Source organism: Marinobacter flavimaris (assembly GCF_045057155.1).
GTDB lineage: Bacteria > Pseudomonadota > Gammaproteobacteria > Pseudomonadales > Oleiphilaceae > Marinobacter > Marinobacter manganoxydans.
Genome location: NZ_CP171359.1, coordinates 2,171,065 through 2,228,068, shown reverse-complemented (window position 1 = coordinate 2,228,068; position 57,004 = coordinate 2,171,065). Strand labels below are relative to the sequence as shown.

Genomic DNA, 57,004 nt, shown 5'->3' with positions numbered 1-57,004 from the left:
CTGACCCAGCCGACCGAGGCGGAGCGGGAGGCGGCCCGTGAGCGTCTGGAAAGCGGGGAATGGTTGCAGGAACAAGAAGAGCCGGCCCCTGGCGAACTCAACTGGTAAGGCCGCTCGGGTCTGTCAGTCCAGCTTCAGCCCGCGGGCCTGCTGCTCCGTCATATCCTGAAGAATCCGGTGGAAGCTTTTCAGCCGCTCCGGGCTGATTTTCCCTTCCTCCGCAGCTCTGTCGATGGCGCAACCGGGGTCACCCATGTGCCGGCAGTTGCGGAACTTGCAGGTGCCGATCACCTCCCGAATTTCCCGAAAGCCATACTCGATCTCCTGCGCTGTCATATGCCAGAGCCCGAACTCACGGATCCCCGGCGAGTCAATCAGATCGCCTCCTAGCGGCAGGTGGAACAGCTTAGCCGTGGTTGTCGTGTGAATCCCCTTGCCGGTGCTCTCCGACACAGCCCCCACGCGAATGGCCTCATCGGGCATCAGTGTCTGGATAATGGATGACTTGCCCACCCCGGATTGCCCCACAAACACACTGGTCTGATCCTTCACCAGTGCCTCAACCTCTGGCGAAGGTTTATCACCGGACTCAGCCGCAGACGTTCGAACCACCTCATAGCCCAGGGCCTCATACCGGCCCAGAAGCGCGTCGATGTACTCCCGGTTGCTGTCGGTGATCAGATCGGTCTTGTTCAACAGAATCACTGCCGGAATGTCTGTGATCTCGGATGCAACCAGATACCGGTCAATCAGGTTATCGTGAGGTTCCGGCTCCGGCGCAATCACAAGAATAATATGATCAATGTTTGCGGCCACCGGCTTCAGGGCACCAAAATTATCCGGCCGCTGCAGCAGATTGCGGCGCTCACTGCGGGCAACGATAACCCCCGTCTCATTCTTACCCGGCCGCCAGACAACCTTGTCGCCAGTTACCAGGCTATCAATGTTGGCCCGAACAAAGCAGCGAACCACATCGCCTTCCTGGTCGCCTTCAAGCGCTTCGACATCCAGCTGTTGCCCGTAGTGAGCAATAACCAGCCCTTCCTGCTCTGGCCCGAGCTCGCCGGCGTCGGCCTGCTCCTGAACCTTCTTCTCCTTGCGCGCCGCCCGGGCCGCACGCTCCTCCTGGACTTTCTTGATGCGGAATTGCTGCTGTTTGTTCAGTCGCCGTTTTGCCATTTATGTCCCGGATAACCAGATGAAAGTTTCGCCCTTGGTGTGCCATCATACTGCAATCGTAGCTACTCGGCTTGGGCAATGCCGAGACGTTCAAGGTATATCACCTGATTTCGCAGTGGGGCTGGGTCCGGCTTTCCGGAAATGTCGGCGGCCATGGATGGCCGACGCCAAGCGCACATGGATGTGCTCGTAGCGGTTTCCGGAAAGCCGGACCCAGCACCACTACCACCGCACTCAGAAGGCTGGTAACAAAATGGCAGAAAGCAATCGCCTCGTATGGATCGATCTGGAAATGACAGGCCTGGATCCGGAAAAAGAACGGATCATCGAAATGGCCACAATCATCACCGATTCGGAACTCAATATTGTCGCGGAAGGACCGGTTATTGCCGTCCATCAGCCACAATCCTTTCTGGACTCCATGGACGAATGGTGCACCCGTACCCATGGTGAAAGCGGACTCACCAAACGCGTTCAGGAAAGCGATATCTCCGAGTCTCAAGCCGAACAGCAGACCATCGAATTCCTGAAAAAACACGTAGAAAAGGGCCAGTCACCCCTGTGCGGCAATAGCATTGGCCAGGATCGCCGGTTCCTCGTCAAATACATGCCCGAACTGGAAGACTTCTTCCATTACCGGAATCTCGACGTATCCACAGTGAAAGAACTTGCTCGCCGCTGGCGCCCGGATGTCCTCGCCGGCGTAAAAAAGAAAGGTAGCCACCTTGCACTCGACGACATCCGGGACTCCATCAACGAACTGCGTCATTACCGGGAACAGTTCTTCAAGCTATAGGCCATGCCGCTTCAGAGCCCACTGGACGTGCTCGCGGACCACCTCGGAAGGGTGGTCCGCGCGTTTTTTCAGGGCCTCAATTACCGGGATGGTTGACGGCGCATTGCCCAGCCCGACCGCCAGGTTGCGGAGCCAGCCCTCGTAGCCTGTGCGCCGAATCGCAGAGCCCTCGGTGCGTTTGAGGAACTGCTCCTCGGTCCAGAGAAAAAGCTCTGCCAGGGAGCTGTTGTCCAGCCCATGCCTCGGTTGAAAGTCCTTTTCGCTGGTCGGTTTGCTGAACTTCTGCCATGGACACACCAGCTGGCAGTCATCGCAACCGAAAACCCGGTTGCCCATTAGCGGTCGCAGCTCCTCTGGGATACTCCCTTTCAGCTCGATGGTGAGATAGCTGATGCAACGTCGGGCATCAAGCTTGTGCGAGCCAACAAAGGCGTCCGTCGGGCAAAGGTCGAGGCAGGCCGAACAGCTGCCGCAATGATCCGTTTCAAAGGGTTCATCGATGGGCAGGGGGGCGCTGGTGAAGATTTCCCCGAGGAAAAAGAACGAGCCGGCCTTCGGGTGAATCAGCATATTGTTCTTGCCGATCCAGCCGAGGCCTGCTCTCTGCGCCAGTGCGCGTTCCAGCACCGGAGCGCTGTCTACAAAAGCCCGGTAATCGTATCCGCTAACGGCCTCATCAATCTTCGCTGCCAGCTGTGCAAGACGCTTACGGATCAGTTTATGGTAATCCCGACCCAGCGCATAACGCGTGACATAAGCACCCTCCCGGTTAGTAAGCGCTTCTTTCGGACTGTCTGGTGAGGGCAAATAGTCCATTCTCACGGATATAACCCGCGTGGTGCCCGGCGCCAGAGAGGCAGGCGTATAGCGCTTGTCACCGTGGTGGGCCATGTAATCCATCTCGCCCTGGTAACCTGCCGCAAGCCAGTCCTTCAGATGGTCGGCGTGCTCGCCCGTGTCCGCGTTGGTAATGCCCACATCGGCAAACCCGAATTCAGCTGCCCACCGGCGGATGAGCGACGGCAGATCCGCAAGTTCCGGGTGTGTCGTGGTACAGGTTGCTGTGGTGCTCATAGTGACTGCCGATGCTGGAATTCGGTGCTGAACCCGTGTACGGATATTTAATCTGATTAAGTTATGACCTTTTCTACTGTTTTGCTATGCTTTACAGGTATCTGGCCAATTTTCTTAAACCGGTTTCTGTAACGGGAGCAAAGGTTCATGCCGCCGTCCGCTGGGCACAGTCTACCAGACGCACTGTTTTCCGCCGATGCGGTGAGGCAGATCGATCGCTATGTGATTGATCAGCAAGGTGTTGATGGTTTTGAACTGATGCAGTCCGCCGCCCACGCCGCTTTTCGCTGCCTGGTACGGCATTGGCCAAACTGCGGCTCGGTGCTGGTCCTGTGCGGTGCGGGTAACAACGGTGGTGACGGTTACCTGGTCGCGGCAAGTGCGAAAAGGCACGATCTGGACGTCAGCTGTGTCGCGGTTGCGCCAACCGGCAAATTGTCCGGCGACGCCCGTAAAGCCTGGCAAAAGGCCCTGGCGGACGGTGTAGATGTTCTTGACCTCGAGGCTCTCGGCGAGTCATCGCTGGACGATCTGTTTGCCAGCGCGGGCCTGATTGTTGATGCCATGCTCGGTACTGGCGTGTCCGGTGCCCCCCGGGAACCGTTTGCGACTCTGATAAGCCGGTGTAACAGCGCTTTAGCGCCTGTCCTTGCAGTGGATCTGCCCTCCGGGCTTAATGCGACCACGGGAGCGGCCGAGGGGGATGTGGTTAATGCGGCCAGGACAGTGACCTTTATCGGGCTCAAGGCTGGCTTGTTCACGGGGCAAGGTGCAGCAGCGTGCGGCGAGGTGGTTTTCGAATCTCTGGATACCGACGAGGGTATCGCCGGTAGCGGCCAGAAGCCCGTCGCCCGCCGTCGTGACTGGGGTTCTGTGATGCCCTGGCTACCACCCCGGCCTGCCAACGCTCACAAGGGAAGATTCGGGCATGTGCTGGTGGTTGCGGGTGATCGCGGATTCGGTGGGGCCGGTCTGCTGGCGGCAGAGGCTGCGGCGCGATCGGGTGCCGGGCTCGTGTCGTTGGCGACCCGCCCCGAGCATGTGACAGCGGCCCTGGCAAGATGTCCATCCGTCATGGTTCATGGCCTGATCCATGGCTCGGAGTTGCCGACGTTGCTTGATGCTGCCTCGGTTGTCGTGTGTGGCCCGGGTATCGGGCGAAGCGCCTGGGGCCAGCAGATGCTCGAGCAGGTGGTTGCCAGCGGCAAGCCGCGGGTGCTGGATGCGGATGCGCTGAACCTTTTGTCTGGTCGGGTAGCCATCCCAGCGGATAATCACATCCTGACTCCTCATCCGGGCGAGGCGGCCAGGTTGCTGAATTGCCTGGTGCCCGAGGTTGAGGCAGACAGGATGGCCGCCGCCAGAAATCTGCAGGCGCTGTATGGCGGCACGGTGCTTTTGAAAGGCGCCGGCACCGTTGTCGCGTCTGAGGACGGTGGCCTGGATATCATCAGTGGCAGCAATCCCGGAATGGCGACTGGCGGAATGGGAGATGTGCTCTCAGGTATTGTTGCGGCTGTTCTGGCTCAGATTGGCGACGGACAGAAAGCGGCCGTGCTGGGTGCATCCGTGCACCTTGCTGCGGCTGACCGTGCTGCGAGAACCACGGGGTTTATCGGGCTGATACCGACCGATGTTATCGATGCGCTGCCGTTGGTGTTTCGGGAATCTGAAAGGAGTCCGGGGCTGAATCGTTATGAGCATAATGGGTAACGAGCGTCGGGTTTTTCTGGAGAACGAGGCCGAAACCGAGCATCTCGGTCGGGAGCTGGCCAGAACCGTCGTGGAATCTGGCCATGGCCTGGTTGTTTATCTGGATGGTGAGCTTGGCATGGGTAAAACCACCATCAGTCGGGGCGTCATGCGCGGATTGGGTCATGAGGGGGCCGTAAAGAGCCCGACCTATACCCTGGTAGAGCCCTACGAGACTCTGAATCCACCGACATACCATTTTGATCTTTATCGCCTGGGCGACGCCGAAGAACTGGAATACATGGGCATCCGCGATTATTTTTCCGCCGAAAACCTGTGCCTGATCGAGTGGCCCGAGAGAGGCAAGGGCATATTGCCCGAGCCGGACCTGGAGGTTCATCTCGAAACCCGGGGAGAGGGGCGCTCTGTAGTCCTCAGGGCCCGCTCAGAGCTGGGCGCCGGGGTGCTGAACGAACTGGAGTTGATTGGTCCGGCGTCATAGTGAGCCCGGAACCGGGAATAAACTGGCAGGTAAGCTTTATGAATTGTGCAAAGCTGAGTAAACAACTGGTCTGGCCGATTGCGCTATTGCTTATGACATTGGCGTTTCACGGTTCGGCGGCGACACAGGTTGAGAGTGCCCGTATCTGGCCCGCGCCCGATCATACCCGGCTGGTTCTGGACACTGGCGGGCAGGTGGAGCACAACATTTTCTCCCTGAGCGGCCCGGCGCGGCTGGTGATCGATCTCAAGAATGCCAACCTGAAGACCGATTTTTCCGGTCTGGACCTTTCCGGCAGTCCGATCAAGCGAATCCGCAGCGCCCCCAGAAACGGCACCGATTTGCGCGTCGTTCTGGATCTCAAGGCTGACATCAAACCGCGGAGTTTTCAGCTCGAGCCGAATCAGCAGTACGGCCACAGACTGGTGGTCGACCTGATTGATGAAAGCGGTAGCCGGCTGGAAAAGGCGACAACGCCCACCGTGACCCAGGATTCATCCGGAAAGCGGGACGTTATTGTGGTCATTGATGCCGGGCACGGCGGGGAAGATCCGGGTGCTATTGGTACGCGGGGAACCCGTGAAAAGGATGTGGTTCTGAAAATGGCGAAAACCCTGGCCAACCTCATCAATGATCGGCCGGGTTATACCGCCAAGCTGACCAGAACCGGGGACTACTACATTGGCCTTCGCAATCGCACGATTCTGGCCAGGAAATACAACGCTGACCTGTTCGTCTCGGTCCATGCCGACGCCTTCCGTACACCACAACCCAAAGGTGCCTCGGTCTTCGCCCTTTCCCAACGCGGCGCCACCAGTGAAACCGCCCGTTGGCTGGCCAATAGTGAGAACCGGTCGGATCTGATCGGTGGTGCCGGCGGGCTGTCCCTCGATGGCCGTGACGACATGCTTGCCGGTGTTCTGCTGGACCTCTCCATGACGGCCAGTATCAACGCCAGTCTGGGGGTTGGCAGTTCGGTCCTGGGCAAATTGGGCGGCGTGGCGAAGTTGCACAAGCCTGGCGTTGAGCAGGCCGCTTTTGCGGTTCTGAAATCACCGGATATTCCCTCCATCCTCGTGGAAGCAGGCTTCGTATCGAATCCCCAGGAAGAGAAAAACCTGGCCACTGAGTGGTATCGCAACAAGCTGGCCGGCGCCATCATGAAAGGCATAGATGACTACTTCCAGAAAACGCCCCCGCCTGGAACCCTGCTGGCGTGGCAAAAACAGAATCGCCAGGGTGGAAACAGCATCAGCCACTATCGGATACAGCGTGGAGACACGCTATCCGGCGTGGCCCGGAAAAATCAGACGACCGTCAGTGAGCTGATGCAGTTTAACGACCTTCGGGACGACCGTGTTATGGTAGGGCAAACCATTCGTATTCCCGCGTCCTGATCAAGAGGTTTTTCTGTAACATGCCCCCCATTCGATTGCTGTCACCGCGGCTCGCGAACCAGATTGCCGCGGGTGAGGTGGTTGAGCGCCCCGCGTCTGTCGTCAAAGAACTGGTTGAAAATGCCCTGGATGCCGGCGCCAACCGCGTCGATGTTGAGGTGGAGCAGGGCGGCGTCAAGCTGATTCGAGTTCGGGATGACGGCAGTGGTATTGAGGAAGACGATCTTCCCCTGGCGCTAAGCCGCCATGCGACCAGCAAGATTGCCAGTCTGGACGATCTGGAAGCCGTGGCGTCCCTGGGTTTCCGGGGAGAAGCGCTTGCCAGTATCAGCTCTGTCTCTCGTCTTACCCTGACCTCAAGGACCGAGTCGCAGGAAGCGGCCTCTCGGGTCGAGGTCGAGGGCCGGGAAATGGACGCGAGAATTTCGCCTGCAGCGCATCCGGTCGGAACGACCGTTGAAGTGCGCGACCTGTTTTTTAACACCCCGGCTCGCCGCAAATTCCTGCGTACTGAAAAGACAGAATTCAATCACGTCGAAGAATGTGTGCGGCGCCAGGCGCTGAGCCGTTTCGATGCTGGCTTCACGTTGCGCCATAACCAGCGTGTCGTTCAAAGCCTCAGGCCAGCGGAATCGGCCCTCGATCGCGAGCGTCGGATTGGATCCCTGTGCGGCCAGCAGTTTATCGATAACGCGGTGGTTATTGATGCGGAGGCCACCGGGCTGCGCCTCTGGGGTTGGGTCGCTCTTCCCACATTTTCGCGCAGCCAGGCCGATCTTCAGTATTTTTTCGTCAACGGCCGCGTTATTCGTGACCGCCTGGTAGCTCATGCCGTGCGCCAGGCCTATCGGGATGTACTCTACAATAACCGGCACCCGGCGTTTGTATTGTATCTGGAAGTCGACCCCGCCACCGTCGATGTAAACGTCCACCCGACCAAGCACGAGGTCCGGTTCCGGGATGGTCGGCTGGTTCACGATTTCATCTTCAGAACCCTGCACAAGGCGCTGGCCGATGTCCGGCCGGACGATCATTTCCGCGGCGCGGTGGCGCAGTCCTTTGGTCGCGAAGCAGTCACCCAGGGTCAGGAAGCCGTTCCGTCCACCGGTGCCTCTGCAGAGGCGGGCTGGAACGGCCAGCCATCGGTATCCAGCTATGGTTACCCCGGCAGCTCAGGCGCCGGCTTTGGCGGACAGTCGCAGCCCCAACAGGAGTGGCGCGCCAGCGATCAGATGGCGTTTTATCAGTCCCTGAATGCCGGTGGCGGAAGCGACGGACAGCAGGCTATGCCCGTAAGCGATCGCGCCGCCACACCAATGCCAACACCGCCTGCAGACAGTGACCAGGAGCCGCCGCTCGGATATGCCATCGCCCAGCTGCACGGGATCTATATTCTTGCCCAGGGTCGTGCGGGGCTCATTGTTGTGGACATGCACGCGGCCCACGAGCGCATTACCTATGAGCGAATGAAGCGGGCGCTTGCCGAGCAGGACCTTAAAAGCCAGCCGTTGCTGGTGCCGCTGTCGCTGGCGGTCAGCCAGAAAGAAGCCGCCCTGACCGAGAGTCACGGTGAAGAACTGCAGAAGCTTGGTCTCCAGATTGAGCGGATTGGTCCGGAAACCCTCGCTGTGCGGCAGGTGCCCGCGCTTCTGCGGGGTGCTGACACAGAACAGCTGGTGCGTGACGTTCTGGCGGATCTCATTGAGCACGGTCAGAGTGATCGTGTCGAGGCGGTGACGCATGAGCTGCTCGGCACCATGGCATGCCATGGTTCAGTGCGTGCCAACCGGCAGTTGACCATTCCGGAGATGAATTCGCTGCTCAGGGACATGGAGGCGACCGAGCGCAGTGGCCAGTGCAACCATGGCCGGCCGACATGGACCCTGGTGACCATGTCTGAGCTGGACAAGCTGTTTCTCCGGGGGCGCTGAGGTGTCACTGCCTCCTGCCATCTTTCTGATGGGGCCCACGGCTTCCGGAAAGACAGACCTGGCCATGGCGCTCTGCGACCACCTGCCTTGCGACATCATCAGCGTAGATTCCGCAATGATCTATCGGGGTATGGATATCGGAACGGCCAAACCCACGGCCGCAGAGCTCGCGCGGGCGCCCCACAGGCTGATTGATATCTGCGATCCGGCGGAAACATACTCCGCTGCGGATTTCCGTCGGGACGCGCTGACCGCCATGGCCGAAATAACGGCCGCAGGCAGGATCCCGCTTCTAGTCGGCGGCACCATGATGTATTTCAAAGCGTTGCTGCATGGAATGTCCGGTCTGCCATCGGCCAGCCCCGACGTACGACGGGCGCTGGAGCAGGAGGCAGAGGAGCGGGGTTGGGAGGCTTTGCATGAAGAGCTGCGGGCCAGTGATCCGGTGGCAGCCGAGCGGATCCATCCGAACAACCGGCAGCGTCTGATGCGGGCCCTGGAGGTATTGCGCCTTACCGGCAAGCCGATTTCGGAGTTCTGGCGAGCCGATCAGGGTGGCTGTGAGCAAACGACGGCAGTGGCGCAGGTCGGCGACATTGAGGATTACACCTATTTCACTCGCTGGCAGGCAGACGAAACATCTTTGCTTCCGTATACTGTTGTTCAGCTTGCCATGATGCCGCCGGAGCGGCGCGTGCTTCATGAGCGAATTCGCCTGCGTTTCCTGAAAATGCTGGATGCAGGCTTTCTTGACGAAGTGCGGGCACTGATGCTCAGGGAAGACTTGCACCCTGATCTCCCTTCCATGCGTTGTGTCGGATATCGTCAGGCCTGGAGTTATTTGTCCGGAGAAGACGATTACGAGACATTTGTTGGCAAGGGAGTGGCAGCAACACGCCAGCTTGCCAAGAGGCAGTTGACCTGGTTGCGCAAGTGGTCCGATGTGGAGTGGCTGGATAGCGACGACAAACTTATCGCTGAGGCAGCCTTGAAAAAATTCCGACTTCGCACCACATTTAAATTTTACAAATGACGATCTGCACTTACTAAAAACAGGAGAAAACACATGTCAAAAGGGCATTCGTTACAAGACCCTTACCTTAATGCACTGCGCAAGGAACGCATTCCGGTTTCCATCTTTCTGGTCAACGGTATCAAGCTACAGGGCCAGATCGAATCTTTCGACCAGTTCGTGATTTTGCTGAAAAATACTGTTAGCCAGATGGTCTACAAGCACGCTATTTCCACTGTGGTTCCTGCCCGAAATGTCCGCATTCCGCAGCAGGCTCCGGGAGGAGAGGGCGAGTCTGAAGACTGATCCATCCGTTTCCCGATCTTGCCACCCGCGTTCCAGAGGATCCCGACAAGGGGTCTTGTGGCTGCGGGTGTTTGTTTTTATGACCCTCATCATGTGTTTACCCCGGAGTTGATGCCAATTGTTTGAACGTCCTGATGTCGGTGAGCGCGCGGTCCTCGTCCACATCGATTTTACTGCCCACGATGGTACCGAAGACCCCGGTGAGTTCCGGGAGCTGGTCACCTCTGCCGGTGTTGAGCCTGTCTCAACCGTTACCGGGTCCCGCAAGCAGCCCAGTCCCAGATTTTTCGTCGGTGAGGGCAAGCTGGAAGAAGTTCGTGACGCGGTGGCGGCCAATGAGGCTGATGTTGTCTTGTTCAATCATGCCCTGAGTCCTCGCCAGGAACGCAACATTGAGCATGAGCTCAAGTGCCGTGTGCTGGACCGAACCGGTGTGATTCTCGATATCTTTGCCCAGCGGGCGCGGACTCACGAGGGCAAGCTCCAGGTAGAACTCGCCCAGCTTGAACATATGTCCACGCGTCTGGTTCGGGGCTGGACCCACCTTGAGCGTCAAAAAGGGGGTATTGGTCTTCGCGGCCCCGGTGAGACCCAGCTGGAAACCGACCGCCGACTCTTGCGGGAGCGGATCAAGTCCATCCACAAACGTTTGGAAAAGGTGCGCCGCCAGCGGAACCAGGGGCGAAGAGCCCGTGAGCGGGCTGACATTCCCACGGTGTCTCTGGTCGGTTACACCAACGCTGGAAAATCCACGCTATTCAACCGGATTACCACTTCGTCCGTATATGCTGCAGACCAGCTGTTTGCCACGCTTGATCCGACGTTGCGGCGGCTGGAACTTCCGGATATCGGGCCGGTCGTAATGGCGGACACCGTAGGCTTCATAAGGCATCTGCCGCACAAGCTGGTTGAGGCGTTCCGGGCGACGCTTGAAGAAACCACGCAGGCGACTTTGCTGTTACATATCATCGACTGCCACGATCCGCGCCGCGACGAGAATATTGAGCAGGTTGAAGAGGTTCTGGCGGAGATTGGTGCAGACGAGATTCCCATGCTGCAGGTGTTCAACAAGATTGATCTGCTGGAAAACTTCACACCGCGTGTCGAGCGAAATGAAGAGGGGATTCCAGTCCGGGCCTGGGTGTCAGCAGTAACCGGTGAGGGCCTGGACGGTCTGTTCGATGCGATCGTTGAGCGGGTAGCAGAAGATGTGGTCCATCACTTCGTCCTGCTTGGTCCTGCGGATGGCAAGTTGCGCGCACTGCTGCATGAAGCGGGTTCGGTGCTGAGTGAGGAGTACCGTGATTCCGGCGACACCGTTGTTGAGGTGCGATTGCAGAATCGGGACTGGCAACAACTGCTCAGCCGGGCCGGCGTCAACGAAAAGTCAATCCGACTGGACGGTGGACACGCATGAAACCGCCCCGGCTATTGCCGGGGCGGAGATAAATCCCTAGTATTTGCAGCCATTCTATCTATAAGTCAGTAACGGAGAGCACTATGGCCTGGAACGAACCGGGTGGAAACCGTAACGACAATGACCCCTGGGGTACCGGTGGTGGTCGACGCGGCAATGATCAGGGGCCGCCAGACCTCGATGAGGCGCTGAAAAAAGGTCTCGACAAGCTCAACAAAATGCTGGGCGGCAAGGGTGGCAAGTCCGGCGGAAGTGGTGGCAGCGGCGGCGGAAGTGCCGGCGGCTTCGGGGCCATCCTCGCGCTTGCAGGCATCCTGGTAGTCGGCTACGTGATTTTCCAGTCGTTTTACACCGTGGACGAACAGGAACGGGCGGTTGTGCTTCGTTTCGGTGAGTACCATCAGACCGCTAACCCTGGTCTGAGGTTCAAGGTTCCATTGATCGACAGTGTAACCAAGGTGCGTGTCACCAGTGTTCGAACTGCCGAGTCCAGTGGCCAGATGCTCACTCAGGACGAAAACCTGGTAACTGTGGATCTGCAGGTGCAGTATCGCGTAGGCGACGCAGAAGCCTATGTCCTGAACGTTCGTGATTCCAACCAGGCGCTGGCATTCGCGACTGATAGTGCCATCCGTCATGAGGTGGGCAGTTCCACCCTGGATGACGTGCTGACCGAAGGCCGTGCCGAATTGGCTGTTCGAGTAGAGCAAAGGCTTCAGACCTTTCTGAGAGAATATGGCACCGGTCTGGAGCTGGTGCGGGTGAACGTTGAAAGTACCCAGCCCCCCGCCCCGGTTCAGGATGCGTTCCGTGAAGTTCAGCGCGCCCGGGAAGACGAGCAGCGGGTCAAGGAAGAAGCTGAAACCTATCGCAACCGAGTCGTACCTGAGGCCCGTGGGGAGGCTCAGCGCATGATCGAAGAGGCTAATGCCTACAAGGAAGAAGTGATCGAGCGGGCTCGTGGTGAAACCGCCCGTTTCCTCGAGCTCCTGGCTGTGTATGAGATGGCTCCGACCGTGACTCGTGAACGTCTGTATCTGCAAACCGTTGAAGAAGTGTTGGCCAATAGCAGCAAGATCCTGGTCGACACAGAGAGCAGCGGCAACATGATGTACCTGCCGCTTGATCGTCTGACTCAAGGTTCTCTGCCACGCACCGGTGGATCTTCTTCCGGTAGCAATCAAGGCAATGTGGATATCCAGACCCTGACTGATCAGGTTCTGCAGGAACTGCGAAGCAGGCAGGATACTACCGTTCGGAGGAGCAGATAATTATGGGACCTAAAGGTGTAGTGGGCCTTGCAGGCGCCCTTATTGTTGTCCTGCTGGTCTTGTCCAGTGTGTACATTATTCCGGAAACCCACCGGGGCGTTCTGCTCAGGTTCGGTGAGCTGGTAGAGACTGACATTCAGGCAGGTATCCATTTCAAGGTTCCTGTCATCGATCAGGTTCGTGAATTCGATATCCGGGTTTTGACCATGGATCTGCCCTCCCGGCAGTACCTGACCGTGGAAAAGAAGCCGTTGGATGTGGATTCCTACATCGCCTGGAAGATCCGGGATGTGGACCAGTTCTACCGGGCGACCGGCGGTGACGAGTTCCGTGCGCAGTCTCTGCTCGCCTCTCGAGTGGACAATGGACTTCGAGATGAGTTTGGTATCCGGACCATGGTTGAAGTAGTGTCTGGCCAACGGGATGAGCTGATGCACACCCTGAGGGATCGTGTAAACCAGACCGCGCAGAGCGAATTTGGCATCGAAGTCCTGGACATCCGGGTCAAGGCAATCGAATTCCCGGGACAGGTGAGCGAAAACGTCTATCGTCGGATGGCGACCGAACGCGAAAAGCTGGCCCAGGAATTCCGTTCCCGGGGTCGCGAGCTGGCCGAGGGTATTCGGGCCGACGCGGATCGTCAGAGAACCGTTATTCTGGCGGAGGCCTTTGCCCAGTCGGAAGAAACCCGTGGTGAAGGCGACGGTGAGGCGGCCAGGATTTACGCCGATGCCTATGGCTCGAACGCGGACTTCTACAGCTTCTACCGGAGTCTTCAGGCCTATCGCAATACCTTCATGAGCAAGGATGACATCATGGTGATCGACTCCAACAGCGCGTTCATGAAGTTCCTGAACGACCCCCAGGGCACCCAGTAAACCGGAGCCTGACAGCAAAAACCGGAATACCTCCGTATTCCGGTTTTTTTGTGCCCGCCAACCGTGTAAAATTCTGCCGGTTTTGTGTCGGGCTTTTTAACGAGTGCCGCCTTAAATCCTGTGTGATCCCCCGCCGACTGCGCCGGAGCGGATATAACGGACAACGGAATCTCATGACAGTATCTGATCGCTGGTTACTGCCAGACGGGGTAGAGGATATTTTGCCCCCGCTGGCCGGACGGATCGAATCCCTGCGCCGGGATGTAATGGATACCTGCCAGCGCTGGGGTTATCAGCTGGTAATCCCACCGCTCATTGAATATCTCGAATCCCTCTTTACCGGAACCGGAAACGACCTGGAGCTTCAGACGTTCAAGCTCACCGACCAGTTGACCGGGCGCATGATGGGTGTTCGCGCTGATATGACGCCCCAGGCAGCGCGGATTGATGCCCACACCCTCGGCCAGGAAGGGATCACCCGTCTGTGCTATGCCGGGCACGTACTCCATACCCGTCCCCGGCATATGCTGACAGGTCGTACTCCTATCCAGGCCGGTTGCGAGCTATTCGGCAGTGCCTCGGAAGCTGCGGACATGGAAGTGATCAGCCTGATGCTGGAGACTCTCCGGGTGGCGGGTTTGCCGCGAATTCACCTTGATCTGGCCCACGTGGCCATTTATGAGAGTTTGATCGGCGAAGCGGATTTTGACAGGGATACCGAGCGCGCCATTTTCGATGCCATGGCCCGCAAATCGGTCCCCGAGCTTGACGAACTGCTGGGGCAGTGTGCTGCAGGTTCAGCCGGGGCCCGCCTGCGCGAGCTTGCGCGCGTCAGTGGCGGCCCGGAGGCCTTGAATGAAGCCCGCCGGATCCTGCAGGGCGCCTCCGACAGCCTGGATGCCGCACTTGACCAGCTCGGGCGGGTGTCCGATATGTTGAGTCGGGATTATCCGGAGATCAGCTTCGGATTCGATTTCTGCGAGCTGCGTGGCTACAACTACCACACAGGGCTGGTGTTTGCGGCCTATGTGCCTGGCCATGGTGATTCCGTTGCCAAAGGCGGTCGCTACGATGCCATTGGCAGCGATTTTGGTCGGGCCCGCCCGGCAACCGGGTTCAGTCTCGATATACGGGCTCTCGTCGCCCTCGGAGAGCGGGTGGCACGAAAGGCGGGTGCTGTCTGGGCGCCGGCGGACGATGACCCCGCTCTTGAAGGCGTGATTTCCGGTCTGAGAATGACAGAGACCGTTGTCCGGGCTCTGCCCGAAGACGAGGGTGTTAATCCGACGACCAAAGGCTGTGATCGGGAGCTGGTGAAACAGAACGGCCAGTGGGTCGTGCAGAAGCTGGGCTGATGGCCCCGGGGCCTCGGTGAATTCATTTACAGGTAAACTTGCGAAACGCGTGTCCTTCGGGGCAGCCGCATTGAGAGAGAATCATGGGTAAAAACGTTGTTGTGCTGGGCACCCAATGGGGTGATGAAGGCAAGGGTAAGATTGTTGACCTGCTGACTGACAAGGTCGCAGCGGTTGTTCGCTTCCAGGGCGGGCACAACGCCGGACACACCCTGGTAATAGACGGCAAGAAAACAGCGCTTCACCTGATTCCTTCCGGTATTCTGCGGCAGCATGTTTACTGTCTTATCGGCAACGGTGTTGTCCTCTCTCCGGAAGCTCTGCTCAAAGAAGTACGAGAGCTTGAAGCCAACGATGTGGCGGTTCGCGATCGCCTGCGTATCAGCCTGGCGTGCCCGATCATACTGCGCACCCATGTCCGCATTGATCAGGCCCGGGAAAGGGCTCGTGGCGTCGACAAGATCGGTACCACGGGTCGCGGTATCGGCCCCGCTTATGAAGACAAGGTTTCCCGCCGCGGCCTGCGCCTGGGTGACCTGTGCAATCCCGCCGACTTCGAAACGAAGCTGCGCGAGATCATGTCTTACCACAACTTCATCCTGACCGAGTACTTCAAGGAAGAAGCCGAAGATATTGATGCCGCACTGGAAGAACTGAAGCAGATGGGTGAGGAAATTCTGCCCATGGCGGCGGACGTGACCGACATGCTGCATGATTTCCGTAAGCGTGGAGAGAATATCCTGTTCGAGGGTGCCCAGGGCTCGCTGCTGGATATCGATCTTGGCACCTATCCGTATGTGACTTCTTCCAACACCACCGCTGGCGGCACGGCCACCGGTTCCGGCTTCGGCCCGCTGTTCCTCGACTATGTGCTGGGAATCACCAAGGCGTATACCACCCGTGTAGGCTCCGGACCGTTCCCGACCGAACTGTTCGACGATATGGGCAACCACCTGGCGGTGAAGGGCAACGAAGTCGGCACTACAACCGGGCGCGCCCGCCGTTGTGGCTGGTTCGATGCGGTGGCTCTGCGCCACGCCATCCAGATCAACAGTGTGTCCGGTATCTGTCTGACCAAGCTGGACGTGCTGGACGGACTGGAAACCGTGAAGGTTTGCGTAGGCTACAAGACGCCTAACGGCGAGATTTTCCGGCCGCCCATCGGCTGCGACAGCTACAAGGACATCGAGCCGGTTTATGAGGAACTGCCCGGCTGGAGCGAAAGCACCGTTGGCCTGACCAGCGTTGATCAGTTGCCGGAGAACGCCAAGGCCTACATCCGTTTCCTGGAAGAGCAGATCGAAGCGCCGATCGATGTGATATCTACTGGTCCGGATCGTATCGAGACGATTACATTGCGTCACCCGTTCGGCGAGTAATCGCCAACGTTAAAAAAACCGCCCTGCTTAAAAGGCACGGCGGTTTTTTCGTGTTCAGGGCTTCTCGGCAATCACGGTGGCCCGAAGTGGGCCCGGGTATCCTTCCACGGTTTTTGAGGGGTCGTTCGGATCCAGAAAATCCTGGAGGGAGTTGAAACGCATCCAGTCGGTGCTTCGCTGTTCGTCTGTGGTCGTAGGGGTGACATCGACCACCCGGGCATTCCGGAAGCCGGTGCGGTCCAACCAGCGCAGCAGTGTGTCGCAGGACGGGAGGAACCAGACGTTCCGCATCTGCCCATAGCGATCCTCGGGCATCAGGCTGAAGCCCTCAGGGCCTTCAACGACAAGTGTTTCCAGCACCAGTTCCCCGCCCCTGCGAAGCGTCCCCTTCAGTTCAAGCAGATGATCGAGCGGTGAGCGCCGATGATAGAGAACCCCCATGGAAAAGGTGGTGTCGAAGGTTTCAAGGTCGGCGGGGAGGTCTTCCATCCGAACGGGCAGCAGGTCTATCGGGACATCACCGAGGTAGTCCTTGACGCTGAAGAACTGGAACAGGAACAGCAACCCCGGGTCGATGCCGATCACCCGACCCGCGCCTTCGCCCAGCATGCGCCAGCAGTGATACCCGGAGCCACAACCCACATCCAGTATGCGACGACCGGAAAGGTCTGAAAGGTAAGGCGACACGCGGTCCCATTTCCAGTCAGAGCGCCATTCGGTATCGATGTACGTACCGAAGAAGTCGAAGGGGCCTTTGCGCCAGGGCATCAGGCCGCGTAATCCGAGTTCCAGTTGCTCCCGTTGTGCCACGGTCAGGGGCTGCCTGGAGGTCAGGGTTACCGCGGATTGGTCCAGTTGCGCGTCTACCTGAGTCAGACCGGGTAGCTGGTCAAGGGCAGCTTGCCAGCGATCGAGATCGCCGTGGGGGCGGTCCTCAAAGCGGTGGGTCAGTTGCTGTTGGAGTTGCGTCGCCCAGTGCTCCAGGCCGTCTTTCTCAAGTTCATCGATGATAGGCCCGAACCGGGCTTTCCAGTCAAAGTCTGCCATGGTCATTCGGTGGTTTGGTTGGCCTTTATGGCGAGCATGGAAACAAAGTTGAAGCACTGATACCACACCACCACGTCATCGAAACCTGCCGACAACAGGCGCGCCTTGTGCGCAGCCAGTGTTTCGGGAATCAGCACCTGTTCGATCGCCGTGCGTTTCTGGCTTATTTCAAGATCCGAATAGCCGTTGGCGCGCTTGAATTCGTGATGCAGTCGGGTCTGAATGGCTTGCTCGTCGTCAGATTCAAAGCGAACTTTCTCCGACAGGATCAGGACACCGCCAGGACGCGTGGCATCAGCAATGCGCGCAAGCAGGCCGGCCCGCTTCTCCGGATCGACAAACTGCAAGGTGAAATTCAGAGTGGTCACCGAGGCATTACTCAGCTCGGTGTCCAGAATATCCTCGCACCTGAGGGTAACGGGGAGCGCACTGTCGTCCAGTGCAATGTAATGCTCGCAGCGTTCGATCATGGCGCTCGAGTTATCCACTCCGATCAGGTTGCAGTCCGCATTGGCGATACCATGGCGCATTGCCAGCGTGGAAGCGCCGAGTGAGCAGCCCAGGTCATAGCAGTTGGTGGCGGGCTGGGCATATTGCTCCGAGATAACCTCGATCATCGGAATGACGGTGGTGTAGCCCGGCACCGAGCGCCGGATCATGTCCGGAAACACCCTTGCCACCGATGCGTCGAATCGGAAGTCCTCCGGCCGGCGCTCTGTGGCAAACAGCCGGTCCGTGGTCTGCTCGGGTGCCTCCGACGGCTTGCGGGATTTATTCATTGGTGTCCGGAGTCTCGGGAGCGGGCAGAACGGCAGGCCCGGTCGGGGAGGGCCTTGAGCAGCGTACGCCGCGATTTTTATAGTCCACCAGGATTCCCCGGAACGAGGGATCCACATCGGCGGCAATTGCCAGGTAACCATTTTCGCAAACGGCGTGCAGTTCCGAGGCTTTGGGCGACATGCGAAACGGATCCTCCTCGGTTACATGGATGGCCTGGAAATCGCCAACAGGCATATGATCCTTGTTCTCGCTGTGGTTGATCCTGCCGCTCATCTCCAATACAAGAACGGTGCCAATAGCCGCAACCACAGCGGTTACGATCAGGCTACGGACGGTGTAACGGGCCTCATTCTGGCTCATGCATACCTCAAATCAAACGAATTAAAAGTGTTGGTCAGTATTGTCCCGGCACCGTGATGGCCGGTGACTGCAAGGCTGATAACTGCTCCCGGAGCGACAGAATCTGGTCTGACCAGAACCGTGGCTGGGCAAACCAGGGAAAGAAGCGCGGAAATGCAGGGTCGTCCCAGCGCTTTGCCAGCCACGCGCAATGGGCAATCTGCCGGTAGCAGCGCAGCGGCTCAATCAGGTGGCGCTCGCGGCGATTGAAATCACGGAACATTTCATAGCCCTCCAGCAACTCTCCCAGCTGGGCGCCGCGCTCGAAGTCGTCTCCGTTCAGCAGCAACCACATATCCTGGATCGCGGGTCCGGTGCGGCAATCGTCGAGATCCACGAACAGCATCTGTTCGTCCCGGCAGAGAATATTGCCGGCATGGCAGTCGCCATGAAGTCGCAGGGTTTCCACCGGACCGGCTTCGTCAACCCGAGCGGCACAGAGTCTTTGCAGGTCAGGAATCAGGCTGTCCCAGGCTGGCCTCAGATCCGTCGGAATCCAGTCTCCCCGTAACAAAAGCCGATTGCTGGCTTCGATGCCATCCAGCAAATCCATGCCCGAGCGATGGGCAAACGGTTTTTTGGCGCCAATATTGTGGATCTGACCCAGCCATTGCCCCAGCCGGTAAAGGGTATCGGTAACACTGGTGTCTGGTGCTTGCCCGCCACGCTGCGGAAATACCGCAAACAGGAACTCACCATGGCGCCCGAGCGTGTCCCCGGTCGCCAGCTTCATAGGTGCTACAACCGGAATGTCGGCTTCCAGGAGCTCCAGGGTGAATGTATGTTCCTCGCGGATTTCCGCTTCGCTCCATCGGCCCGGCCGATAGAACTTGGTAATTACCGGGGCGCCTTCATCCAGGCCTACCTGATAGACCCGGTTTTCATAGCTGTTCAACGCGAACAGCCGGCCACTTACCGCAAACCCTGCCTCTTCCATCGCATCCAGAATGATATCCGGCGTCAGGGAATCGTAGGGGTGGGTGGATGCCGCAAATGAGGGGTCATGGGTCATAAAGGGCGTTTCAGAGCCTTGTGTCGTATTTGGATTTCATGGTTTGCAGATGGTACCAGTTTTCGTCCAGCTCCCAGCGGATACGGCTGATGCCAGAAGCCCCAAGAATAACGTCTCCGGCACGGGCCTGAACCTGTGCAAGCTCGCGTTCTGCCCGCTGCCAGTCGCGATGACTGTCCCCAAGATTGCGCATACTCGGAAATACCGCACTCAGCGCCTTGTGGGTGGACGTGGTGTGGGACCGCAGTGAGCTCATAATGGCCGTGTCGCCCTCCACCCTCAGTACCCGGTGCTTGTAGGGGTAGCTGGCAACCACCTCATCCGCTTTCAGCCGCTCGTTCAGGCTGATTACTTCAAAGCCCCGCCAGCCTAGCCACCCGACAAAGAGGGCCGCCACCACCATTACCAGAACAAACTGCTTCCTGTCAGACATCATAAGCCGGGCTCCATGCACTACTTTCCGGAGCCAAGTATAACCGGTATGGGCTCTTGAGTAATGTATTGAGCCCGCCGGCGCCCGTTTTCGCCGGGCTGGCGGTATAGGATATGCTCAACCTCTTGTCAGTGGAGCAGGGCCAACCATAAGTGTCGACAGAAGTGCTGGAAATCCAAACCGTTGTTATCGGCGCCGGTGTCATTGGGCTGGCTATTGCCCGCGCTCTGGCTAGAGCCGGGCATGAGGTCATCGTTCTGGAAAGCTCAGACCGGTTTGGTGAGGGCATCTCCTCACGAAACAGCGAAGTCATTCATGCCGGCATTTATTATCCGCAAGGATCACTGAAGGCGGAGTTGTGTGTTGAGGGTCGACGGCAGCTTTACGACTATTGCCTGACGCACAAGGTTGGACACCGTAAATGCGGTAAGTGGATTGTTGCCGTCGACGAGGCACAGAATGACAAGCTCTTTGATATTCAGGCTGCGGCAGCCAGCAACGGTGTTGAACTTGAGCTGTATGATGGCGAAAGAGTCGCCCGAGGCGCTCCGGGTATTTGCGCCAGCTCGGGGCTCTGGTCCCCCGAAACCGGTATTGTCGACAGCCACGGGCTGATGCTCTCCTTGCTTGGCGAGCTCCATGATGCCGGCGGCCAGCTCGCTCTACGCTCACCGGTAGCGGCTGCTGAATCGGATAGCCAGCGGCACCGTCTAAACGTGGCAGGCGAAACCCCGCTAATTCTGGAAGCGAAAAATGTCATTAACGCCGCCGGGCTCGGCGCCGTCCCGCTGGCAAAAAACTGGGCAGGTCTGCCCGACGACTGCATTCCCCGGCAATGGTTCGCGAGGGGCGTCTACTTCAGCTACAGCGGACGAACACCTTTCAGAACCCTGATCTATCCGGTTCCTGAACCCGGGGGCCTGGGTATCCACCTGACTCTCGATCTCGCTGGCCAGGCCCGTTTCGGTCCGGATGTAGAGTGGATCGAAAAGGAAGACTACACCGTGGAACCCAGCCGCCAGGAAGGCTTCGCCAGAGGCATCCGCCAATGGTGGCCAGGACTCGACCCGACCCGACTTCAGCCCGCCTATGCCGGCATCCGACCGAAGCTGATAGGCCCCGATGGTGGCTTCGCGGATTTCCGGATTGATGGTCCAGAGACGCACGGTATGCCGGGACTGGTTAATCTGTTCGGTATCGAATCGCCGGGTTTAACATCCTGCCTGGCAATTGCTGAGCGTGTAAAAGCTTTGCTGTCTTAACCTGGCGTCCGGGCTAGTGCCCAAACCTGAATGTTCCGGGCCCCGGCCTCCCGAAGTGCTGATGATAAAACCCTGACGGTCGCGCCGGTGGTCACCACATCATCGACAATCGCTATTCGCTCTGGCACTGGCGGGATGACCTCAAATACCCCGCGAAGATTCGCCAGTCGGGCCTCCCGGTTCAACTCCCGTTGAGACCGGACACGGCGAACCCTTCTGACAAGTCCGTTGTCGACCGGGAGATCCAGGGCGCTGGCAATCGTCTCGGCAATGTCCTGGGCCTGATTGAACCCGCGTTGCCGGCGTCGCCGCGCATCCATTGGCGCGGGTACCAGTACTTCTGGCATTGCGATAGCACCATCGAGCCGAGCCTTCTGCACCAAGTCAGCAAAATCCGCCATCAATGGTCTTCCGAACTTGCGCTGGCCCCGATACTTGTATCGGCCAATCATGCCGTCGAGTGGGTACTGGTAGCGCCAGGGAATAAAAGAGCTATCGAAAGCCGGCGGGTGTTTCATACAGTCACCGCAGAGCAGCTCCGAGGAGGGAAAAGCCAGGGGCAGGGCGCAGCAGCGACAGTGCCAGCGGTTCACTGGTAGGTCGCCCCGGCAAGGCTGGCATAAGCCGTTGAATGCCTGTGAGGAAAGGCAGGCGACACACAGTCCGCCGTGCCTGATGCTGTTAACCTTTTCGTCCACGAAGGTTGACAGCCAGTTCAGTCCCTTTATCATCTGATTCATCCGTAAACCCAGAGACCGGGAAAGGTTAACAGGACTTTTACATGACCGCTACAGAACTCCGCCACGACTGGACACTGCAGGAAGCTCGCGAGCTTTTCGAACTCCCTTTTAACGATCTACTGTTCCGTGCCCAGAGTGTGCATCGCCAGTATTTTGATCCTAACGAGGTTCAGGTAAGCACCTTGCTGTCGATCAAGACCGGCGCCTGCCCGGAGGATTGCAAATACTGTCCCCAGAGCGGTCATTACAACACCGGTCTTGAGAAAGAGAAGCTGCTGGAAATCGAAAAAGTTGTGGCTGAGGCCAGGGCCGCGAAAGAAAAGGGGGCTTCCCGGTTTTGCATGGGCGCCGCCTGGCGCAGTCCTTCGCAGAAGGACATGCCTTATGTTCTGGACATGGTCAAACAGGTGAAGTCCCTGGGGCTTGAGACCTGCATGACCCTTGGCATGCTCAAAGAAGAGCAGGCGGTGGAACTGGCCGATGCCGGGCTGGATTACTACAACCACAACCTGGATACCTCTGAGAAATACTACAGCCACATCATCACCACGCGAACCTACCAGGACCGCCTGGATACGCTGGACAATGTTCGCAAGGCCGGCATGAAGGTGTGCTGCGGCGGCATTATGGGCATGGGCGAAGATGAGGATGACCGGGTTGGTCTGCTGATGCAGTTGGCAAACCTTCCTCACCATCCGGAGAGTGTGCCGGTGAACATGTTGGTGAAGGTGAAAGGTACGCCCATGGAGGATGTCGAGGATCTGGATCCATTCGAGTTCATCCGCATCATTGCGGTGGCGCGGATCATGATGCCGGCTTCCCACGTTCGCCTGTCAGCTGGGCGTGAAAACATGAATGAGCAGATGCAGGCTCTGTGTTTCATGGCTGGTGCCAACTCGATCTTCTACGGCGAAAAGCTCCTGACCACCGCCAATCCGGAGGCCGATGCCGATATGCTGTTGTTCAAACGCCTCGGTATTCGCCCAGAGCAGCGGGAGCAGTGTGCGTCGGAGGAGCAGGAAGAGGAGGCGATTGCCGAGGCCGTGGAGTATGAGGCGACCCGTCACATGTTCTACGACGCTACGCGGGAGTCTGCCTGAGTATTTGATCTTGGGAGGCAGCGAGCTCACCCGCTCGTTGCCCGGATCGTTGAGTTAACCTCCAGGTGCTATCGTGCGGGATTTTGCCCTTGAACTCGAAGAGCGGAAACAGGCCGGTCTGTATCGGACGCGTCGGCATGTAGCCGGTCCTCAGAGGCCCTCTCTCATTGCTGACGGCAAACCTTTGTTGTCGTTCTGCAGTAATGATTACCTTGGTCTTGCCAATAACCCTGCCAATATCGAGGCCCTCCGTGATGCGCTTTCCAAAACAGGCCTTGGGGGCGCGGCTTCCCATCTGATTTGTGGTCACCATGATGCCCATCACCAGTTGGAGCTTCGTCTGGCGGAGTTTACCGGACGCAGTTCGGCGCTGTTTTTCTCCACTGGCTACATGGCGAATATGGGCGTTATTTCGGCACTGGCCGGGCGGGGCGATACGATTTTTTCGGATCGCCTGAATCATGCATCCATCATCGACGGCTGTATCCTGAGCCGGGCCAGGGTTCGCCGTTATGCCCATGGCGATGTCGCGGCGCTGGAGGCGATGCTGGCGGAGACGTCCGGGCACAAGTTGGTGGTGACCGACGGGGTCTTCAGCATGGACGGCGATATTGCGCCCCTGGCGGAGCTGGCCCGGGTCTGCCGGTTCCACGATGCGTTACTGGTGGTTGATGATGCTCACGGAATTGGCGTACTCGGACCTGAAGGGCGGGGCAGCGTCGCTGAAGCGGGGTTGTCCGAAGAGGATGTCCCCGTGTTGATCGGCACCCTGGGCAAGGGGGTCGGAACCAGTGGCGCATTTGTTGCCGGGCCGTCGATGCTGATGGATTATCTGGTGCAGAAGGCCAGGACCTATATTTATACGACGGCGATGCCGCCGGCGCTTGCCATGGCGACCATTTCGAGCCTGGATCTTATTGAACGGGATCAGGGGCGTCGTGATCATGTATTGGGACTGGTGTCCCGGTTCCGTCGTGAGGCCTCTGCCATGGGCTATGAATTGATGCCCTCGCATACGCCGATCCAGCCGATCATGATTGGCGATAATCACGACGCCCTGGCACTGAGTCAGGCGCTGGAGGAGCGAGGTTTGCTGGTCTCGGCGATTCGCCCGCCCACGGTTCCGGTGGGTGAGGCCCGTTTGCGGGTTACATTCAGTGCCGCACATTCTCAGGAGAATCTTGATTGTCTGTTGAGCGCGCTTTCCGAGTGCCGTCATCTGGTTCAAAAGGCGGATGTGGCGATATGAGCTCCGGTAAGGTCTGTCCTCGTCTGGTGGTGGTTGCCGGTTGGGGCGTTCGTGCAGAGATGCTGTCGGAACTTTATGGTAACTGGCCCGGGGAAGTAGTGCCGGTGTCGCTGGATGATGAGTTGCTGGCCCGTTGCGATTCGCTTTCAGAAGTAACCGATGAGCTGTTGTCCCTGTATCCGGAGCCGTCGGTCTGGATGGGTTGGTCCCTGGGCAGTCAGGTTGTGATGGAAGCTGCCGCACGGGAGACTGGCTCGGTATCCTGCGCCATAACGTTGGGCGGTTTTCCCAAGTTTGTTGCCGATGAAAGCTGGCCCCATGGGATGCCGGCAGGGGATTTCCGGGCTTTCGCCCTCGGTATCCGGCGCGATCCCCAGCGGTATTGGTTGCATTTTCTGTTGTTGATGATTAACGGCGCTGCCCATGAGAAAGGAGAGCGGCAAAGACTCAAACCCTGGCTGGAAAAAGGCACCCTGGTTTCTCACGAACACCTCTGCAAGAGTCTGGCCTGGTTGGAAACCGGGGATCAGCGAGCTTTATGGCATTCGATCGCCACGCCCGCCCTTCATATCATGGGTGAAAAGGATATTGTGGTCCGGTCCTGGGCTAATGATCTTCCCGTTCCGTCTTCAAGCAGCCATGCGATGGTTTCGGGCATGGCGCACTGGCCGGGTGGATGTTCGGCCTCTGATTGCTGGGGTGCAATGCAGGCGTTTTTTGCCTCGCAAAGGGGGCCGTCATGGGCGTTATAAGCTTCGCGCCGGAGACAGCGGGTGCTTCCCGTACCCTGAAGTCGGATATTGCCCGGGGCTTTGGCAACGCCAGCGGCTCATATGACAGCGCCTCCCGGCTGCAGCGATTCATGGGTAACACCATGCTGCAAAAACTCCAGTCCAGAGAGGAAGGCCCGTTTCGTTCAAGCGTGCTGGACCTTGGTTGTGGCACCGGTTGGTTTACCCGCAAGTTCGCTGACCTGGGGCGCGTTGAGGCACTGGCCGGGGTGGATCTGTCAGCGGGTATGCTGGAGCAGGCTCGTGAGAGTGGGCCTGACGGAATCAGCTGGATTGTGGCCGATGCCGAGCACCTGCCCTTACCCGATGACAGCGTCGACCTGATTTTCAGTAACCTCATGATTCAGTGGTGTGATGATCCCCGTTCGGTGCTTAGGGAATGCCTGCGTGTTCTGCGTTCCGGTGGGTCTCTCATGATCTCGACGCTTCTTGATGGCACGCTGCGTGAACTGAAAAACGCCTGGCAGGCAGCAGATCCGGATCATCAGCACGTGAATCAGTTTGAGACCGAGCTCGGATTGCAGGCCAAAGTGCGCGCCGAATTGTCCGATGCCAGCATTGAAACCCGCACCATCAGGCTGCCCTACGATTCGCCCATGGCCCTGGCAGGTGAGCTCCGCCATCTTGGGGCGGGCTTTCGGGGCGGTGGTCGGCGAAAAGCAGTTACGGCACCCGGCAGAGTGCGGGCAATGTGTAAGCAGTATCCCAGGGAGCCGGACGGCTCTATCATGGCAAGCTATGAAGCTGCCTGGGTTTACTGGCAGAAACGATAGGACTCCGCGACAGGACGCAATAATGGCCAACCATTCTTTCTTTGTAACCGGTACCGATACGGGAGTGGGGAAAACCCTGGTCTCTGCTGCCATCCTTCATGCGGCCCGGGCCATGGGGAAGCATACCCTGGCGATGAAACCCATCGCATCGGGTTGCGATCGGACGTCCGAAGGCCTTCGCAACGAAGATGCGCTGATGTTGCAGAACGCTATTACGGAGCCGCTGGCTTACGAGCTGATCAACCCGGTGGCCCTGGAGCCGGCCATTGCCCCCCACGTGGCGGCGGAGCAGGCCGGGCGCCATATCACCTCGGATCGCCTTGTCGGATTCTGTCGCGGGCTGCAGATTCGTCCGGCGGACCTGTTGTTGGTGGAGGGTGCTGGCGGCTGGCGGGTCCCGCTCAACGATCGGGAAACCTACTCGGAGTTTCCCCGGCAGTTGGCCATGCCGGTTATTCTGGTGGTATCACTTCGCCTGGGTTGCATCAACCATGCGCTGCTGACAGCGGAAGCCATAAGGAGTGACGGACTGAGAGTCGCAGGATGGGTTGCCAACCGCACAGAGTCCGAGCCCATGAGTTGCGAGCAGGACACCCTGAATTACCTGGTGAACCACATGGGGGCGCCCTGTCTGGGTATTCTTCCGTGGTTGGAGCAATCCCGGCCGGAAATGCTGGCTGGTTATCTTAATATTGATGGGCTGTTTGAAAATTGACCAGATATGTGGCTTAATTAAGTCAATTAATGGTCATCGGGCGGCGCAGTTATGATCAGTAACACTCTCGCAGTTGGGATTCAGGGCATTCAGGATGGCATGGTCGGCATGGACAATGCCGCCCGCAAGATTGCCCGTGCCGGCACCGATGGCCCCCAGGGAACCGCCGAAGGTGCGGGCAGTCTTGTTGAGCCCATTGTTGATCTCAAGATTTACGAGCGAAGTGTCGAAGCGTCCGCACAAGTGGTGAAAACCGCTGACGAAACACTCGGAACGCTGCTTGATATCATGGCCTGATTACTGAAAGGGCGCCTGGCTCGTGCTTTCATCTCTCCCCCCTGTTCCCCCACCTATCCCAGCGGCCTCGTTTCAGGGCCAGGTTTCTCCGCGAGTCCAGGCCGCGGGCCCAGTATCGGCAAAGCCGGAGGCGCCGACCGCCGGAGCCAGATCTACTGAGGCTGCAGGCAAAGCCGAATCTGCGCGGGAAAATCCCGACTCCGGGCCCCGGAGCGGGGAATCCGACAATCCTCAGGGACTCACAGAGCAAGAGCTGAAACAACTGACCGAGCTGAAAGCGCGGGATCGTGAAGTTCGTGCCCACGAAGCCGCGCACCAGGCGGTTGGCGGCCAGTACGCCGGCGCCATGTCGTTCACCTACCAGCGGGGGCCGGACGGTGCCCAGTATGCGGTGGGAGGTGAAGTCTCCATTGATCTGTCCCCGGTGCAGGGTGATCCCCAGGCCACTATCGAGAAAATGCGAATTGTCCGGGCGGCGGCCATGGCGCCGGCGGAGCCGTCCGGCCAGGATCGAGCGGTGGCTGCCCAGGCGATGCAGATCATGCTCCAGGCCCAGTCGGAGCTGGCCGCCGAAACGGGCGCTTCGTCAAGAACCGCGAGCGATGCTTATCGTGAGGTCTCCGCCATGGGAGAGTCTGATCAGAGTGGTGACGAAAACCGCGTTTCTTCTTTCCAACCGGTGTCTGCCTGACCGTTTAATTTCCAACATCCAGGTCCTTTCATAGATATCCGGCACTTAAGGTGCGATCCGGCTCCATGCGCTGCTGTGGCGCGTGATCCGGTGACAGTTCGCAACACAAATTTTGCATCCGGCTATTGACAATTCTGTGCCTGTAAACGTATGTTTCAAACAAGTGTTTAATTAAGGCTGCAGCGCATCGCGTTGCGGTGTCTGAGCAAACCCAAGGCCAGAAGCTGTCAAACCTGATTCAGCTGAGCCCGAGAACCGAGGTGGATTCCATGCCTGAGTACAAAGCGCCCCTGCGTGACATCAAATTCGTAATGACCGAGCTGCTGAACAGCGAGCAGCACTACGCCAACCTGGAAGGTGCCGAAGACGCTACTCCGGATATGGTGGATGCCATTATCGGGGAAGGTGCCAAGTTCTGTGAGCAGGTTCTGTCTCCGCTGAACCAGGTGGGTGACAAGGAAGGCTGTATCTGGAGCGAAGACGGTGTGAAGACACCGACTGGCTTCAAAGAAGCTTACCAGCAGTATGTGGAAGGCGGCTGGCCGTCCATGACCGCCGATCCCAACTACGGTGGCCAGGGACTGCCGCACTCTCTCGGTCTGGTCATGAGTGAAATGGTGGGCACCGCCAACTGGTCCTTTGGCATGTACCCGGGCCTGAGCCACGGTGCAACCAACACCATTGAAGAGCATGGTACCGAAGAGCAGAAACAGACTTACCTCACCAAGCTGATCAGCGGCGAGTGGACCGGCACCATGTGTCTGACCGAGCCGCACTGCGGTTCTGATCTCGGCACCCTTCGCACCAAGGCGGAGCCGAATGCCGATGGCACTTACGCTATCACCGGCACCAAGATCTTTATTTCTGCCGGTGAGCACGACATGGCCGAGAACATCGTCCATATCGTCCTGGCACGTCTGCCGGGTGCACCGGAAGGCACCAAGGGTATCTCCCTGTTCATCGTGCCAAAGTGCCTGCCGAACGAAGATGGCTCGGCCGGTGAGCGCAACGCCGTTTCCTGCGGTTCCATTGAGCACAAGATGGGTATCCACGGCAACGCCACTTGCGTGATGAACTTCGACGGCGCCAAGGGCTGGCTGATCGGGCCGGAGAACAAAGGCCTGAACTGCATGTTCACCTTCATGAACGTGGCCCGTATCGGTACCGCCATCCAGGGGCTGGGTGCCGCCGAGCTGGGCTTCCAGGGTTCACTTGCCTACGCCAAGGAGCGTCTGGCAATGCGTTCACTGAGCGGTCCGAAGAATCCGGAAGGTATTGCCGATCCGATCATTGTTCACCCGGACGTTCGTCGGATGCTGCTGACACAGAAGGCGGTTGCAGAAGGCGCCCGTGCCCTGATTTACCTGACGGCACAGCAGGCAGACGTTGTTCACAGCGGCAAGACCGAAGAAGAGCGCAAGGCGGCCGATGAGGCGCTGGGCTTCCTGACACCGATTGCCAAGGCGTTCCTCACCGAAATCGGTTACGAGGCAGCGAACCTTGGTATGCAGGTCTTTGGTGGTCACGGCTTTATCTCCGAGTGGGGCATGGAGCAGAACGTTCGTGACGCCCGTATCGGCATGATCTATGAAGGCACCACCGGTATTCAGGCGCTGGATCTGTTGGGCCGCAAGGTTCTGATGACCCAGGGCGAATCCCTGAAAGGCTTCACCAAGCAGGTGCATCTGTTCTGCAAGGAAAACGCGGAAGACGAGCAGCTGAAGGAATTCATCGAGCCGCTGGCGGCGATGAACAAGGAATGGGGCGAGCTGACCACCAAAATTGGTATGTCTGCCATGAAGAATCGTGAGGAAGTGGGCGCGGCCTCTGTGGACTACCTGATGTACTCCGGTTACGCAGTGTTTGCCTACCTGTGGGCCCGTATGGCCAAGGTTGCCCTGGACAAGATGGTTGAGGGTACCACTGAAGAGATGTTCTACAACGCCAAGATCCAGACTGCGCGCTTCTACTTCAAGCGTATGCTGCCCAGGGCCAAGGGCCACGCAGAAAGCATGCTGGCTGGCGCTGACAGCCTGATGGACATGCCGGAGGAAGCATTCGCCATCTAAGGCGCGGGCACCGAAGGACGGTTCCAGAGGACAGAAAGCCCGCGCTCCCCGGAGGCGGGCTTTTTTCATGAGTTGCGGTCCGCTTTTAGGGTAGAATAGGCGCCCATAAAAATAATCTTCAGCGGACACATAGCCCGAGCAGGTGTGACTGGCCCAGACTGAGGCCCTTTTGCCACCTGAACAGACTGACAGAATTTTTGGAGAGTTTTAGATGGCTGATTATCAGGCACCCCTACGTGACATGCGCTTTGTTCTGAATGAGGTTTTCGATGCCCCCGCACTGTGGGCCTCACTGCCCAAGGTTGCCGAGCATGTGGACCCGGAAACGGCGGACGCCATTCTTGAAGAAGCCGGCAAGATCAGCAGTGGTGTACTTGCGCCCCTGAATCGCGAAGGTGATGAGCAGGGCTGCAAATGGAACGATGGTGAGGTAACGTCTCCGGAGGGCTTCAAGGAAGCGTACCAGACCATCGTTGAAGGCGGCTGGAACGGTCTTGGCGGCAACCCGGACTTTGGCGGCATGGGCATGCCCAAGACCCTCGTCGCGCAGTTCGAGGAAATGATGCAGGGCGCCAACATGGCATTCGGGCTGGCCCCCATGCTTACGGCCGGCGCCTGCCTCGCGCTGGACGCCCACGGAAGTGATGAGCTGAAAGAAAAGTACCTGCCTAACATGTATTCCGGTGTCTGGTCCGGCGCCATGGATCTGACCGAGCCCCACGCCGGCACAGACCTCGGGATCATCCGCACCAAGGCGGAACCGAACGATGACGGCTCCTTCAACGTTACAGGTACCAAGATCTTTATCACCTGGGGCGAGCACGACATGGCGGAGAACATCATCCACCTGGTGCTGGCCAAACTGCCGGATGCGCCGAAAGGTCCAAAGGGCATTTCCATGTTCCTGGTACCCAAGTTCCTGGTGAATGACGATGGTTCCCTGGGTGAGCGCAACAGCTTCAGTTGTGGTTCCCTCGAGAAGAAAATGGGCATCAAGGGTTCTGCGACCTGCGTAATGAACTTCGATGGCGCCAAAGGCTGGCTGGTCGGCGAAGAAAACAAGGGTCTGGCGGCGATGTTCACCATGATGAACTACGAGCGCCTGGGCGTTGGTATCCAGGGCATTGGCGCTGCCGAAGCCTCTCTGCAAAGCGCTCGGGAATACGCCCTTGATCGTATCCAGAGCCGTGCACCGACCGGTGCCCAACAGCCTGAGAAGGCGGCAGACCCAATCCTCGTGCACCCGGATGTCCGGCGCATGCTGCTCACGATGAAAGGCTATGTGGAGGGCGGTCGTACTTTCTCAACCTACGTGGCCCAGTGGCTGGATATCGCCAAGTTTGCCGAGGATGATGAGCGTCGCAAACACGCTGAAGGTATGGTGGCGTTGCTGACACCGGTGGCCAAGGCATTTCTCACGGATCGCGGCCTCGATACCTGCATCATGGGTCAGCAGGTCTTTGGTGGTCATGGTTTCATCCGCGAGTGGGGGCAGGAGCAACTGGTTCGTGACTGCCGCATAACCCAGATCTACGAAGGAACCAATGGTATCCAGGCACTGGATCTGATGGGCCGGAAAGTGGTCGGCACCCAGGGCAAGCTTTACGAGCTGTTTGCCCAGGACGTCGCAAACTTCCTGGAGGAGAACAGTGGTAACGATCATCTGCGCCCGTTCCTTGAGCCGCTTGCTGCTGCGGTTGAGCGTCTTGATGACGTTACCGAGCACGTGATCAAACAGGCTGGCGATAACCCGAATGCCATTGGGGCAGCGTCTGTGGACTATCTGGATCTGTTTGGCCTGACCGCTCTGGGTTATATGTGGGCGAAGATCGTCAAAGCGGCTGCGCCCCAGGCGGATTCAGATACCTCCGGATTCTACAGCGGTAAACTGAAGACCGCGCGCTTCTACTTTGACCGCCTGCTGCCCAAGACCGTTTCACTGGCTGAAGGTATTCGCAGCGGCAGCGACTCCATGATGGCGCTGACGGCTGAAGAGTTCTGATTAGCCAGCAAGACTCAGGCACAAAAAAACAGGCCCTCGGGCCTGTTTTTTTATGGTTAATTGGTCAGCAGGGCAAGCTTCCCGGACTCTCAGAGTCGCTCCATTCTCTCCGGGTTGGTAATAAAGGGATTGGCACTACCCTGGATTTCGACAATGCGCCCGTGACGGGTCAGCTCGCTATCATCCGGCGGGTCCAGCCTGTTCCAGCCCTTGAACACCGCCGAGGAGCCAAGCCAGGGCAAATCATAGGTGTCCACCATGTAGGCCACCGTGCGCGCCACATCTCCCTTTACCCGCCCCGGGGGCTCAAAGAACTGGGCGCTCTGGCGAATGCCGCATTCGTCTTCGCTTACTGACGAGCCCAGGTCCTCGTAACGAGCGTTTCGCCGGCCCATCTCGGTCCGGCTGCGCACCGGTACCATGTTGTGCATGTCAGACGCGATCTGACGGTAGCGGTTATCCTGTTCACATTGACGCGAGGTGCCACAGTCGAGTGCGCTGCGGACATCGGCCAATGGATAGACATAACCGTCCGTCAGAACGAATCCTTTGCTTGTAAAGGCGGTGTTGCAGAAGAAGGAATTGCCGCCACTGGCGTAAAGGTCACCCCAGAAGTGATCGGTAACAACGGTTTTTGGATCACTGAACCGGGTATTCTGGCCAATCACGAGGGTAGTGGTGAGCAATAGGCCAAGTGCTGTGGGTATCAGTAAGAATCGTTTCATACGCCTTTTATACCTCGCAGTGTGTTCAAGCACCCTGTCAATTCGGGCCTCACTGGTCAGGATCTGATCAAGCGGGTCAAAACTATGACGCTTTGTTCACGGATACTGTGAAGTATGGCACAGAGGCTCCAAACCACGGAGCCTCCAGGCTAGAAATTTGTGGCGTAATGTTAACGGGTTAACAGTATTACTTCAGTTTGTTGCGGATGTTCTGGTAACCGGTTTTCAGGTCTTCGCCAAGTTTTGATGCGGTCTGACGAGCTTCCTGGGACGCGTTCTCGGCATCGTGCAGAACTTCATCGATCTTGCTTCTGAAACGATCCCAATCCTGTTCGAGATCCTCCCATTCGTCCTTAACGTCTTCACGGGCCAGATGCATCTGGACGCGCGCCTCATCCCGGTATTGTTTCACTTTTTCCGACAGCTTCTTGAGTTCTTCTTGAAGACTCATATCAAGCACCTCCTTGGATTGTTGGTGTGCTTACAATGCGCCCGATCGTAAAAAACTGTCAAGGGGCCGGCAGGGCCAACAGGGCACAACGAAGGCTGAGTTTGATTCAGATCAGGAACGGCCGGCGAGCAGGGCAGACATATCCCGCAAATAGTGCCAGGGGGAGAGGGAATCGAAGCCTTTCGCCGCGCGGTCGATCTGGCTGCACAGGGTGATGGCCTCATTCAGTTGGTTCCGGTTCAGCCGGCGAGCGGCCTGTTCCATTGCGCGGGCACGTTGCGGCTGGAATACGCCCCGTTTTTTCAGGAATGCGGCGGGATTTTCCGACTGGCCGGCCGCAGATTTCAACTCAAGCAGCAGGTTCAGATCCCGGCTGAGAACGGATAGCAAACCGAGCGGGTTTTCTCCCTCTTGCTGAAGCACAGTGATCATCTTGCCGGCGTGGGGCGCGCGGCCACTGATCAGCTCGGTCACGAGTTCAAAGCCATTGAATCGGGAACTGTCCTGGACCGCCTGTTCAACGGTTTCCTCATCAATGGTATTGCCGTTTGCGAGCAGTGACAGTCTGTCGAGCTCCTGGCTCGCGGCGAGCAGATTGCCCTCGAGGCGTTCGCTCATGATGGCCAGGGCACCCCGGGTCAGGCTGAGGCCGCGGTTGCTGGCCCTCTGCTGCAGCCAACCCTGGAACTTGTCGGCGTCGACGGGCCACACCGGTACGTGCACGCCCTTTCCCTGAAGCTCCTTGTACCATTTGCGGCGGGTTTCCGCCGCGTCCAGACGGGCACTGATGAGCACGAGGATGATATCGTCGGGAGGGTCGGCCAGGACTCGTTCCAGTACCGCGCGGCCGTCGCCCAGCTTGCCGGTTGGCAAGTGAATCTCGATGCGCCGTTTTTCCGCGAACAGGGACATGGCACTAAATTCCTCGCCAACGGCGTTCCAGTCCAGTTGGTGGTCAGCGTGAAAGGTCAGGCGGTCATGAAAACCGGCGTCTTTTGCGGCCTTACGAACCTGGTCACAACATTCCTGAACCAGCAGGGGTTCGTCCCCGGATATAAGATAGACGGGCGAGAGGCCCTTTTTTAGCAGCTGGGATAACTGGCCTGGATTGGTCTTCATGGCTGGCCTGTGGCTGGGGCGTCGGCTTCCTGTTCACGCTGGTAATCCGCCCGGATGGCGTTGATGCGTTGCGGGGTCAATGGTGCCAGCCGGAATATCACCTGCTGCGCAAGACGATCGTCCATTTGCTGGCGGAGGGTCTCTTCTTCCCGCTGTCTTGCCAGCACGTTGGTTTCGTCGTAGCGGTAACTCTCGCTGGTGGTCAGGCGTGTCGTGCCCACCATGGGAATCCGATCCGCGCTGATTACTTCTAGATCAACAGAGTGACGCAGCGTGTATTCCGCGGCTGCGGCCTGGGCGGTGATGGCACTTGCGCGACGGTCACGCTCGAAGTTCTTCAGACGCAGAATGTAGTCGGCCTCCGCCACTGGCGCCACACGGACCTTGCCCAGGTTCAGCTGTTCACGCAAGGAACGGCACAGCGTGTCGGGCACCTGTGAGGAGCAATCCACGGCAAGAGGCTCGAGGGCCGAAGAAACCGGTGGGGCACCCCGCAACTGGAACCCGCAACCACCAAGCAGCGCCGCTATTACAGCGGTCAGCATCAGGCGTGCTGACGATTTCAGAGCGGAGTGCCGGGACATATCAGTTAGCCACCACGTTCACCAGTTTGCCGGGGACCACGATAACCTTGCGCACCGTCGCTCCCTCAGTAAAGCGCATGACATTCTCGTTTTCCAGGGCCAGCTTTTCGAGGTCCGCCTTACTGATGTCTGCAGGCACGTCTTCTTTGGCCCGCACCTTGCCATTCACCTGCAGTACCACCTGGATCTGGCTGCGAACCATGGCGGCTTCATCGGCTTTTGGCCAGGGTGCATCAACCACGGGCTCCTGGTGGCCGAGCGCCTGCCAGAGGGTGTGGCAGATGTGCGGGACGATCGGCGACAGCACAAGCACTGCGGTGTCCAGCGCTTCCTGGCGTACCGCCCGGGTCTGGGGTTCGTCACCTTGCAGTTTGCCGACCTCGTTAAGCAGCTCCATCACCGAGGCAATGGCCGTGTTGAAGGTCAGCCGACGGCTGATGTCGTCACTGACTTTGGCAATGGTTTCGTGAGTCTTGCGTCGCAGGTTTTTCTGGTCATCGTTCAGGCTTGCCGCGTCCAGAGCGGGTGCCGGACCAGCGGCGGCGTGTTCGTTCACCAGACGCCAGACCCGCTTGAGGAACCTGTGTGCGCCTTCAACACCGCTGTCCGACCACTCCAGGGACTGTTCTGGCGGGGCCGCAAACATCATGAACAGGCGAACCGTATCGGCGCCGTGCTCATCAATAATAGCCTGGGGATCGATACCGTTGTTCTTGGACTTGGACATCTTGGTGACACCGCCGGAAACCACCGGCTCACCATCTTCCCTGTGTACTGCTCGAACGGGCTGACCCTTTTCGTCACGCTCGACGGTCACGTCGGCGGGCGAAATCCATACCTTGCCGCCTTTGCCATCGTCGCGGTAATAGGTCTCCGCCAGAACCATGCCCTGGCAAAGCAGCCGGTTGAATGGCTCTGAACTGGTTACCAGCCCGACATCCCGCAAGAGCTTGTGGAAGAAGCGGGCGTAGAGCAGGTGCAGGATCGCGTGTTCAATGCCACCGATGTACTGATCCACTGGCAACCAATAGTTGGCCGCGGACGGGTCCAGCATGCCCTGGTCGTAATTGGGGCTGCAGAACCGTGCGTAGTACCAGGAGGACTCCATGAACGTATCAAAGGTGTCGGTTTCCAGCGTCGCCGGCTGGCCGTTGAACTCCGTCTTGCACCACTCAGGGTCGGCCTTGATGGGAGACTGGACACCGTCCATTTCCACATCTTCCGGCAGACGTACCGGCAGCTTGTCATCGGGCACCGGCATCTCTGTGCCATCTTCCAGGGTCATCATCGGGATCGGTGCACCCCAGTAACGCTGGCGGGATACGCCCCAGTCGCGCAGGCGGTAGTTGACGGTGCGCTTGCCGATATTCTGTTCTTCCAGGTAGCTGGCAATCTCGTCGAAGGCTTCCTCGCTGGTCAGGCCGCTGTATTTGCCAGAAGACACCAGCGTGCCTTTTTCGGTAAACGCTTCTTCCTGCACATCAATCTCGCGGCCATCGCGGGCAGCAATAACCTGCTTGATGGGCAGCTTGTATTTGCGGGCAAACTCATGGTCCCGCTCGTCGTGGCCCGGAACGGCCATCAGGGCACCGGTGCCGTAGTCAGTCAGCACGAAGTTGGCGACCCAAATTGGGATATCTTCCTGGGTCAGCGGGTGAATTGCCTTGAAACCGGTGTCGATGCCGCGCTTTTCCATGGTGGCCAGCTCGGCCTCCGCGGTCTTGCTGTTTCGGCACTCCTCGACAAACTCAGCCACGTCCCGATGGCGCTCCGCCGCCTCTTTCGCCAGCGGATGCTCTGCGGCCACGGCCATGTAGCTCACCCCCATCAGGGTGTCGGGGCGCGTGGTGTAAACGGTCAGGCCACTGTCCCGGTCTTTCAGCGGGAAGGTCAGCTCGGTACCTTCAGACTTGCCGATCCAGTTGCGCTGCATGGTCTTGACCTGCTCAGGCCAGTCTTCCAGCTGGTCCAGATCGTTCAGCAGCTCTTCGGCGTAATCGGTAATGCGGATAAACCACTGGGGAATCTTCTTCTGTTCCACCAGGGCCCCGGAACGCCAGCCCCGGCCATCCACAACCTGCTCGTTGGCCAGAACCGTCTGATCTACCGGGTCCCAGTTCACCGTGGACATCTTCTTGTACACCAGCCCCTTTTCGTAAAGGCGTGCGAAGAACCACTGCTCCCAACGGTAATAATCCGGCTTGCAGGTAGCCAGCTCCCGGTTCCAGTCGTAACCAAAGCCCAACTGCTTGAGCTGGTTCTTCATATATTCGATGTTGGCGTAGGTCCACTTGGCCGGCGCGGTCTTGTTGGCAATGGCGGCGTTCTCGGCGGGCAGACCAAATGCGTCCCAGCCCATGGGCTGCATCACGTTCTTGCCCTGCATGCGCTGATAGCGGGAAATCACATCGCCGATGGTGTAGTTACGGACATGCCCCATGTGCAGCTTGCCACTGGGGTAGGGGAACATGGACAGGCAGTAGTACTTGGGCTTGCCCGGCTCTTCCTTGACCATAAAGGTCTTGTTCTCTTCCCAGAAATCACGGGCATTCTGTTCTACGTCACGGGGATTGTATTGCTCGTCCATTCCTGCCATTACCGAAATTACCTTGTGTGGAAAAATAAAAGCCTGTATCAAAAATCACGTCTGGAGCGAGCCGGACATTCTAACGCACACTAGCCTTTACAGGTAGTCTGCCAATTTTCTGTTCTTGTGCCAGACTTGCTGATATGGGGGTAGCGCTGGCGGCGATGACTCCCCGGGACACGCCGTGAATACGTCCGTGTAGGCTTGATCGCAGCATCCATGCTGCTCACAGTCCCGGGGAGTCATCGCCGCCAGCGCCCCAGGCATAAGCAGTGGAGTCGGCAGGTGTTTTCCCAAGGTTTGGGAGACGGGCTTCGACCTCTCTTTCCGGGACTGTCTGCAGCATGGATGCTGCAGTCAAGCGTACAGGGATGTATTCACAGCGTGTCCCGGAAAGAGAGGGCGCAGTCCGGCTCTTGCACCCAGATTTGCGGTATCAAGGAGTCAACATGACACAACCAGAAAGAAGTCATCTCTCAGGCAAGGCACTGGAAGTTTACGACCGTATGCTGGAGCGGGTAAAAACGCGTCTCCATGACCTGGAAGAAACATCGCTCCAGAACCTCGAAGAAGAGGTCCAGAAAGCGGTGGAGTTCGAGTACGAACTCGAGGAAATGACCCGGGATGAGGCAAACCTCCTGGGGGCTTATCTGCAGCGGGATCTTGAACACCTGCTGCATTTTGTCGAGGAGACTGGTGAAGGCCTGAGCGAATGGTTGCAGCTTGATATCGCGCTGCTGGAACACCAGTTGGCGGACAGTTTGTTCTCGGTTGCTGATAAAACCGTCGTCGACTTCCTGGAACTCAGACAGAAACTGGAAAACAAGGAAGTGGGCCAGTACATTTCAGGCGAGGTGGCCACTGCTGGCATGTTCCAGTGCCTGAACTGCGGGCACATGCGCTGCCTGACAGCCACCAGCCATCTGGAACCCTGTGAAGCCTGCGGCTCCCACTACTACGAGCGGGTTACGAGCCGCTGGCCGAAACAGGAGGAATAATCCGCTCCCGGACAAACACGATGAGAATAACTGCGAGGGTCAGGACCGGCCAGGAGCCAGTCTGCATGTAAGGCGTGCTGCCCGTGGCGGTGAACACCTCGCCGGTCAGGGTGGCGCGCTCGAACTGGGGGATGGTTTCGGTCAGTTCGCCCCGGTTATTGATGATCGCAGTCACGCCGTTGTTGGTGCCCCGGAGCATGTAGCGACCGGTTTCCAGTGCCCGCATTCTGGCAATCTGCAGATGCTGTAACGGCCCAATGGAATCGCCGAACCAGCCATCGTTGCTGATCGTGAGCAGCAGGCCCGCGCCCCGGGCATTAAAGGCAACAAAATCCGGATAGGCGACTTCATAGCAGATGAAGGGCATCACATTGACGCCATTGGCCTTGAGCGGATCCTGCCACTCCGGTCCCCGGCTGAAATCGCTCATGGGCAAATCGAAGAAACCAATCAGCCCCCGCAACACGCTCTGCAGTGGCACGTACTCCCCGAAAGGCACCAGCTTCTGCTTGTGGTAGATGCCCTCGCCGTTGCCGATGGCCATGATGCTGTTGTGAAACGTGAAATCTTCAATTCGGTCACTGAATCCGTACCAGGGTATGCCGGTAATCAGGGTGCTGTTGTCGCCCAGCTCTGCACTGATGTGATCGATGATCTTGCCAGCCTGATCCTGGGGAGTGGGAATGGCGGTTTCCGGCCAGAGGATCAGATCCGTGTCCCAATGGTCTTCGGTCATCCCCAGATAGGTGACGATCTGGTCCTTCAGGAACTCCGGGTCCCACTTGATCTGCTGGGGAATATTGCCCTGCATGGCGGCAAAGGATATAGGGTCTTCGCTCAGATCCGTCCAGTCGACACGGTTCATGGCCGGGGCAACCAGCCAGGGAATCAGGGCAACAACCAGCGTGACGCCCGCAGCCACCGGTTTGAGGCGCTTCAGCAGCCACCAGCCGCCGTAAAGCGCGGCACCGGTGGCAGCAATCCAGAACGTGATGCCATGCACGCCGGTCAGAGGTGCCAGCCCGGCGAGCGGGCCGTCCGTGTGTGCTGTGCCCAGATACAGCCAGGGAAAACCGGTAAGCAGCCAGCCCCGAAGCCAGTCGCCAAGTATCCAGATAGCGGGAAACAGGATCAGACGCCGGGCGGCACTCTCCTTGGCAAGCTTGCCCCAGAACCAGAACGCCAGACCGTGGAACAGCGCCAGCCCTGCAACAAAGAGAACCGTCAACAAAACGGCAATCGGAATGGCGGTATTACCGTGTTCGCTGATACTGACGTAGACCCAGCTGGCGCCGCTGCCGAACAGCCCCAGGCCAGTAAGCCAACCGGCCCGGAAGAGCTTCTCTGGAGCCAGCGGAACCGTCACGAGGAGAATAAGAAGGACTGAAACCGGTCCCAGCCACCAGAGGTTGAACGGTGAAAAGGTCAGGGTTTGCATGGCGCCGGCAACCAGAAGGGTTGCCGCGCCAAGTAATGCGTTTGAGGAAAGCGGGGTCTTCAGCGCTCTGGTATTTTTCGCGTCACTGTTCACTTCGGGTTACCTGCAGCAGACGGATTACACGGTTATCGGCGTTGGCAATGGTAAAGCGCAAACCGCCGAATTCAACCGATTCGCCCCGTCTGGGCAGGTGTCCGAATTCCTTGAGAACCACGCCACCGATGGTGTCGAATTCCTCTTCGTCCAGTTCGGTCTCGAAGAATTCATTAAAATCATCAATGGGTGTTACCGCTTTTACGGCATAGCTGCCATCGCCCCGGGCCTTGATGTGGGTCTCTTCATCAAAATCATGCTCATCTTCGATTTCGCCCACAATCTGTTCCAGCACGTCTTCAATGGTGATCAGGCCGGCCGTACCACCGTATTCGTCGACCACAATCGCCATGTGGTTACGGTTTTCCTTGAATTCCTTGAGCAACTGGTTCAGACGCTTGCTCTCGGGCACGAAGGTGGGCGGGCGCAGGATTTCCCGGATACGGTTCCAGTTCAGATCATTGTTCAGGGCCAGGGGAAGCAGATCTTTGGCCAGAAGAACGCCAATCACATCGTCCTGGCTGTCCCCGATGACCGGGAACCGGCTGTGTGCGGAATCCATGATTTCACCCAGAAACTCTTTGGGCTCCTGGGAGGCCTTGACGGTGACCATTTGCGAACGGGGGATCATGATCTCATCCACCCGCATGTCGATCACCTGCATGGCACCTTCGATGATGCTCATGGCATCAACATCGATGATGTTCTGGGACTCGGCGTCCCGCAGGATTTCCAGCACGTCCTCGACGGACTCAGGCCCGCTGGAGAAGGCCTGTGATATACGTTCCAGCCAGGACTTTCCGCCCTGACTGCGACTCGACTGATCGTCGCTCATGAGTCTTGTTCCGTTTCCTCTGCTTCGTAGGGATTGCCAAATCCAAGCTGCGCCAGCAGCCGGATTTCGAGGGCTTCCATGACCTCGGCATCATCGTCTTCAATATGATCAAAACCCTGGAGATGCAACATGCCGTGCACCACCATGTGCGCCCAGTGGGCGACCAGGTTTTTTTCCTGTTCCATGGCCTCTTTCTCGACAACCGGTGCACAAATCACCAGATCTCCGGCCAATGGCACCGTTATACCGGCTGGCGCCTCAAATGGGAAGGACAACACGTTGGTCGCGTAGTCCCGCCCACGGTACTGATGATTCAGGGCCTGGCTTTCTTCGGTTCCGACAATACGGACCGTCACCTCGGACGGATCCTCGCCCTGCCAGGCAAGTTGCGCCCATTTTTGAACCTGCGTCTCCGAAGGTATTCCTGGCGCCTCAAAAACCTGCTGAAAATCCACAGTCAGCTTATTCACTGGCCCGTCGCACTCCCGTCGTCAAAGGAATCGTAGGCTTCAACAATCCGCTGTACCAGCGGGTGCCGAACAACGTCCTTTGCTTCGAACCGTGTGAACCCAATACCTGATACCTTGCTCAGAACCCCGGCAGCGTGAATAAGCCCCGAATTCTGACCCCGTGGCAGGTCTACCTGAGTGGTGTCGCCGGTAATCACAGCCGTGGAGCCAAAGCCGATCCGGGTCAGAAACATCTTCATCTGCTCCCGGGTGGTGTTCTGGCTTTCGTCCAGAATGATGAATGAGTTGTTCAGCGTCCGGCCGCGCATGAACGCCAGCGGCGCAATCTCAATCACGCTTTTCTCAATCAGCCGGGTAACCTGGTCAAACCCAAGCATTTCATAGAGAGCGTCATACAGCGGACGCAGGTATGGGTCGACCTTTTGCGCGAGGTCGCCGGGAAGAAAACCAAGCTTCTCGCCGGCCTCGACCGCGGGCCGAACCAGCAAAATCCGCTTCACCTGCTCGTCTTTCAGTGCTTCAACGGCACAGGCCACCGCCAACCAGGTCTTGCCGGTACCCGCCGGCCCAATCCCGAAGTTGATATCGTGGGTGCGGATATTGTGCACATACTTCTGCTGATTCGCGCCCCTCGGCTTGGCCTGAAGCTTGGGGGTCTTGATGACCGTCACAGCGCCATCGTAGGGCACGTCTTCGGGCAGGCGTTCAAAACCGGTTTCCCGGATAAACAGATGCACGGTATCCGGAGGAAGGTCATCGGTAGCCTCGGTTTCCCGATAAAGATGCCGGATAACCTCAACGGCCGCCGCCACATGCTCGGTCTCACCCTCAACTCGGAAATGATGGCCGCGCCTGCCGACTTTCACGTGCAGGCGTTTTTCAATCATTTTCAGGTTTTCATCAAACTGGCCACAAAGCGTCGCCAGCCGGCGCTGGTCCACCGGGTGCAGGTCAAATTGTCTGTGATCGTTGGCGTTCAAAAGTGCTCCGTTTTGGTTTGGGAGAACGAGTATCTGATGTTGGTGAAACGGGCAAGGGCCGGAAGGTGTTTCCAAAAAGCGCCCGTAAATACGTCCCTGTAGGGCTCGGTCGCGCCATCCCTGGCGCTCCACGTTTTTGGAAACACCTTCCGGCCCTCGCCCTGATCATTCTATGTGCAGGCCCGAATGCTAAAAAACAAGTAGATCGGAGTAGCTGGAGGCGTAATCCGACTGGTTTCTTCGTTACAGGCATGTTGCTCGATTACGAATTCGTCCAATCCAACCTACGAATGCGGAGCATAAACTGGGCAGACGGCTCTGGGGCCTACGGAGAGTGGTGGGGCTCCCCTCCCAAAAATGTCGGCGGCCAAGGATGGCCGACGCCAAGCGCACATGGGCGGAGCAAACGCTTTAGAAGCGAAGCTTCGCGTGCCGCGGAGCGACAGCAATCTACGATTGCTGGCTGGACCCGCTTGCGGGTGCTCGTAGCGTTTTTTGGGAGGGGAGCCCCACCACTCGCCAAACTCCAAACCCAAGACGAATAGGATCCGAGCTTTAGTAAAACTCCGAATTCACGGGCACACCGCGAAGTGAGTTGGGATAGGCCTCCACAATATCGACATCAATAAAGTGCCCAACAACCTCCGGATTCTCATGCCGGAAATTCACAATCCGGTTGTTCTCGGTACGCCCCGCATACTCACCAGGGTCTTTCTTGGACAAGCCAGTCACCAGAATCCGCTGAGTAGAACCCACCATCTTGCGGCTGATGTCCATCACGTTCTGGTTCAGGCGATCCTGCAGGATGCTCAGCCGCTGTTTCTTGATGTCCATCGGCGTATCGTCCGGCAGATCTGATGCCGGCGTGCCGGGCCGTGCGCTGTAAACGAAGCTGAAGGACATGTCGAAGCCGATGTCGTTGATCAGCTTCATGGTGTCTTCAAAGTCCTTCTCGGTTTCGCCCGGGAAGCCGATGATGAAGTCGGACGAAAAGCTGATGTCCGGGCGGATCTTGCGAAGGCGGCGGAGTTTGGATTTGTACTCCAGGGCTGTATGGCCGCGCTTCATGGCCGCCAGAATACGGTCGGAACCGCTCTGAACTGGCAGGTGCAGATGGCTGACCAGCTCCGGAACGCGCTCATAGACCTCAATGAGAGCATCAGAGAACTCCACCGGGTGCGATGTGGTGTACCGGATCCGGTCGATGCCATCAATGGTTGCGATCAGCTCGATCAGCTCCGCCAGGTCCATGTTGTCGCCGTCGTGGGTTTCGCCACGGTAGGCATTCACGTTCTGGCCCAGCAGGTTAACCTCGCGAACACCCTGGCTGGCGAGGTGGGCCACTTCAGCGATGACGTCATCAGCCGGGCGGCTGACTTCTTCCCCGCGGGTATAGGGCACCACACAGAAGGTGCAATACTTGCTGCAGCCTTCCATGATTGAAACAAACGCGGAAGGGCCGTCTGCGCCGGGCTCGGGCAGGTTGTCGAATTTTTCGATTTCCGGGAAGCTGACGTCCACCACGCCAACACCGTTACCCTTGGCGCGCACTTCGGTAATCATGTCCGGCAGGCGATGCAGAGTCTGGGGGCCGAAGACCATGTCCACGTAGGGTGCGCGGTCAATGATCGCCTGGCCTTCCTGGGAAGCCACACAGCCACCCACGCCGATGATCATTTCCGGCTTTTTGCTTTTCAGCTTTTTCCAGCGGCCAAGCTGGTGGAACACCTTCTCCTGGGCTTTTTCCCGAATGGAGCAGGTGTTCAGCAGCAGGATGTCGGCGTCATCGGGTGAATCGGTCATTTCGACGGTTTCACCGGTTTTGAGCAGGTCTGCCATGCGGGCAGAGTCATACTCGTTCATCTGACAGCCGTGGGTTTTGATGTACAGCTTCTTGGCCATGGGTCTCACGTAATCTGATGGATGTTGCGCCGGGAACTGGTTTTTGAAACGGGGCGCCAGCAAAAAGGAACTGCGTATTATAACGGGGTGCTTAAACTTCAACCACCTTTGTCTCGGCTAGTTGCTAGTCCGCTTGTGGTATTATTTTTGGTTCTTTAAATCGACAATCAAGCCCGAACACGATCATGACCCCCGAACGCCTCGCCCGAATCAAACAAACCCTGAACACCCGGCAGCCGGACCTGAGCGTCCTAACCGACCAGGTCCACAAGCCCCGGAATCTGTCCGCCATCATCCGCTCCTGCGATGCGTTTGGCTTGGCGAACATGCACGTGGTCTGGCCAAAAGAAGGCTTCCGGGCATTTCGCAAAACCGCCGGTGGCAGCTACAACTGGGTAACAACCCACACCCACCGGAGCATGGACGAAGCGATCGAGAGTCTGAAAGGGCAGGGCAACAAGCTCTATGCGGCGCAGCTCTCCGACCGGGCTATCGATTTCCGGGAGGCAGACTACACGGTGCCCTGTACCGTGATCATGGGTAACGAGGTTGATGGCGTCAGCCCCGATGCGGCGGCCCAGGCCGACGAGCACATCGTGATTCCGATGATGGGCATGGTGGAGTCGCTCAACGTCTCTTCGGCCTGCGCGATTATCCTGTCCGAAGCGCAGAGGCAGCGAAAATTGGCCGGCATGTTCGACCAGCGTCGGTTGCCAGACGACGAGTATAACCGTCTACTGTTCCGCTGGTGCCAGCCCACGGTTAAACGCTACTGTGACGACCGCAACCTGCCGTACCCGCCGATAAACCCGGAAACGGGTGAGTTGGTCGACGGTGTGGGCTGGATGCAGGAAGTAAGAAAGTTAAGGGCGAATCGCCCGCGGTGGGATGACGAACCCAAAGTCACCGCAGATGAGCAATAAAAAGAAAATTACTCTTCTGTGAGATCGGTCCGGGGGTGGGAGGTCTTTTCTGTCGGGAAAAGATGTCTGAGCGAAGCGAGTTGCTTTTCCCAGAAGAAAAGGCCTCCCACCTCTGGACCAGCCCCCAAATCGAGCAGGCTACTTAGCAAAAGCTAGAGCCCATCACTCCTCGCGAGCCTCAAGATACCGCTGAAGCTGCTCCCGCAAAGCCTTGGGAAGCCGGGTAATCGTCAGGGCATCTTTGTCACGGTCGTAGTAAACCGCCTGATTTACCAGGTCGGAAGAGAAGGACACGCTCATTCCGCCTCCCGAGCCTGCAATCCGTACCAACTTTTTCACTTTCCGATGGTCCGGGTGCAGCACGCCGCTTTCCGGCAGTTCAGCAGTTTTTGAGGCAAACTCCTTGAAGCGTTGCGGCTCACTCTCGTCTAGGTAGCCGGACAATGCCTCGATTTCGACCGGCTCGCCCAGGGCATGCTGCTCCTTACAGAACTCATAGGCCTTGTTGCGAACCTCTCCGGCTTTCTCGGGCTCGGAGGACTTGGCAAAAGCTTCCACCGCATCCAGGAAGGTCATGGTTTCCTTTTCCACATCCACCTGATTGGTAAACCCGCACAAACGGATAAACAGCTCTCCTGGCTCGCCGGTGCCGCGGCCGTGGACCAGTGTCAGGTAGTTTTCCGCCGGGTTGTTGCCGCGCCAGTCGTCCAGCTCAATGCGAACCGCCAGATTCAGTCTGGACAAACTCAGCACATCCGTAGCATCCAGTGACTCACGGCCATCAAACCGCATGGCGCTGTCGTTCTCCAGGATAAAGAGATAAACCACCTCTGAGTCGGCCAGTGCGTCATGCACGATCATCAGGTGGCCATCAAACTCCTCCTGGCTGCCGGTCAGCAGCTCCTGCCACTGCCCGAACAGGCGATCGGTCATGGCGCCGAAGGTTTGCCTGTCTTCCAGGTAGTCTTTCAGCCAGGCACTGAGCGGGCACTCACCCAGGTCCTCGGAAAACCGTCCGTATTTCTTGCCGGGCTTGCTGTTAAACAGCCGCTTCATCTGCTTGTGCAGGCCCTCGTAGTCGCCACCGGGCTCCCTCAGAGAGTCTCCGGCACTGAGATGGGCTGCCTGGTCCGGCTGGAAATGCGTAAAAAAGGCAGACCTCAGGTGTTTGATTGCCATGGTTAATTACCCTGTTGCCGTTGTCCTGACTGAAAGGCCTCCATGATGAGCGTTTCATCGGGATGGTAAAGCCAGTCAAATCCAATGGGTTGCGCAGTGAGTGATATGGGAGAGAAGGCCATAGTCCAAGGAGCGGCAGCTTATTATGAAAAACGCGGAAATCCAAATTTCCACCCATCCTGATGCATTATCGTTCAAAGCCGATTTTGACACGTGAGAATTCCGCAATATCGCCTTTTCAGCTCTGAAGCCGCCTTCGGGACCCGCACTTTGACTGCTCCATGTCTGTGCCTGTGCCTGAATAAGGGGCAGTTTTCAGGCTTGGCAGGGCTACCCCGCAGAGGTTGGGAAAGGGTCGGAAGCGCCAGAGTAAAGGCCTGAACAAGAATTGGCGCAATCCATGCTTATGGTTCAGGTCAGCGGGAAGAGTCGCGTTGTGTCGTGCGACACAATTCTCGTGGAATAAGTCACTCAAGCAAAAGCGCTTATTGGCCCGGAGATTTCTTCGGTTCAATAGGCGCTTTTTTTTTTGGCAAATGGCCAGTGAGGCGGCTCGGAATTTTTCTTCGGTCTCCTCTTGACCAGTCAGTTTAACAGAAACGGAGAACTGCGATGCAATGTGTAATGAAAAAGGCCGGATTGGCGATAGCGATTGCCCTGATGGGTGGCTCGGTGCAGGCCGCACAGACCGGGTTTCATGAAGCCCTGAGTAAGGGCGAGGTATACGGAGATCTTCGCTTGCGTTTCGAACAGGTGCAACAGGACAATGCACTCAGGGACGCGGAAAGCGTAACTTTGCGAACCCGCCTTGGCTATCGTACTGCGGATTACAATGGGTTATCCGGGCTTGTCGAGTTTGAGGACGTTCGGAACGTGGCTGGGCTTGACGACTACAACGACACGCTGGGGAAGAATCCAAATTACTCTGTTATTGCCGATCCCGAGACAACAGAGCTGGACCAGGCTTACCTTCAGTACAGGTTCGGAGATATAACCGGTCGGTTGGGGCGTCAGGTGATAACTTACGACAATCACCGGTTTATTGGCGACGTTGGCTGGCGCCAGGATCGCCAGACGTTTGATGCGGCCCGCCTGACTTACACCCCGTCAACCAACCTCGCAATCGACTACGCCTTCCTGAGTCAGCGCAACCGCATCTTTGCCGAGAGCCAGGACCTGCCATCCAAGGATCACATAGTCAACGTTGCCTACCAAACACCCCTCGGCAAGCTGACCGGCTATGCCTATCTGCTGGAAATTGATGAAGGCGTTGACAACTCGCTCGACACCGTCGGGCTTCGTTATGTTGGCGGGTATGACCTTGAGCCGCTGGGGATAATCTACGAAGCCGAATATGCGATCCAGGAGGCAGAATCGGGCGGTGCTGATTTTGATGCCGAGTATTACAAACTGAATGCGGGCATTGATATCGCGGGCGTCATTGTTTCAGCGGGACTTGAAGTCCTTGGGTCGGATAATGGCAACTACGGCTTCTCTACACCACTGGCAACCCTGCACGGTCAGAACGGCTGGGCTGACCAGTTTCTGAACACCCCGCTGGTCGGGTTGGAAGACGCGTCGCTCAGCGTAAAGGCACCCGTGGCGGGCGGCGGCCTGACCCTTAAATATCATGACTTCAGGGCCAGTGACTCGCCTGGCGGTGCCAGTGACTTGGGTAGCGAGGTTGATGTGGTCTATCAGCGCAAGTTTGCGGAGAACTACTCAGCAGGTATTAAATACGCTCGCTACATGGCCGGAGATGCAGCAACCGGAAAAGTGGATACTGACAAGCTCTGGCTGACTCTGGCCGCCAAGTTCTGAGGCTGATATCCGAAAAAAAGCCCCGGCGGCGTCCACTGCCAGCGGGGGCCTTTCATCCGTCATTCGGCTCAGATTCGCTTGTTGCGCACCAGGTCTTGCACCAGTTTGCTGACCGCGCCTGCGATTTCTTCACTGTCGTCTGCGCAGATGGAAGCCGAGGCGATGTCCGAGCCGAGCTTTGCCGCAATCGCGATGACGCCGTGGGCGCTGATGACCTGTGCGAAGCGGCGGCGATCATCGACAGTGCCGGCGTTGTCTTCGCTGAGCACGATGGACGTTTTACCCTGATCAAACAGCGCCCGTTCCAGGGACAAGGCCAGGGCCGCTGCCTGCTTGCCATTGCACGCGATGATGGCAGGCTTCTGGGCCAGACGACGCCGGCGCTCGTCAGCGCTGACCGGGTCCAGCGATTCCACCGTTTCCGAGGTTCCTGCGATCATGCCCGCGCCGATGGTCACGTTGCTCAGCCGGTCGATAACGATAAAACTGCCGGTTGCGTGGTTGTTGGGATAAGGATCGAACGCAACGGGTTGGCTCAGGGTCAGTTCGCACAGGCCGATTTCGTTCAAGTTCAGTTCCGGAGGGTTTTCCCGTTTTTCCAGCGTGTTTACGTCTGTCTGATGCTGAATCTTTCTCACCGTGGCCGATGAGAAGGTGGGGCCCAGCTTGATGTCATAGAGGCGACCGGTTTCCAGCGGCGCGTCGGTCATCCAGACGATGTTGGCGAGGAAACGGTTGCCCACTTCAGGCTCATCTTCCGCTTTTACCAGCATGTCGCCACGGCTGACGTCGATTTCGTCGGTCAGCGTGAGGGTGATCGCCTGGTCGATATAGGCTTCTTCAAGGTTGCCGTCGAAGGTTACCACCTCTTTCACCGTGCTGGTGCGCCGGGAGGGCAGCGCCATGATTTTCTCGCCCGGGCGGATCACGCCGGAGGCGATGGTGCCGCAGAAGCCGCGAAAGTTCAGGTTCGGGCGGGTTACGTACTGAACCGGGAAGCGGAAATGCTCCAGGTTCTTGTCCCGACCGACTTCCACGGTTTCCAGGATTTCCATCAGCGGCTGGCCGGTGAACCAGGGGGTGTGCTCGCTCTTGTTCACCACGTTATCGCCTTCCAGGGCGGAAATCGGCACGAAGCGGATGTCCTTCAGGCCCAGTTTGGCGGCAAACGCCAGATAGTCGTCCCGGATCTCGTTGAAGCGCTCTTCGCTGAAATCCACCAGATCCATCTTGTTGATGGCGACCACAATGTGGCGGATGCCCAACAGCGAGGCAATGTAGGAATGCCGGCGGGTCTGGGTCAGCACACCGTGGCGGGCATCGATCATCAGGATCGCCACCTGCGCCGTGGACGCGCCGGTGGCCATGTTGCGGGTATACTGCTCGTGGCCCGGAGTGTCGGCGATGATGAACTTGCGCTTGTCGGTGGAGAAATACCGGTAGGCAACATCAATGGTGATGCCCTGTTCGCGCTCCGCCTGCAGGCCGTCTACCAGCAGGGCCAGGTCCAGCTTCTCGCCGGTGGTGCCCATCTTGGCACTGTCGGTTTTCAGGCTGGCCATGTGATCTTCATAGATCATCTTGGTGTCATGCAGCAGGCGACCAATCAGCGTGCTCTTGCCGTCGTCCACGCTGCCGCAGGTGAGCAGGCGCAGGAGTTCCTTGTTTTCGTGCTGTTTCAGGTAGGCCTGAATATCTTCCGCAATCAGATCAGACTGGTGTGACATCTTAGAAGTACCCTTCCCGCTTTTTCTGTTCCATGGAGCCGGCTGAATCATGGTCGATAACGCGACCCTGACGCTCGGAACTGGTGGCCAGCAGCATTTCCTGGATGATCTCCGGCAACGTGGTGGCTTCGGATTCAATGGCGCCGGTTAACGGGTAGCAGCCGAGGGTGCGGAAGCGGATGGATTTCATCATCGGCTTCTCGCCTTCTTTCAGCGGCATTCGGTCATCGTCCACCATGATCAGGGTGCCGTCGCGCTCAACCACCGGGCGCACCGCGGAGTAGTAAAGGGGAACGATCTCGATATTTTCCAGGTAGATGTACTGCCAGATATCCAGCTCGGTCCAGTTGGACAGCGGGAATACCCGAATGCTTTCGCCCTTGTTGATCTTGCCGTTGTAGATGTTCCAGAGTTCAGGACGTTGGTTCTTGGGGTCCCAGCGGTGGTATTCGTCGCGGAAGGAATAGACACGCTCCTTGGCACGGGATTTTTCTTCGTCCCGGCGGGCGCCGCCGAACGCCGCATCAAACTTGTACTTGTCCAGGGCTTGCTTGAGGGCCTGGGTTTTCATTACGTCGGTGTGCTTGGCACTGCCGTGAGTGAATGGGCCAATGCCCTGTCTGATGCCGTCCTCGTTCTTGTGAACGATCAGGTCCAGACCGTATTCCTTCACCTTGCGGTCCCGGAAGTTGATCATATCCCGGAATTTCCAGGTGGTGTCCACGTGCATGAGAGGGAAGGGCGGTTTACCCGGATAAAAGGCCTTGCGGGCCAGGTGCAGCATTACCGCGGAGTCCTTGCCGATGGAATACAGCATTACCGGATTGTCGAACTCGGCTGCCACTTCCCGGATGATGTGGATGCTTTCCGCTTCCAGCTGTTTCAGGTGCGTGAGGTTATATGTGGTCATGATAATCCGTTGCCGCCGTGCGGGCCGTGTTGGCTGTGCGAATGAATACGGCAACTATACCAGAGGGGGTAAGGGCATAAGAAGACGCCCAACTAGAAATTGGCGTTATAACAATATAGCAGTGGCAGGCTCTGACCGTGAGTGAGCAGACGGTGACGTTCAGGCCGGATTGCGGGAGTCGGCCAGCAACTTGGCAACGTAGCGATCGACGTAATCGAAGCCGTTACCTTCAAACTCAGCGAACTGGATGCCCAGCTGAAATTCGTCCCTTGCGATGCGTCGCATGTGAACGATGTTGCCGTCGGCAATAATGGAAACCGGTTGCGTTGCAACCACCGGCACGGAGAATCGGGTCTTCACGGCAATCCAGTGTCCTGGAGCCGGGGCCTTTTGCTCGGGAATGAGTTGTTTCACCGTTTCCTGATTACAGGAAATCATAACGCCCGTGCGGGAGAGATTGGATACCGAACAGGTCAGGCAGCAGCCGTCCGATTTCTCAATAGTAATGTCGGTGGCTACGTCCACTCGCTGTTGGTTGCGCAAATTCAATTTGGCGGCGACAGGTTTCATGTTGACTCTTCTGGCGTGTCTGGTTGCGAATGATGCTGCCTTTCCCATAAATCCCTTCCAGAAAAACACTTAAACGCATGATAAGCGAATGAAAGTGTAGTTGTTTACTTTGTGATCAGCAAGAAGCCTGCCGCCTATAGTGGCAGATTTGTTAAATCTTTCTGAACAAGACGTCACAAATTTTGACGTCCGTCAGTTTCCATCCGTTCCAATACTCGTCGGACTTTTGCTGCAGGCGGTCCCTGAGCTGGTGTAAAATATAGCCCTTCATTCATTTGTGGGCTCGCGCTGAGCTCCGGGAATTCCAAGCCTTCTATGACAGATAACACCCAGACCCCTGCCTCGTCCGGCAACGGCAAAGTCGGTTTCATCAGCCTCGGTTGTCCCAAGGCTCTCGTCGACTCCGAGCGCATTCTCACGCAGCTCAGGCTGGACGGCTACGATGTTGTGCCGACCTATGACGACGCTGACATTGTTGTGGTCAACACCTGCGGATTTATCGATGCCGCCAAACAGGAGTCGCTGGATGCGATCGGTGAGGCCATCAGCGAGAACGGCAAGGTGATTGTCACCGGTTGTATGGGTGTAGAGGCCGACAAGATTCGCGATACTCACCCTGGTGTTCTGGCGGTTTCCGGCCCCCACGCCTATGAAGAAGTGGTCGGCGCGGTTCACGAGTTCGTTCCGCAGAAAAAGCAGCACGATCCGTTCACCGATCTGGTTCCGCCGCAGGGAATCAAACTGACCCCCCGGCACTACGCCTACCTCAAGATCTCCGAAGGTTGTAACCATCGCTGCACCTTCTGCATCATCCCCTCCATGCGCGGTGATCTGGTCAGCCGGCCCATTGGCGATGTAATGGACGAAGCCCAGCGCCTGGTGGATGCCGGTGTAAAAGAGCTGTTGGTCATCTCCCAGGACACCTCCGCCTACGGCGTCGACACCAAATACCGCACCGGCTTCTGGCAGGGGCGGCCGCTCAAGACCAAGATGCAGTCACTGTGTGAAGCGCTCGGCGAAATGGGCGTGTGGGTTCGCCTGCACTACGTTTACCCCTATCCCCATGTCGACGACATCATTCCGCTGATGGCCGAGGGAAAAATCCTGCCGTACCTGGACATCCCGTTCCAGCACGCCAGCCCGAGAGTACTCAAGGCCATGAAGCGCCCGGCCCACGACAGCAAAACTCTGGAGCGCATCCGCAAATGGCGTGAGATCTGCCCCGAGCTCACCATCCGCTCCACCTTCATCGTCGGCTTCCCCGGTGAAACCGAGGAGGACTTCCAGTACCTGCTGGACTGGCTCGACGAGGCTCAACTGGATCGTGTTGGCGCGTTCAAATACAGCCCGGTGGAAGGCGCCAAAGCCAACGAACTGGAAGGTGCGGTTCCCGAGGAAGTCAAAGAAGAGCGCCTGGCCCGTTTCATGGAAAAACAGGCAGAGATTTCAGCAGCCCGCCTACAGGCCAAAATCGGCCAGACGATTGATGTGCTGATTGACGAGGTCGACGAGGAAGGCGCCATTGGTCGCTCCAAGGCAGACGCGCCGGAGATTGACGGTATGGTTTACCTTAACGACGAGACCGACCTTGTTCCGGGTGAGATTGTTCAGGCGGTTGTTGAGCATGCCGATGAGCATGATCTTTGGGCTCGGCTTCTTTGATGGCTTCCGGCTTGGGCACCTAGCCTGCCGAATTTGGGGGTAGGCCTCGGCGGGGTGTGCCTCCCAAAAACCGCTACGAGCACATCCATGTGCGCTTGGCGTCGGCCATCCATGGCCGCCGACATTTTTGGGAGTCACACCCCGCCAAGGCCTCAGAATCTTCAGGGATAGGGAGCAATCGGGCCGGATAAACAAGGTCAGTAGGTCGGATCAGGTGAAGCCGTAATCCGACCTATCATTTTGTTTTGATGGCCTGTCTTCGCGAGGGCACGCCGCCAGCTCGAGTGCCGTGGTGGGTAGAGCCTCCCAAAAATCTGGAGCGCCAGGGATGGCGCGACGAAGCCCTACAGGGATGTATTCACGGGCGTTTTTTGGGAGGCTCTACCCACCATGGCAGTCCCCCCAAGCTAGCAGGCTAGGGCCGCAGTCAGAAACCACGACCCAAGCCAAAAGGGTCACCCCCCAAGCTTGCGAACAAGAATCTCATTAAACAGCTTGGGATTCCCCTGACCTTTGGAGGCCTTCATCAGAGGCCCCATGAAACCCCCAAGCATCTTCTTGCGCTTCTTCGGGTCTTCCTCGTTCTGATACTGCGCCACCTGATCCGGCATGCCCGCCAGAACCTCGTCTACCATGGCTTCCAGGGCGCCGGTGTCAGACACCTGCTTCAGCCCCTTGGCATCGATGATGGCGTCAACGCTGTCGTTCTCACCGGACCACAGCGCCTCGAACACCTTCTTTGCGCCGGCGGATGAAATCGTATTGTCGGCAATCCGTACCACCAGATCGCCCAGCTGAGCACCGCTGATGGGCGAATCGGCAACCGATTTCTCCTCTGCATTCAGGCGCGCAGAGAATTCGCCCTGGATCCAGTTGGCGACCAGCTTTGCGTCTTTGCCCTGGCTGGCCGCTTCTTCAAAGAACGTGGCCAGTTTTGAGTCGCCGCTGAGCAGGCTGGCGTCGTAGTCGTTCAGGCCGTAATGGTCCATAAAGCGGACTTTGCGGGCGTCCGGCAGTTCCGGGAGACTGTTGCGGGCTTCTTCAATGAAGGAATCATCGATTTCTACCGGCAGCAGGTCCGGGCAGGGGAAGTAGCGGTAGTCGTTGGCTTCTTCCTTGGTGCGCATGGAGCGGGATTCGTCACGGTCGCCGTTATACAGGCGGGTTTCCTGCACGATGCTGCCGCCGTCTTCCAGAACGTCCATTTGCCGCTCAACTTCGTGGGCAATGGCCTGCTCCATGAACCGGAACGAGTTCAGGTTCTTGGTTTCGGTACGTGTGCCCAGAGTGTCGGACCCCTTCGGTTTCAACGAAATATTCACGTCGAAACGCATGGAGCCTTGGGACATGTCGCCGTCGCAGATGCCCAGGGATGTCACGATGCTGTGCAGCTTCTTCGCGAAGGCGACGGCTTCTTCCGCGTTGTTCATATCCGGTTCGGTGACCACCTCAATGAGCGGTGTGCCGGCCCGGTTGAGATCCACGCCGGTCATGCCGTGGAAATCCTCATGCAGGGATTTGCCGGCATCCTCTTCCAGGTGGGCGTGGTGAATGCGAACGCGCTTGGTCTCACCGTTCGGCAGATCAATGTCCACGAAACCGGGGCCGACAATCGGGCGCTCCAGCTGGGTGGTCTGGTAGCCCTTGGGCAGGTCCGGGTAAAAGTAGTTCTTCCGCTCGAATACCGAACGGCGCTCGATCTGGGCGTTCACGGCCAGGCCAAACATCACCGCATAGCGGAACGCCTGCTCATTAGGCACCGGCAGAGTGCCGGGCATGGCCAGGTCAACCGCGTTGGCCTGGGTGTTGGGCTCGGCGCCGTAAGAGGTGCTGGAGCCGGAAAAAATCTTGGTCTTGGTGGCGAGCTGAACGTGAATTTCCAGCCCGATCACAATGTCCCACTGCATAGTCGTTCTCCTGTCCCGGGCTTATTGCGGTTCACGCTGGTGCCAGTCGGTCACCTGCTGGAATTGATGGGCGGCGTTCAGCAAACGGGCCTCGGAGAAATAATCCCCGATTATCTGAAGACCCACCGGGAGACCGTCCACGAAACCGGCCGGTACCGACATGGCCGGTACACCCGCCAGGTTGATGGCGATGGTGAATACGTCTTCCAGGTACATGGTCACAGGATCGCTGGTTTTTTCACCCTGAATAAATGCCGGCGAGGGCGTGGTGGGGCTCATCAGCACATCCACTTCCTTGAAGGCATTGATGAAATCCTGCTGGATCAGCCGCCTCACCTTCTGGGCTTTGAGATAATAGGCATCGAAATAGCCGGCAGAGAGAGCGTAGGTGCCCACGAGAATCCGACGTTTCACCTCTTCACCAAAACCCTCCGCGCGGGAGCGGGTGTAAAGATCCATCAGGTCCTTGGGATCCTCGCAGCGGTAGCCATAGCGTACCCCGTCAAAACGGGACAGGTTGGCGGACGCCTCTGCTGGAGCAATTACATAGTAGGCAGCAATCGCGAGCTTCGCGTTTGGCAGCGACACCTCTTTAACGGTGGCGCCCAGTTTCTCGTATTCCTTTACTGCGTTGCGAACCTGCTGCTCCATCGCCGGGCTTAGCTGATCGCTGAAATATTCCCTGGGCAGGCCGATTCTTAAACCTTTTAGGGGCTCGTTCAGCGTGGCGGTGTAATCCGGCACCTCGCGGTCAATAGACGTCGAGTCCTTCGGATCAAAACCTGCCATCACATTCAGCATCAGCGCATTATCTTCTGCTGTGCGAGCCATAGTGCCGCCCTGGTCGAGACTAGACGCAAAGGCAATCATCCCGTACCGGGACACCCGGCCATAAGTGGGCTTCAGGCCAGTAACACCACACAGTGCCGCTGGCTGACGGATCGAGCCGCCTGTATCCGTGGCGGTAGCCGCCGGAATCAGTCGAGCGGCAACCGCCGCAGCCGACCCGCCAGACGAACCGCCCGGCACCCGCTTGTTGCCTTCACTCAGGCCCCAGGGGTTGGTCACTGCGCCAAAATAACTGTTCTCGTTGGACGACCCCATGGCGAACTCGTCCATGTTGGTTTTGCCCAGGCACACCGCACCGGCCTGGCGGAAATTCGCCGTAACGGTGGCATCATAAGGCGGAACAAAGTTCTCCAACATCTTCGAACCGCAAGTGGTCCGAACGCCGTTGGTACAGAAAATGTCCTTGTGCGCAAACGGGATCCCCGTCCAGGGCGTCGCATTCCCCGCCGCACGCTGGTCATCCGCGACCCGGGCATCGGCCAGGGCCTGCTCTTCGGTCACGGTAATAAAGCTGTTGTACTTCGAATCTTCCCGCTTGATGCGGTCGAGGAACTCCTGGGTCAGCTCCACGCTGGAAACCTGGCCGCTCTCCAGCTCCCGGGAAAGCTCTGCTACGGATTTGTTATGCATGACTTGTCCTTTCACTCAATCACTCTGGGAACCAGATAAAGCCCGTTCTCGGTAGCCGGCGCAATCGCCTGGAACGCCTCACGCTGATTGGTCTCGGTTACCTCGTCAGCGCGCAGGCGCTGCACTGCATTCAGCGGATGGGCCATGGGCTCAACCGAATCGGTGTCGGCAGCACCCAACTGATCCACCAGATCCAGGATGTTGCCCAGATCCTTCTCCAGAGCCGAAACCTGCTCGTCATCCACACGAATGCGGGCGAGCACAGCGACTTTCTCAATGTCCTCACGGGAAATGGTCACGCATTGCCTCCCAGATAAATGAAATGTCATTAATAAATGTTTTGAAAAAAGAGGGCCGCTCTGAACTGCGGGGACGTTCGGAGATCCCTTTTCAAAACTGTAGAGGGCCAAGGATGGCCCGAAACAAGCGCACATGGACGTGCTCGTAGCGTGTTTTGAAAAGGGATCTCCGAGCGGCCCTACACCGAAGCCGGAAAATCAGGTGGACCATGGTAACAGATTCGAACAATGGCGGGAGGCCCCAGCCCATAAGGTAAATGTGTGAACCGTAAGGCTTGAGGCCCGTTAGCGCCTTGCCTGCAGGGGTGCTCACTGCTAAAGTTGCCGCATCTTTTCTTTGCGACTGCAACTCTCAGGTTGAAACTACACGAATGTTGATAAAAAGACTCCGAGGCATCTTCTCCAGCGATCTGTCCATCGACCTGGGCACCGCCAACACCCTGATCTACGTGCGTGAGCGCGGAATCGTGCTGAACGAGCCCTCGGTAGTGGCCATTCGCACCAACAACTCTCAGAAAATGGTTGCCGCTGTCGGCGCTGAAGCCAAGCGCATGCTCGGCCGTACACCGGGCAACATCACCGCTATCCGCCCCATGAAAGACGGCGTGATTGCAGATTTTGTGGTAACCGAAAAAATGCTCCAGCACTTTATTCATAAGGTGCATGAGAACAGCTTCATTACCCCGAGCCCGAGAGTGCTGGTGTGTGTTCCCAGCAAGTCCACCCAGGTAGAGCGCAAAGCCATTCGCGAATCCGCCCTCGGTGCTGGTGCCCGGGAAGTCTTCCTTATTGAAGA

At 58.0% G+C, this 57,004-nt stretch carries 53 protein-coding genes (2 of these 53 running past the window's edge); 28 read left to right on the top strand and 25 right to left on the bottom strand.

The features are described from left to right. Nucleotides 1-108: the 3' end of a flagellar motor protein MotB gene (motB, locus tag ACGK9W_RS10425; RefSeq protein ID WP_273044735.1), read on the top strand. The gene continues 852 nt to the left of window position 1, outside the view; 108 of the gene's 960 nt are visible here — the last part of the coding sequence; its start codon lies off the left edge, out of view; the stop codon is at nt 106-108. A 15-nt stretch (nt 109-123) separates the two neighbouring features. On the opposite strand, the gene rsgA is transcribed toward motB, so the two are convergent. Then, entirely contained in the window at nt 124-1,179 is a 1,056-nt protein-coding gene (gene rsgA, locus ACGK9W_RS10420; RefSeq protein ID WP_014577800.1) for a small ribosomal subunit biogenesis GTPase RsgA, read from the bottom strand. A gap of 253 nt (nt 1,180-1,432) precedes the next feature. Here rsgA and orn point away from each other — a divergent pair, with 253 nt between their 5' ends. Continuing rightward, on the top strand, nt 1,433-1,975 hold the full coding sequence (orn, locus tag ACGK9W_RS10415; protein ID WP_008174128.1) for an oligoribonuclease: 543 nt from the start codon (nt 1,433-1,435) through the stop codon (nt 1,973-1,975). Here the strand turns inward: orn and queG are convergent. Beyond that, nucleotides 1,970-3,049, bottom strand: coding sequence for a tRNA epoxyqueuosine(34) reductase QueG (gene queG, locus ACGK9W_RS10410; protein WP_288365186.1), 1,080 nt, complete (start codon nt 3,047-3,049; stop codon nt 1,970-1,972). The two genes, orn and queG, sit on opposite strands and share 6 nt — an antisense overlap. Before the next feature lie 147 nt (nt 3,050-3,196). Here queG and ACGK9W_RS10405 point away from each other — a divergent pair, with 147 nt between their 5' ends. From ACGK9W_RS10405 to ACGK9W_RS10355, 11 genes are all read left to right on the top strand, one after another. Continuing rightward, nucleotides 3,197-4,762, top strand: coding sequence for an NAD(P)H-hydrate dehydratase (locus ACGK9W_RS10405; RefSeq protein WP_405420876.1), 1,566 nt, complete (start codon nt 3,197-3,199; stop codon nt 4,760-4,762). Then, the gene (gene tsaE / locus ACGK9W_RS10400) at nt 4,746-5,243 is read left to right on the top strand and encodes a tRNA (adenosine(37)-N6)-threonylcarbamoyltransferase complex ATPase subunit type 1 TsaE (RefSeq protein ID WP_041645383.1); all 498 of its coding nucleotides are present in this window, start codon (nt 4,746-4,748) and stop codon (nt 5,241-5,243) included. Before ACGK9W_RS10405 ends, tsaE begins: the two co-directional genes overlap by 17 nt. Before the next feature lie 92 nt (nt 5,244-5,335). Continuing rightward, nucleotides 5,336-6,640, top strand: a complete 1,305-nt coding sequence (locus ACGK9W_RS10395) for an N-acetylmuramoyl-L-alanine amidase (protein WP_405421045.1) — start codon at nt 5,336-5,338, stop codon at nt 6,638-6,640. 20 nt (nt 6,641-6,660) lie between these two features. Beyond that, nucleotides 6,661-8,571: a DNA mismatch repair endonuclease MutL gene (gene mutL, locus ACGK9W_RS10390; protein WP_008170053.1), complete on the top strand. Its 1,911-nt coding sequence runs from the start codon at nt 6,661-6,663 to the stop codon at nt 8,569-8,571. A 28-nt stretch (nt 8,572-8,599) separates the two neighbouring features. Beyond that, the gene (gene miaA / locus ACGK9W_RS10385) at nt 8,600-9,604 is read left to right on the top strand and encodes a tRNA (adenosine(37)-N6)-dimethylallyltransferase MiaA (protein ID WP_405421043.1); all 1,005 of its coding nucleotides are present in this window, start codon (nt 8,600-8,602) and stop codon (nt 9,602-9,604) included. A gap of 33 nt (nt 9,605-9,637) precedes the next feature. Next, nucleotides 9,638-9,889, top strand: coding sequence for an RNA chaperone Hfq (hfq, locus tag ACGK9W_RS10380; protein ID WP_008170056.1), 252 nt, complete (start codon nt 9,638-9,640; stop codon nt 9,887-9,889). A 118-nt stretch (nt 9,890-10,007) separates the two neighbouring features. Next, complete coding sequence (gene hflX / locus ACGK9W_RS10375) at nt 10,008-11,306, top strand: ribosome rescue GTPase HflX (RefSeq protein ID WP_405420872.1); 1,299 nt, start codon at nt 10,008-10,010, stop codon at nt 11,304-11,306. 83 nt (nt 11,307-11,389) lie between these two features. Further along, nucleotides 11,390-12,577, top strand: coding sequence for an FtsH protease activity modulator HflK (hflK, locus tag ACGK9W_RS10370; RefSeq protein ID WP_069183028.1), 1,188 nt, complete (start codon nt 11,390-11,392; stop codon nt 12,575-12,577). Nucleotides 12,578-12,579: 2 nt separating this feature from the next. Then, nucleotides 12,580-13,455 carry a protease modulator HflC gene (hflC, locus tag ACGK9W_RS10365; RefSeq protein ID WP_069183029.1) on the top strand — a complete coding sequence of 292 codons (876 nt, stop codon included), beginning with the start codon at nt 12,580-12,582 and terminating at the stop codon, nt 13,453-13,455. Nucleotides 13,456-13,628: 173 nt separating this feature from the next. After that, the gene (locus ACGK9W_RS10360) at nt 13,629-14,810 is read left to right on the top strand and encodes an ATP phosphoribosyltransferase regulatory subunit (protein ID WP_153637131.1); all 1,182 of its coding nucleotides are present in this window, start codon (nt 13,629-13,631) and stop codon (nt 14,808-14,810) included. An 83-nt stretch (nt 14,811-14,893) separates the two neighbouring features. Beyond that, entirely contained in the window at nt 14,894-16,189 is a 1,296-nt protein-coding gene (locus ACGK9W_RS10355; RefSeq protein ID WP_405420867.1) for an adenylosuccinate synthase, read from the top strand. 54 nt (nt 16,190-16,243) lie between these two features. On the opposite strand, the gene cmoB is transcribed toward ACGK9W_RS10355, so the two are convergent. Genes cmoB through ACGK9W_RS10330 form a run of 5 tightly spaced genes read right to left on the bottom strand, consistent with a single transcriptional unit; the run spans nt 16,244 to nt 19,860 of the window. Further along, nucleotides 16,244-17,236, bottom strand: coding sequence for a tRNA 5-methoxyuridine(34)/uridine 5-oxyacetic acid(34) synthase CmoB (gene cmoB / locus ACGK9W_RS10350; protein ID WP_405420864.1), 993 nt, complete (start codon nt 17,234-17,236; stop codon nt 16,244-16,246). A 2-nt stretch (nt 17,237-17,238) separates the two neighbouring features. Further along, on the bottom strand, nt 17,239-18,015 hold the full coding sequence (cmoA, locus tag ACGK9W_RS10345; RefSeq protein WP_008170072.1) for a carboxy-S-adenosyl-L-methionine synthase CmoA: 777 nt from the start codon (nt 18,013-18,015) through the stop codon (nt 17,239-17,241). Beyond that, nucleotides 18,008-18,376 carry a hypothetical protein gene (locus tag ACGK9W_RS10340; RefSeq protein ID WP_008170074.1) on the bottom strand — a complete coding sequence of 123 codons (369 nt, stop codon included), beginning with the start codon at nt 18,374-18,376 and terminating at the stop codon, nt 18,008-18,010. Before ACGK9W_RS10340 ends, cmoA begins: the two co-directional genes overlap by 8 nt. A gap of 34 nt (nt 18,377-18,410) precedes the next feature. After that, nucleotides 18,411-19,427 (bottom strand): serine/threonine protein kinase, encoded by a 1,017-nt coding sequence (locus ACGK9W_RS10335; RefSeq protein ID WP_405420859.1) that lies wholly within the window; start codon nt 19,425-19,427, stop codon nt 18,411-18,413. Between the two features lie 10 nt (nt 19,428-19,437). Next, the gene (locus ACGK9W_RS10330; RefSeq protein ID WP_039881815.1) at nt 19,438-19,860 is read right to left on the bottom strand and encodes a hypothetical protein; all 423 of its coding nucleotides are present in this window, start codon (nt 19,858-19,860) and stop codon (nt 19,438-19,440) included. Nucleotides 19,861-20,024: 164 nt separating this feature from the next. Between ACGK9W_RS10330 and ACGK9W_RS10325 the strand changes: the two genes are divergently transcribed. Continuing rightward, complete coding sequence (locus tag ACGK9W_RS10325) at nt 20,025-21,122, top strand: NAD(P)/FAD-dependent oxidoreductase (protein WP_008170080.1); 1,098 nt, start codon at nt 20,025-20,027, stop codon at nt 21,120-21,122. Here ACGK9W_RS10325 and ACGK9W_RS10320 read toward each other — a convergent pair. Next, nucleotides 21,119-21,640 carry a ComF family protein gene (locus ACGK9W_RS10320; RefSeq protein WP_227497727.1) on the bottom strand — a complete coding sequence of 174 codons (522 nt, stop codon included), beginning with the start codon at nt 21,638-21,640 and terminating at the stop codon, nt 21,119-21,121. The two genes, ACGK9W_RS10325 and ACGK9W_RS10320, sit on opposite strands and share 4 nt — an antisense overlap. A gap of 263 nt (nt 21,641-21,903) precedes the next feature. Between ACGK9W_RS10320 and bioB the strand changes: the two genes are divergently transcribed. The 9 genes from bioB to ACGK9W_RS10275 all read left to right on the top strand — a co-directional run bounded on the left by bioB (nt 21,904) and on the right by ACGK9W_RS10275 (nt 31,549). After that, nucleotides 21,904-22,962, top strand: a complete 1,059-nt coding sequence (gene bioB / locus ACGK9W_RS10315) for a biotin synthase BioB (protein ID WP_405420856.1) — start codon at nt 21,904-21,906, stop codon at nt 22,960-22,962. 73 nt (nt 22,963-23,035) lie between these two features. Then, nucleotides 23,036-24,211 (top strand): 8-amino-7-oxononanoate synthase, encoded by a 1,176-nt coding sequence (gene bioF, locus ACGK9W_RS10310; RefSeq protein WP_405420854.1) that lies wholly within the window; start codon nt 23,036-23,038, stop codon nt 24,209-24,211. Continuing rightward, on the top strand, nt 24,208-24,963 hold the full coding sequence (locus ACGK9W_RS10305) for a carboxylesterase (protein WP_405420851.1): 756 nt from the start codon (nt 24,208-24,210) through the stop codon (nt 24,961-24,963). The genes bioF and ACGK9W_RS10305 overlap by 4 nt, the downstream gene beginning before the upstream one ends. Further along, nucleotides 24,951-25,775, top strand: a complete 825-nt coding sequence (bioC, locus tag ACGK9W_RS10300) for a malonyl-ACP O-methyltransferase BioC (protein ID WP_008170089.1) — start codon at nt 24,951-24,953, stop codon at nt 25,773-25,775. The genes ACGK9W_RS10305 and bioC overlap by 13 nt, the downstream gene beginning before the upstream one ends. 22 nt (nt 25,776-25,797) lie before the next feature. Then, on the top strand, nt 25,798-26,490 hold the full coding sequence (gene bioD / locus ACGK9W_RS10295; protein ID WP_008170092.1) for a dethiobiotin synthase: 693 nt from the start codon (nt 25,798-25,800) through the stop codon (nt 26,488-26,490). 51 nt (nt 26,491-26,541) lie between these two features. Further along, nucleotides 26,542-26,787, top strand: coding sequence for a flagellar basal body rod C-terminal domain-containing protein (locus tag ACGK9W_RS10290; protein ID WP_008170094.1), 246 nt, complete (start codon nt 26,542-26,544; stop codon nt 26,785-26,787). A 22-nt stretch (nt 26,788-26,809) separates the two neighbouring features. Continuing rightward, on the top strand, nt 26,810-27,478 hold the full coding sequence (locus ACGK9W_RS10285; RefSeq protein WP_273044763.1) for a putative metalloprotease CJM1_0395 family protein: 669 nt from the start codon (nt 26,810-26,812) through the stop codon (nt 27,476-27,478). 269 nt (nt 27,479-27,747) lie between these two features. Continuing rightward, complete coding sequence (locus ACGK9W_RS10280) at nt 27,748-29,547, top strand: acyl-CoA dehydrogenase C-terminal domain-containing protein (RefSeq protein WP_273070409.1); 1,800 nt, start codon at nt 27,748-27,750, stop codon at nt 29,545-29,547. 211 nt (nt 29,548-29,758) lie between these two features. Then, nucleotides 29,759-31,549 carry an acyl-CoA dehydrogenase C-terminal domain-containing protein gene (locus tag ACGK9W_RS10275; RefSeq protein WP_008170099.1) on the top strand — a complete coding sequence of 597 codons (1,791 nt, stop codon included), beginning with the start codon at nt 29,759-29,761 and terminating at the stop codon, nt 31,547-31,549. Between the two features lie 89 nt (nt 31,550-31,638). Here the strand turns inward: ACGK9W_RS10275 and ACGK9W_RS10270 are convergent, their stop codons facing one another. The 5 genes from ACGK9W_RS10270 to leuS form a co-directional block, all read right to left on the bottom strand. Beyond that, nucleotides 31,639-32,274 carry an endonuclease gene (locus tag ACGK9W_RS10270; protein WP_008170100.1) on the bottom strand — a complete coding sequence of 212 codons (636 nt, stop codon included), beginning with the start codon at nt 32,272-32,274 and terminating at the stop codon, nt 31,639-31,641. A gap of 187 nt (nt 32,275-32,461) precedes the next feature. Further along, the gene (locus ACGK9W_RS10265; RefSeq protein WP_008170101.1) at nt 32,462-32,725 is read right to left on the bottom strand and encodes a hypothetical protein; all 264 of its coding nucleotides are present in this window, start codon (nt 32,723-32,725) and stop codon (nt 32,462-32,464) included. A 111-nt stretch (nt 32,726-32,836) separates the two neighbouring features. Beyond that, nucleotides 32,837-33,844 (bottom strand): DNA polymerase III subunit delta, encoded by a 1,008-nt coding sequence (gene holA / locus ACGK9W_RS10260; protein WP_008170102.1) that lies wholly within the window; start codon nt 33,842-33,844, stop codon nt 32,837-32,839. After that, nucleotides 33,841-34,389, bottom strand: coding sequence for an LPS assembly lipoprotein LptE (gene lptE / locus ACGK9W_RS10255; protein WP_405420843.1), 549 nt, complete (start codon nt 34,387-34,389; stop codon nt 33,841-33,843). The genes holA and lptE overlap by 4 nt, the downstream gene beginning before the upstream one ends. Nucleotides 34,390-34,429: 40 nt before the next feature. After that, entirely contained in the window at nt 34,430-37,015 is a 2,586-nt protein-coding gene (gene leuS, locus ACGK9W_RS10250; RefSeq protein WP_405421040.1) for a leucine--tRNA ligase, read from the bottom strand. A 449-nt stretch (nt 37,016-37,464) separates the two neighbouring features. Between leuS and ACGK9W_RS10245 the strand changes: the two genes are divergently transcribed. Then, nucleotides 37,465-38,013, top strand: a complete 549-nt coding sequence (locus ACGK9W_RS10245; RefSeq protein WP_041645366.1) for a zinc ribbon-containing protein — start codon at nt 37,465-37,467, stop codon at nt 38,011-38,013. On the opposite strand, the gene lnt is transcribed toward ACGK9W_RS10245, so the two are convergent. The 5 genes from lnt to miaB all read right to left on the bottom strand — a co-directional run bounded on the left by lnt (nt 37,982) and on the right by miaB (nt 43,731). Next, nucleotides 37,982-39,544 (bottom strand): apolipoprotein N-acyltransferase, encoded by a 1,563-nt coding sequence (gene lnt / locus ACGK9W_RS10240; RefSeq protein WP_405420839.1) that lies wholly within the window; start codon nt 39,542-39,544, stop codon nt 37,982-37,984. The genes ACGK9W_RS10245 and lnt overlap by 32 nt on opposite strands. Next, nucleotides 39,534-40,379 (bottom strand): HlyC/CorC family transporter, encoded by an 846-nt coding sequence (locus ACGK9W_RS10235; protein ID WP_008170107.1) that lies wholly within the window; start codon nt 40,377-40,379, stop codon nt 39,534-39,536. Before ACGK9W_RS10235 ends, lnt begins: the two co-directional genes overlap by 11 nt. Beyond that, a complete protein-coding gene (ybeY, locus tag ACGK9W_RS10230; RefSeq protein ID WP_405420835.1) occupies nt 40,376-40,849 on the bottom strand; it encodes an rRNA maturation RNase YbeY in 474 nt (157 codons plus the stop codon). The genes ACGK9W_RS10235 and ybeY overlap by 4 nt, the downstream gene beginning before the upstream one ends. Continuing rightward, entirely contained in the window at nt 40,846-41,829 is a 984-nt protein-coding gene (locus ACGK9W_RS10225) for a PhoH family protein (RefSeq protein WP_008170111.1), read from the bottom strand. The genes ybeY and ACGK9W_RS10225 overlap by 4 nt, the downstream gene beginning before the upstream one ends. Nucleotides 41,830-42,384: 555 nt before the next feature. Beyond that, nucleotides 42,385-43,731 (bottom strand): tRNA (N6-isopentenyl adenosine(37)-C2)-methylthiotransferase MiaB, encoded by a 1,347-nt coding sequence (gene miaB, locus ACGK9W_RS10220; RefSeq protein WP_008170114.1) that lies wholly within the window; start codon nt 43,729-43,731, stop codon nt 42,385-42,387. 185 nt (nt 43,732-43,916) lie between these two features. Between miaB and trmH the strand changes: the two genes are divergently transcribed. Beyond that, entirely contained in the window at nt 43,917-44,654 is a 738-nt protein-coding gene (gene trmH / locus ACGK9W_RS10215) for a tRNA (guanosine(18)-2'-O)-methyltransferase TrmH (protein ID WP_008170116.1), read from the top strand. A 162-nt stretch (nt 44,655-44,816) separates the two neighbouring features. On the opposite strand, the gene ACGK9W_RS10210 is transcribed toward trmH, so the two are convergent. Beyond that, on the bottom strand, nt 44,817-45,833 hold the full coding sequence (locus ACGK9W_RS10210; RefSeq protein WP_405420830.1) for a nucleoid-associated protein: 1,017 nt from the start codon (nt 45,831-45,833) through the stop codon (nt 44,817-44,819). Between the two features lie 612 nt (nt 45,834-46,445). Here ACGK9W_RS10210 and ACGK9W_RS10205 point away from each other — a divergent pair. Then, on the top strand, nt 46,446-47,654 hold the full coding sequence (locus tag ACGK9W_RS10205) for an alginate export family protein (protein ID WP_039881807.1): 1,209 nt from the start codon (nt 46,446-46,448) through the stop codon (nt 47,652-47,654). Nucleotides 47,655-47,722: 68 nt separating this feature from the next. Here ACGK9W_RS10205 and cysN read toward each other — a convergent pair whose 3' ends face one another. From cysN to ACGK9W_RS10190, 3 genes are all read right to left on the bottom strand, one after another. Continuing rightward, nucleotides 47,723-49,381: a sulfate adenylyltransferase subunit CysN gene (cysN, locus tag ACGK9W_RS10200; protein WP_008170122.1), complete on the bottom strand. Its 1,659-nt coding sequence runs from the start codon at nt 49,379-49,381 to the stop codon at nt 47,723-47,725. A 1-nt stretch (nt 49,382) separates the two neighbouring features. Beyond that, nucleotides 49,383-50,291 (bottom strand): sulfate adenylyltransferase subunit CysD, encoded by a 909-nt coding sequence (cysD, locus tag ACGK9W_RS10195; RefSeq protein WP_008170124.1) that lies wholly within the window; start codon nt 50,289-50,291, stop codon nt 49,383-49,385. Nucleotides 50,292-50,450: 159 nt separating this feature from the next. Beyond that, the gene (locus tag ACGK9W_RS10190) at nt 50,451-50,861 is read right to left on the bottom strand and encodes a PilZ domain-containing protein (protein ID WP_008170127.1); all 411 of its coding nucleotides are present in this window, start codon (nt 50,859-50,861) and stop codon (nt 50,451-50,453) included. 315 nt (nt 50,862-51,176) lie between these two features. Here ACGK9W_RS10190 and rimO point away from each other — a divergent pair, with 315 nt between their 5' ends. Then, a complete protein-coding gene (gene rimO / locus ACGK9W_RS10185) occupies nt 51,177-52,523 on the top strand; it encodes a 30S ribosomal protein S12 methylthiotransferase RimO (RefSeq protein WP_405420826.1) in 1,347 nt (448 codons plus the stop codon). 455 nt (nt 52,524-52,978) lie between these two features. Here the strand turns inward: rimO and gatB are convergent, their stop codons facing one another. From gatB to gatC, 3 genes are read right to left on the bottom strand one after another with little or no spacing between them, the layout of a single operon-like run. Next, a complete protein-coding gene (gene gatB, locus ACGK9W_RS10180) occupies nt 52,979-54,430 on the bottom strand; it encodes an Asp-tRNA(Asn)/Glu-tRNA(Gln) amidotransferase subunit GatB (protein WP_008170130.1) in 1,452 nt (483 codons plus the stop codon). 21 nt (nt 54,431-54,451) lie between these two features. Then, complete coding sequence (gatA, locus tag ACGK9W_RS10175) at nt 54,452-55,909, bottom strand: Asp-tRNA(Asn)/Glu-tRNA(Gln) amidotransferase subunit GatA (protein ID WP_008170131.1); 1,458 nt, start codon at nt 55,907-55,909, stop codon at nt 54,452-54,454. An 11-nt stretch (nt 55,910-55,920) separates the two neighbouring features. Further along, entirely contained in the window at nt 55,921-56,208 is a 288-nt protein-coding gene (gene gatC, locus ACGK9W_RS10170; protein WP_008170132.1) for an Asp-tRNA(Asn)/Glu-tRNA(Gln) amidotransferase subunit GatC, read from the bottom strand. 374 nt (nt 56,209-56,582) lie between these two features. On the opposite strand from gatC, the gene ACGK9W_RS10165 reads away from it, so the two are divergent. Next, nucleotides 56,583-57,004 carry the start of a rod shape-determining protein gene (locus ACGK9W_RS10165; RefSeq protein ID WP_008170134.1) on the top strand. 619 nt of this gene lie beyond the right edge of the window, so only the first 422 of its 1,041 coding nucleotides appear in the window; the start codon lies at nt 56,583-56,585; its stop codon lies beyond the right edge, outside the window.

Bases quoted from the DNA above. Each gene is read 5' to 3' on its own strand.
- cysD (WP_008170124.1), bottom strand. From the start codon at position 50,291: ATGACCACATATAACCTCACGCACCTGAAACAGCTGGAAGCGGAAAGC.
- queG (WP_288365186.1), bottom strand. From the start codon at position 3,049: ATGAGCACCACAGCAACCTGTACCACGACACACCCGGAACTTGCGGAT.
- mutL (WP_008170053.1), top strand. From the start codon at position 6,661: ATGCCCCCCATTCGATTGCTGTCACCGCGGCTCGCGAACCAGATTGCC.
- ACGK9W_RS10290 (WP_008170094.1), top strand. From the start codon at position 26,542: ATGATCAGTAACACTCTCGCAGTTGGGATTCAGGGCATTCAGGATGGC.
- ACGK9W_RS10330 (WP_039881815.1), bottom strand. From the start codon at position 19,860: ATGTCTGACAGGAAGCAGTTTGTTCTGGTAATGGTGGTGGCGGCCCTC.
- cmoB (WP_405420864.1), bottom strand. From the start codon at position 17,236: ATGGCAGACTTTGACTGGAAAGCCCGGTTCGGGCCTATCATCGATGAA.
- ACGK9W_RS10335 (WP_405420859.1), bottom strand. From the start codon at position 19,427: ATGACCCATGACCCCTCATTTGCGGCATCCACCCACCCCTACGATTCC.
- ACGK9W_RS10340 (WP_008170074.1), bottom strand. From the start codon at position 18,376: ATGAGCCAGAATGAGGCCCGTTACACCGTCCGTAGCCTGATCGTAACC.
- bioB (WP_405420856.1), top strand. From the start codon at position 21,904: ATGACCGCTACAGAACTCCGCCACGACTGGACACTGCAGGAAGCTCGC.
- bioC (WP_008170089.1), top strand. From the start codon at position 24,951: ATGGGCGTTATAAGCTTCGCGCCGGAGACAGCGGGTGCTTCCCGTACC.
- trmH (WP_008170116.1), top strand. From the start codon at position 43,917: ATGACCCCCGAACGCCTCGCCCGAATCAAACAAACCCTGAACACCCGG.
- ACGK9W_RS10275 (WP_008170099.1), top strand. From the start codon at position 29,759: ATGGCTGATTATCAGGCACCCCTACGTGACATGCGCTTTGTTCTGAAT.
- ACGK9W_RS10205 (WP_039881807.1), top strand. From the start codon at position 46,446: ATGCAATGTGTAATGAAAAAGGCCGGATTGGCGATAGCGATTGCCCTG.
- cysN (WP_008170122.1), bottom strand. From the start codon at position 49,381: ATGTCACACCAGTCTGATCTGATTGCGGAAGATATTCAGGCCTACCTG.
- miaA (WP_405421043.1), top strand. From the start codon at position 8,600: ATGGGGCCCACGGCTTCCGGAAAGACAGACCTGGCCATGGCGCTCTGC.
- ACGK9W_RS10245 (WP_041645366.1), top strand. From the start codon at position 37,465: ATGACACAACCAGAAAGAAGTCATCTCTCAGGCAAGGCACTGGAAGTT.
- ACGK9W_RS10320 (WP_227497727.1), bottom strand. From the start codon at position 21,640: ATGAAACACCCGCCGGCTTTCGATAGCTCTTTTATTCCCTGGCGCTAC.
- miaB (WP_008170114.1), bottom strand. From the start codon at position 43,731: ATGGCCAAGAAGCTGTACATCAAAACCCACGGCTGTCAGATGAACGAG.
- cmoA (WP_008170072.1), bottom strand. From the start codon at position 18,015: ATGAATAAATCCCGCAAGCCGTCGGAGGCACCCGAGCAGACCACGGAC.
- gatA (WP_008170131.1), bottom strand. From the start codon at position 55,909: ATGCATAACAAATCCGTAGCAGAGCTTTCCCGGGAGCTGGAGAGCGGC.
- ACGK9W_RS10395 (WP_405421045.1), top strand. From the start codon at position 5,336: ATGACATTGGCGTTTCACGGTTCGGCGGCGACACAGGTTGAGAGTGCC.
- ACGK9W_RS10235 (WP_008170107.1), bottom strand. From the start codon at position 40,379: ATGAGCGACGATCAGTCGAGTCGCAGTCAGGGCGGAAAGTCCTGGCTG.
- bioD (WP_008170092.1), top strand. From the start codon at position 25,798: ATGGCCAACCATTCTTTCTTTGTAACCGGTACCGATACGGGAGTGGGG.
- ACGK9W_RS10210 (WP_405420830.1), bottom strand. From the start codon at position 45,833: ATGGCAATCAAACACCTGAGGTCTGCCTTTTTTACGCATTTCCAGCCG.
- orn (WP_008174128.1), top strand. From the start codon at position 1,433: ATGGCAGAAAGCAATCGCCTCGTATGGATCGATCTGGAAATGACAGGC.
- lptE (WP_405420843.1), bottom strand. From the start codon at position 34,389: ATGCTGACCGCTGTAATAGCGGCGCTGCTTGGTGGTTGCGGGTTCCAG.
- ACGK9W_RS10355 (WP_405420867.1), top strand. From the start codon at position 14,894: ATGGGTAAAAACGTTGTTGTGCTGGGCACCCAATGGGGTGATGAAGGC.
- ACGK9W_RS10405 (WP_405420876.1), top strand. From the start codon at position 3,197: ATGCCGCCGTCCGCTGGGCACAGTCTACCAGACGCACTGTTTTCCGCC.
- ACGK9W_RS10360 (WP_153637131.1), top strand. From the start codon at position 13,629: ATGACAGTATCTGATCGCTGGTTACTGCCAGACGGGGTAGAGGATATT.
- hflK (WP_069183028.1), top strand. From the start codon at position 11,390: ATGGCCTGGAACGAACCGGGTGGAAACCGTAACGACAATGACCCCTGG.
- rimO (WP_405420826.1), top strand. From the start codon at position 51,177: ATGACAGATAACACCCAGACCCCTGCCTCGTCCGGCAACGGCAAAGTC.
- hfq (WP_008170056.1), top strand. From the start codon at position 9,638: ATGTCAAAAGGGCATTCGTTACAAGACCCTTACCTTAATGCACTGCGC.
- ACGK9W_RS10305 (WP_405420851.1), top strand. From the start codon at position 24,208: ATGAGCTCCGGTAAGGTCTGTCCTCGTCTGGTGGTGGTTGCCGGTTGG.
- holA (WP_008170102.1), bottom strand. From the start codon at position 33,844: ATGAAGACCAATCCAGGCCAGTTATCCCAGCTGCTAAAAAAGGGCCTC.
- rsgA (WP_014577800.1), bottom strand. From the start codon at position 1,179: ATGGCAAAACGGCGACTGAACAAACAGCAGCAATTCCGCATCAAGAAA.
- hflC (WP_069183029.1), top strand. From the start codon at position 12,580: ATGGGACCTAAAGGTGTAGTGGGCCTTGCAGGCGCCCTTATTGTTGTC.
- ACGK9W_RS10265 (WP_008170101.1), bottom strand. From the start codon at position 32,725: ATGAGTCTTCAAGAAGAACTCAAGAAGCTGTCGGAAAAAGTGAAACAA.
- gatB (WP_008170130.1), bottom strand. From the start codon at position 54,430: ATGCAGTGGGACATTGTGATCGGGCTGGAAATTCACGTTCAGCTCGCC.
- tsaE (WP_041645383.1), top strand. From the start codon at position 4,746: ATGAGCATAATGGGTAACGAGCGTCGGGTTTTTCTGGAGAACGAGGCC.
- leuS (WP_405421040.1), bottom strand. From the start codon at position 37,015: ATGGACGAGCAATACAATCCCCGTGACGTAGAACAGAATGCCCGTGAT.
- ACGK9W_RS10190 (WP_008170127.1), bottom strand. From the start codon at position 50,861: ATGAAACCTGTCGCCGCCAAATTGAATTTGCGCAACCAACAGCGAGTG.
- ACGK9W_RS10280 (WP_273070409.1), top strand. From the start codon at position 27,748: ATGCCTGAGTACAAAGCGCCCCTGCGTGACATCAAATTCGTAATGACC.
- ACGK9W_RS10270 (WP_008170100.1), bottom strand. From the start codon at position 32,274: ATGAAACGATTCTTACTGATACCCACAGCACTTGGCCTATTGCTCACC.